The organism is Desulfovibrio sp. MES5 (genome assembly GCF_002237645.1).
Lineage (GTDB): Bacteria > Desulfobacterota > Desulfovibrionia > Desulfovibrionales > Desulfovibrionaceae > Desulfovibrio.
This window is the reverse complement of sequence record NZ_MJUZ01000049.1, coordinates 1-57,511: the sequence shown is the minus strand read 5'-3', so window position 1 is coordinate 57,511 and position 57,511 is coordinate 1. Positions and strand designations below refer to the sequence as shown.

At 58.2% G+C, this 57,511-nt stretch carries 48 protein-coding genes, 2 tRNA genes and 1 pseudogene (1 of these 51 cut by a window edge); 18 read left to right on the top strand and 33 right to left on the bottom strand.

The window, feature by feature from the left end; genetic code table 11:
- A protein-coding gene (locus BCS36_RS12330) for a methyl-accepting chemotaxis protein (protein ID WP_291303172.1) crosses the window boundary here: on the top strand, positions 1-118 show its 3' end. 2,297 nt of this gene lie to the left of the window's left edge; 118 of the gene's 2,415 nt are visible here — the last part of the coding sequence; its start codon lies off the left edge, out of view; the stop codon is at positions 116-118.
- Between the two features lie 355 nt (positions 119-473).
- Here BCS36_RS12330 and BCS36_RS12325 read toward each other — a convergent pair whose 3' ends face one another.
- The 13 genes and pseudogenes from BCS36_RS12325 to BCS36_RS12265 all read right to left on the bottom strand — a co-directional run bounded on the left by BCS36_RS12325 (position 474) and on the right by BCS36_RS12265 (position 12,155).
- A complete protein-coding gene (locus BCS36_RS12325; protein WP_291303171.1) occupies positions 474-1,898 on the bottom strand; it encodes an NADH-quinone oxidoreductase subunit N in 1,425 nt (474 codons plus the stop codon).
- A 27-nt stretch (positions 1,899-1,925) separates the two neighbouring features.
- Positions 1,926-3,449: an NADH-quinone oxidoreductase subunit M gene (locus tag BCS36_RS12320; RefSeq protein WP_291303170.1), complete on the bottom strand. Its 1,524-nt coding sequence runs from the start codon at positions 3,447-3,449 to the stop codon at positions 1,926-1,928.
- 23 nt (positions 3,450-3,472) lie between these two features.
- Positions 3,473-5,269 carry a Na(+)/H(+) antiporter subunit D gene (locus BCS36_RS12315; RefSeq protein WP_291303169.1) on the bottom strand — a complete coding sequence of 599 codons (1,797 nt, stop codon included), beginning with the start codon at positions 5,267-5,269 and terminating at the stop codon, positions 3,473-3,475.
- Positions 5,259-5,510: a hypothetical protein gene (locus tag BCS36_RS12310; protein WP_291303168.1), complete on the bottom strand. Its 252-nt coding sequence runs from the start codon at positions 5,508-5,510 to the stop codon at positions 5,259-5,261. The genes BCS36_RS12315 and BCS36_RS12310 overlap by 11 nt, the downstream gene beginning before the upstream one ends.
- Entirely contained in the window at positions 5,507-7,003 is a 1,497-nt protein-coding gene (locus BCS36_RS12305) for a monovalent cation/H+ antiporter subunit D family protein (protein ID WP_291303167.1), read from the bottom strand. Before BCS36_RS12305 ends, BCS36_RS12310 begins: the two co-directional genes overlap by 4 nt.
- A gap of 63 nt (positions 7,004-7,066) precedes the next feature.
- A complete protein-coding gene (gene nuoK / locus BCS36_RS12300) occupies positions 7,067-7,393 on the bottom strand; it encodes an NADH-quinone oxidoreductase subunit NuoK (RefSeq protein WP_291303166.1) in 327 nt (108 codons plus the stop codon).
- The gene (locus BCS36_RS12295) at positions 7,390-7,917 is read right to left on the bottom strand and encodes an NADH-quinone oxidoreductase subunit J (protein WP_291303165.1); all 528 of its coding nucleotides are present in this window, start codon (positions 7,915-7,917) and stop codon (positions 7,390-7,392) included. Before BCS36_RS12295 ends, nuoK begins: the two co-directional genes overlap by 4 nt.
- Entirely contained in the window at positions 7,917-8,357 is a 441-nt protein-coding gene (locus tag BCS36_RS12290; protein WP_291303164.1) for an NADH-quinone oxidoreductase subunit I, read from the bottom strand. The genes BCS36_RS12295 and BCS36_RS12290 overlap by 1 nt, the downstream gene beginning before the upstream one ends.
- A gap of 2 nt (positions 8,358-8,359) precedes the next feature.
- Positions 8,360-9,355, bottom strand: a complete 996-nt coding sequence (gene nuoH / locus BCS36_RS12285) for an NADH-quinone oxidoreductase subunit NuoH (protein ID WP_291303163.1) — start codon at positions 9,353-9,355, stop codon at positions 8,360-8,362.
- A gap of 7 nt (positions 9,356-9,362) precedes the next feature.
- Positions 9,363-10,481, bottom strand: coding sequence for an NADH-quinone oxidoreductase subunit D (locus BCS36_RS12280; RefSeq protein WP_291303162.1), 1,119 nt, complete (start codon positions 10,479-10,481; stop codon positions 9,363-9,365).
- Entirely contained in the window at positions 10,478-11,134 is a 657-nt protein-coding gene (locus BCS36_RS12275; protein WP_291303161.1) for an NADH-quinone oxidoreductase subunit C, read from the bottom strand. Before BCS36_RS12275 ends, BCS36_RS12280 begins: the two co-directional genes overlap by 4 nt.
- Positions 11,135-11,316: 182 nt before the next feature.
- A pseudogene (locus BCS36_RS12270) lies at positions 11,317-11,775 on the bottom strand (NADH-quinone oxidoreductase subunit B); the annotation flags it as partial.
- Positions 11,745-12,155 (bottom strand): NADH-quinone oxidoreductase subunit A, encoded by a 411-nt coding sequence (locus BCS36_RS12265; RefSeq protein ID WP_291303160.1) that lies wholly within the window; start codon positions 12,153-12,155, stop codon positions 11,745-11,747. The pseudogene BCS36_RS12270 and the gene BCS36_RS12265, both read right to left, overlap by 31 nt.
- 1,231 nt (positions 12,156-13,386) lie before the next feature.
- Here BCS36_RS12265 and BCS36_RS12260 point away from each other — a divergent pair.
- Complete coding sequence (locus BCS36_RS12260; RefSeq protein ID WP_291303159.1) at positions 13,387-13,527, top strand: hypothetical protein; 141 nt, start codon at positions 13,387-13,389, stop codon at positions 13,525-13,527.
- A gap of 1,100 nt (positions 13,528-14,627) precedes the next feature.
- Here the strand turns inward: BCS36_RS12260 and BCS36_RS12255 are convergent.
- The 17 genes from BCS36_RS12255 to BCS36_RS12175 all read right to left on the bottom strand — a co-directional run bounded on the left by BCS36_RS12255 (position 14,628) and on the right by BCS36_RS12175 (position 31,243).
- Positions 14,628-14,703 (bottom strand) — tRNA-Val (locus tag BCS36_RS12255).
- Positions 14,704-15,070: 367 nt separating this feature from the next.
- Positions 15,071-15,388: a c-type cytochrome gene (locus BCS36_RS12250; protein WP_291303158.1), complete on the bottom strand. Its 318-nt coding sequence runs from the start codon at positions 15,386-15,388 to the stop codon at positions 15,071-15,073.
- Between the two features lie 212 nt (positions 15,389-15,600).
- Positions 15,601-16,896: a transcription termination factor Rho gene (rho, locus tag BCS36_RS12245; protein WP_291303157.1), complete on the bottom strand. Its 1,296-nt coding sequence runs from the start codon at positions 16,894-16,896 to the stop codon at positions 15,601-15,603.
- Between the two features lie 334 nt (positions 16,897-17,230).
- Positions 17,231-17,746, bottom strand: a complete 516-nt coding sequence (locus BCS36_RS12240; RefSeq protein ID WP_291303156.1) for a CarD family transcriptional regulator — start codon at positions 17,744-17,746, stop codon at positions 17,231-17,233.
- Positions 17,747-18,047: 301 nt separating this feature from the next.
- Positions 18,048-18,698: an aminoacyl-tRNA hydrolase gene (pth, locus tag BCS36_RS12235; protein ID WP_291303155.1), complete on the bottom strand. Its 651-nt coding sequence runs from the start codon at positions 18,696-18,698 to the stop codon at positions 18,048-18,050.
- A complete protein-coding gene (locus BCS36_RS12230; RefSeq protein WP_291303154.1) occupies positions 18,688-19,587 on the bottom strand; it encodes an alpha/beta fold hydrolase in 900 nt (299 codons plus the stop codon). The genes pth and BCS36_RS12230 overlap by 11 nt, the downstream gene beginning before the upstream one ends.
- Before the next feature lie 718 nt (positions 19,588-20,305).
- Positions 20,306-20,902 (bottom strand): 50S ribosomal protein L25/general stress protein Ctc, encoded by a 597-nt coding sequence (locus tag BCS36_RS12225; protein WP_291303153.1) that lies wholly within the window; start codon positions 20,900-20,902, stop codon positions 20,306-20,308.
- A gap of 124 nt (positions 20,903-21,026) precedes the next feature.
- On the bottom strand, positions 21,027-21,974 hold the full coding sequence (locus tag BCS36_RS12220; RefSeq protein ID WP_291303152.1) for a ribose-phosphate pyrophosphokinase: 948 nt from the start codon (positions 21,972-21,974) through the stop codon (positions 21,027-21,029).
- A 198-nt stretch (positions 21,975-22,172) separates the two neighbouring features.
- A tRNA-Gln gene (locus BCS36_RS12215) sits at positions 22,173-22,247 on the bottom strand.
- A gap of 6 nt (positions 22,248-22,253) precedes the next feature.
- Positions 22,254-23,141, bottom strand: coding sequence for a 4-(cytidine 5'-diphospho)-2-C-methyl-D-erythritol kinase (gene ispE, locus BCS36_RS12210; protein WP_291303151.1), 888 nt, complete (start codon positions 23,139-23,141; stop codon positions 22,254-22,256).
- Positions 23,142-23,171: 30 nt separating this feature from the next.
- Complete coding sequence (gene hslV, locus BCS36_RS12205; RefSeq protein WP_179979451.1) at positions 23,172-23,705, bottom strand: ATP-dependent protease subunit HslV; 534 nt, start codon at positions 23,703-23,705, stop codon at positions 23,172-23,174.
- Positions 23,705-25,114, bottom strand: a complete 1,410-nt coding sequence (locus BCS36_RS12200; RefSeq protein ID WP_291303150.1) for a M48 family metallopeptidase — start codon at positions 25,112-25,114, stop codon at positions 23,705-23,707. Before BCS36_RS12200 ends, hslV begins: the two co-directional genes overlap by 1 nt.
- A 27-nt stretch (positions 25,115-25,141) precedes the next feature.
- Positions 25,142-26,593 carry a cysteine--tRNA ligase gene (gene cysS / locus BCS36_RS12195; RefSeq protein ID WP_291303149.1) on the bottom strand — a complete coding sequence of 484 codons (1,452 nt, stop codon included), beginning with the start codon at positions 26,591-26,593 and terminating at the stop codon, positions 25,142-25,144.
- A gap of 10 nt (positions 26,594-26,603) precedes the next feature.
- Positions 26,604-27,038, bottom strand: coding sequence for a ribose 5-phosphate isomerase B (gene rpiB, locus BCS36_RS12190; RefSeq protein ID WP_291303148.1), 435 nt, complete (start codon positions 27,036-27,038; stop codon positions 26,604-26,606).
- A gap of 309 nt (positions 27,039-27,347) precedes the next feature.
- Positions 27,348-28,142, bottom strand: coding sequence for a hypothetical protein (locus BCS36_RS12185; RefSeq protein WP_291303147.1), 795 nt, complete (start codon positions 28,140-28,142; stop codon positions 27,348-27,350).
- On the bottom strand, positions 28,139-29,890 hold the full coding sequence (locus BCS36_RS12180; protein ID WP_291303146.1) for a tetratricopeptide repeat protein: 1,752 nt from the start codon (positions 29,888-29,890) through the stop codon (positions 28,139-28,141). The genes BCS36_RS12185 and BCS36_RS12180 overlap by 4 nt, the downstream gene beginning before the upstream one ends.
- Positions 29,891-29,911: 21 nt before the next feature.
- Positions 29,912-31,243: an RNA polymerase factor sigma-32 gene (locus tag BCS36_RS12175; protein ID WP_291303233.1), complete on the bottom strand. Its 1,332-nt coding sequence runs from the start codon at positions 31,241-31,243 to the stop codon at positions 29,912-29,914.
- 353 nt (positions 31,244-31,596) lie between these two features.
- Here BCS36_RS12175 and BCS36_RS12170 point away from each other — a divergent pair, with 353 nt between their 5' ends.
- From BCS36_RS12170 to BCS36_RS12155, 4 genes are all read left to right on the top strand, one after another.
- A complete protein-coding gene (locus tag BCS36_RS12170; RefSeq protein WP_291303145.1) occupies positions 31,597-34,005 on the top strand; it encodes a homocysteine S-methyltransferase family protein in 2,409 nt (802 codons plus the stop codon).
- Positions 34,006-34,110: 105 nt separating this feature from the next.
- Positions 34,111-34,602 carry a TlpA disulfide reductase family protein gene (locus BCS36_RS12165; RefSeq protein ID WP_291303144.1) on the top strand — a complete coding sequence of 164 codons (492 nt, stop codon included), beginning with the start codon at positions 34,111-34,113 and terminating at the stop codon, positions 34,600-34,602.
- A 225-nt stretch (positions 34,603-34,827) separates the two neighbouring features.
- Positions 34,828-35,379 carry a hypoxanthine phosphoribosyltransferase gene (gene hpt, locus BCS36_RS12160; RefSeq protein WP_291303143.1) on the top strand — a complete coding sequence of 184 codons (552 nt, stop codon included), beginning with the start codon at positions 34,828-34,830 and terminating at the stop codon, positions 35,377-35,379.
- Positions 35,380-35,426: 47 nt separating this feature from the next.
- Entirely contained in the window at positions 35,427-36,140 is a 714-nt protein-coding gene (locus BCS36_RS12155; protein ID WP_291303142.1) for a DUF3426 domain-containing protein, read from the top strand.
- A gap of 547 nt (positions 36,141-36,687) precedes the next feature.
- On the opposite strand, the gene BCS36_RS12150 is transcribed toward BCS36_RS12155, so the two are convergent.
- Both BCS36_RS12150 and BCS36_RS12145 read right to left on the bottom strand, forming a co-directional pair.
- On the bottom strand, positions 36,688-38,055 hold the full coding sequence (locus BCS36_RS12150; RefSeq protein ID WP_291303141.1) for an MFS transporter: 1,368 nt from the start codon (positions 38,053-38,055) through the stop codon (positions 36,688-36,690).
- 10 nt (positions 38,056-38,065) lie between these two features.
- Positions 38,066-38,899, bottom strand: a complete 834-nt coding sequence (locus BCS36_RS12145; RefSeq protein WP_291303140.1) for an amidohydrolase family protein — start codon at positions 38,897-38,899, stop codon at positions 38,066-38,068.
- Between the two features lie 727 nt (positions 38,900-39,626).
- Here BCS36_RS12145 and BCS36_RS12140 point away from each other — a divergent pair.
- The 9 genes from BCS36_RS12140 (at position 39,627) to aat (ending at position 51,486) form a co-directional block, all read left to right on the top strand.
- The gene (locus BCS36_RS12140; protein ID WP_291303139.1) at positions 39,627-42,122 is read left to right on the top strand and encodes a glycyl radical protein; all 2,496 of its coding nucleotides are present in this window, start codon (positions 39,627-39,629) and stop codon (positions 42,120-42,122) included.
- Positions 42,123-42,259: 137 nt separating this feature from the next.
- The gene (locus tag BCS36_RS12135; protein WP_291303138.1) at positions 42,260-43,201 is read left to right on the top strand and encodes a glycyl-radical enzyme activating protein; all 942 of its coding nucleotides are present in this window, start codon (positions 42,260-42,262) and stop codon (positions 43,199-43,201) included.
- Positions 43,202-43,228: 27 nt separating this feature from the next.
- Positions 43,229-44,629, top strand: coding sequence for a sigma 54-interacting transcriptional regulator (locus BCS36_RS12130; RefSeq protein ID WP_291303137.1), 1,401 nt, complete (start codon positions 43,229-43,231; stop codon positions 44,627-44,629).
- Positions 44,626-45,549 carry a DMT family transporter gene (locus BCS36_RS12125; protein ID WP_291303136.1) on the top strand — a complete coding sequence of 308 codons (924 nt, stop codon included), beginning with the start codon at positions 44,626-44,628 and terminating at the stop codon, positions 45,547-45,549. Before BCS36_RS12130 ends, BCS36_RS12125 begins: the two co-directional genes overlap by 4 nt.
- A 142-nt stretch (positions 45,550-45,691) precedes the next feature.
- Complete coding sequence (radA, locus tag BCS36_RS12120) at positions 45,692-47,062, top strand: DNA repair protein RadA (protein WP_291303135.1); 1,371 nt, start codon at positions 45,692-45,694, stop codon at positions 47,060-47,062.
- 2 nt (positions 47,063-47,064) lie between these two features.
- A complete protein-coding gene (locus BCS36_RS12115) occupies positions 47,065-47,709 on the top strand; it encodes a class IV adenylate cyclase (protein WP_291303134.1) in 645 nt (214 codons plus the stop codon).
- A gap of 24 nt (positions 47,710-47,733) precedes the next feature.
- On the top strand, positions 47,734-48,054 hold the full coding sequence (gene clpS / locus BCS36_RS12110) for an ATP-dependent Clp protease adapter ClpS (RefSeq protein WP_291303133.1): 321 nt from the start codon (positions 47,734-47,736) through the stop codon (positions 48,052-48,054).
- Between the two features lie 7 nt (positions 48,055-48,061).
- The gene (clpA, locus tag BCS36_RS12105) at positions 48,062-50,665 is read left to right on the top strand and encodes an ATP-dependent Clp protease ATP-binding subunit ClpA (RefSeq protein WP_291303232.1); all 2,604 of its coding nucleotides are present in this window, start codon (positions 48,062-48,064) and stop codon (positions 50,663-50,665) included.
- A gap of 17 nt (positions 50,666-50,682) precedes the next feature.
- Positions 50,683-51,486 carry a leucyl/phenylalanyl-tRNA--protein transferase gene (aat, locus tag BCS36_RS12100; RefSeq protein ID WP_291303132.1) on the top strand — a complete coding sequence of 268 codons (804 nt, stop codon included), beginning with the start codon at positions 50,683-50,685 and terminating at the stop codon, positions 51,484-51,486.
- On the opposite strand, the gene BCS36_RS12095 is transcribed toward aat, so the two are convergent.
- Positions 51,447-51,941: a hypothetical protein gene (locus BCS36_RS12095; protein ID WP_291303131.1), complete on the bottom strand. Its 495-nt coding sequence runs from the start codon at positions 51,939-51,941 to the stop codon at positions 51,447-51,449. The genes aat and BCS36_RS12095 overlap by 40 nt on opposite strands.
- 57 nt (positions 51,942-51,998) lie before the next feature.
- Between BCS36_RS12095 and uvrB the strand changes: the two genes are divergently transcribed.
- From uvrB to dapB, 3 genes are all read left to right on the top strand, one after another.
- The gene (uvrB, locus tag BCS36_RS12090; RefSeq protein WP_291303231.1) at positions 51,999-54,035 is read left to right on the top strand and encodes an excinuclease ABC subunit UvrB; all 2,037 of its coding nucleotides are present in this window, start codon (positions 51,999-52,001) and stop codon (positions 54,033-54,035) included.
- Positions 54,036-54,330: 295 nt separating this feature from the next.
- Complete coding sequence (gene ligA / locus BCS36_RS12085) at positions 54,331-56,484, top strand: NAD-dependent DNA ligase LigA (RefSeq protein ID WP_291303130.1); 2,154 nt, start codon at positions 54,331-54,333, stop codon at positions 56,482-56,484.
- A gap of 23 nt (positions 56,485-56,507) precedes the next feature.
- On the top strand, positions 56,508-57,287 hold the full coding sequence (gene dapB / locus BCS36_RS12080; protein ID WP_291303129.1) for a 4-hydroxy-tetrahydrodipicolinate reductase: 780 nt from the start codon (positions 56,508-56,510) through the stop codon (positions 57,285-57,287).
- The last annotated feature ends 224 nt before the right edge of the window (positions 57,288-57,511 follow it).

The following is a 57,511-nucleotide window of genomic DNA, read 5'->3' as shown; positions in this document are numbered from 1 at the left end:
AGAAATCAACCGTATCGTCGGTGAAACCTCCGAAGGCATCGTGCAGTCTTCCGTGGCGTTGCAGGAGCTTTCGCAAATGGCCCAGGAACTGCGAACCACCATGGAAGAACTGCGGTAACAGCTGACCTGGCAGGGTAGTTACGGGGAAGGAATGCTTTGTGGGGGAGGAGATCCTTTTTGCAAAAGGGGCTCCTCCCCCACGCCCCACCCCCTAAAACTCTTGTTATAGGGCATAGTAAATGCTCGAAGGGTTGAGTCTGTTTGCAAAGGCAATCTGCCCCAATACGACAGACCGGGGGCCTTGCAGCGCTAGAACGCCTGCAAGGCCCCCGGTCTGTCGTATGAGCCATTCATGGAAATTTTGTCGCCATTGAAATCGGGAATGTCAGGTGATTTTGCTTGAAAACCCCTCGCGCAAACCCACTTGAAACGTCAGTACTCCCGTTTTGAAACGTCCGCGTTTGCCCGCGATCTTACCATGCGGCCTGCATGGCCTTGACAGCCATGTCCACCACGGTTTCAGGCATAATACCCAGCGCAAGCGTTATGGCCACAAGGCAGACGCCAGCAACGCGGGTTCCGGCCGTAGTCACAGGGGTTTCCGCCGTATCAGCTTCGTCTTCGGCATACACGGCACGAACCACCTGCAGGTAATAGTAGATGCCAATGGCCGTATTGATGGCTGCGATGACCACCAGCAGCACATAGCCGGACTTGTACGCGCTTGTGAGCAGCAAGAATTTGCCCATAAAGCCCGCAAAAGGAGGAATGCCCGCCAGAGCGAACATGCTCACGGTCATGATGAAGGCCAGCAGGGGCGAACGGCGGGACAGCCCATTGAGATTCTTGACGTTCACATTAGCGCCGTTGGGGGCTACGGTGTACAGCACCAGAAAGGCCGCCAGCATCATGAAGAGATAGCCGATGCCGTAGTACAGGGAGGTGGCGAATCCCCAGGTTTTGAGGGTGACCATACCCAGCAGGATGTAGCCAGCATGCGCTATGCCCGAAAAACCGAGCATACGTTTGACGTCTTTTTGCACAAGAGCTGTCAGGTTGCCGTAAAACATCGAGCACACGGAAAGCACGGTAAGCAGGGTTGGCAGGGCTATGGAATCCGGAGCCGCCAGCGCGCAGAACCGTGCCAGAACAGCCACAGCCGCCACCTTGGGCAAGGCGGAAATAAAGGCTGTGGTTTCGTTGGACGCGCCCTGGTAAACATCGGGCGTCCAGAAGTGGAAAGGAAATACCGCCAGCTTGAAGAACATGCCGCACAGCAGCATGACCAGGGCCATAATGCCCACAGGCTGGGATGAAACCATATGCAGCACTGGCAGTATGCCGGACATGTAGGTGGTTCCGGTCAGGCCGAATATCCAGCTTATGCCAAACAGCATGATGCCCGAACTGGCAACGCCGAAGAACAGGTATTTGACGGCCGCCTCCACATGCCATGTCTGCCCGTCAGGCGCGGAGCGCATGGGCACGAGAAGGTAGAGGGAGTAGGACGACAGTTCCAGCGCGATAAACAGGGTCACAAGTTCGACGCTGCTGACAAGCAGGGTCAGCCCCAGCAGGGACGTCAGCAAAAAGAAGTAGTATTCGGCCTTCACGTCGCCATCAATACCCTTGGCTTCGCCTCCGAAGAACAGCATGAGGCAGAAGCCAATACCCATGGCGCATTTGACCATCTGGGAAAAAAGATCCACACGGTATGCGTCGTAAAAAAGGGTGCCCTTGAGCGGCAACGCCCATATGGCGGCCAGGGTATAGGCCAGGGCGGCGCAGAGTATTGAAACGCGCATGGCGTTTTTTCCAGCCTTGCCGATGGTCATGCAGAAAGCCACAAGGCAGCCTGCCAGAAGGGCCAACTCAGGAAGAAAAAGGTGTATGTTCATGCGTGCGCCTTGTCTCGAAGTTTCGTGTCAGCGGGCGAAAAATTCCGCCAGAGCCTGCGTTTGTGGGGCGTGGTAGCCCGTCTGTACCAGAAGGTGGGTAAGGCTCGGGCGCATGACGCGCAGAAAAGGCTCGGGAGCCAGGCCAATCCAGAAAACAAAGACCATCAGAGGGGCCAGGGTTACGGTTTCACGCCAGCCCAGATCCCAGAGTTTTGACTGGTCGGGATTATGGGTGCCACCCCATATGACCCTTTGCAGCATGCGCAGCATGTAGGCTGCGGCAAGCACCGCGCCGGGTATGGCGCAGGCGGCCACAATCTTGTTGTTGAAGAAGGCCCCGGCCAGAATCATGAACTCGCCCACAAAGCTGTTGGTGCCGGGGAAGGCCAGTGACGAAAGAGAAAATACCGTCAAATAAGTCACATATATGGGCATAAACCGGCCAAGCCCGGCCGCCGCTGAAAGCTCGCGGCTGTGGTTGCGCTCATAGATCATGCCCACGCACAGAAACAGCGCTCCAGTGGTGATGCCGTGATTGATCATCTGCAATAACGCGCCTTCCAGTCCACGCTGGTCAAGAGCGAATATTCCCAGCGTCACAAAGCCCATATGGCCCACACTGGAATAGGCGATGAGCTTTTTCATGTCCTGCTGGGCCAGGGCGGTAAAGCCGCCGTAAAGAATACCCGCAATGGAAAGCCATTGCAGAGCGGGCATCAGGCTTACCGTGGCGGCGGGGGTTATGGGCAGGCAAAAGCGCATAAAGCCGTAGGTGCCCATTTTAAGCAGGACAGAGGCCAGAATGACGGAACCCGCCGTGGGCGCTTCCACGTGGGCTGCCGGCAGCCATGTGTGAAAGGGGAACATGGGCACCTTGATGGCAAAGGCCACAAAGAATGCCAGAAAAATCAGCAGCTGGAAGTTGGCTGCGTACTGCTGCCCCATAAGGGTGGGAATGCTGAAGGTTCCCTCGTGTATGTACAGGGCCACAATGGCCACCAGCAGAAAAACCGAACCCGCAAGGGTGTAGAGAAAGAACTTGATGGAGGCGTAGGTCTTGCGCGGCCCTCCCCATACGGCGATGAGCAGAAACATGGGGATGAGCATGGCTTCCCAGAAAATGTAGAAGAGCACAAGGTCAAGGGCCATGAACACGCCCAGCATGGACGTCTCCATAATCAGAAGGCAGATCATGAACTCCTTGACCCGACTCTGAATGTATTTCCACGATCCCAGAACACACAGGGGCATGATGAGCGTGGTCATGAGCACCAGCAGCAGGGATATGCCGTCCACGCCCAGTGTGTAGTTGATGTTGAAAGACGCGATCCACGAATGGTGTTCGGCGAACTGGTACTGTGGCGATGCCAGGGAAAAGTCGCAAAACAGCGGGAGCGACAGCGCGCCGTTGACCAAGGTTATCAACAAGGTCCATATTTTCGCCTGCTTTTCGCTGCCGAGCAAAGGCACAATGGCGGCCCCAGCCAACGGCAGGAATATCAGCACGGAAAGAATGGGAAAACCTGAAGTGTTCATGCTCAAAAATTGCATGGCTGCCATCTCCTCTGGTGGGCTCAGGCCAAGGCCAGGAACGCGAGTGCAAAGGCCATCAGGACGGCCATATAGGTGATGCTGATCTGCAACCTGCCGCGCTGCACGAGCCGCAGTTTGCCGCCCAGCGCCCGCACGCCGCGGGCAGTGCCGTCAACCACGGTATCAATGACGTGCCAGTCAAACCATGACCAGAAACGGGCCGTACGCATGAGCGGCACAATGCCTTCCTTGTTCCAGGCTTCGCCCACCGCCGTGTCGGCAGTTTGTACGGGCTTGCGAGCAAGCCAGTAAAAGAGCCTTCCGCCCTTGCGGTAAAACCAGTCCAGGTCCAGGCTGATGGTGGGTTCGGGCGAAAGCTTTTTGAGCAGCAAAAAGAAGCCCAGAGCCGTAAACAGCAGGATCTGAAGCGTTTCCGCCACATGGTAGGCAGTGTAGGGGTGATATGCGGCCGCAGCCTGCGGGAAGGGCAGCATGTCATAAAGATACGGGGTGTAGCAGCCCACAAAGATACACAGGGCAGCGGCCATGAACATGGCCAGCTGCATGTTCTTGGGCGGATCGCCCGCGCGCTGCCACGTCTTTTTGGAACAGTTGTTTTTGCCGAACCAGATAAAGTAGGGAACTTTGAGTCCGGTGTGCAAAAAAGTACCTGCAGAGGCGAGCGTGAGCAGGAAGGCGGCCCAGTAATTATGCACCTCGTACCCGGCCGCCACGATCATGGCCTTGCTCACAAAACCGCTGAACAGAGGGAAGGCGGAGATGGAAAGGCCGCCAATAAGGGTATAGAGGAAGGTTTTGGGCATTTTTTTATACAGGCCGCCAAGCTCCGTGAACTTGCTGGTGCCGGTCATCTGCAGCACCGCGCCGCAGCCCATGAAGAGCAGGCCCTTGTAGAGAATATGGGCAAAGGCGTGGGCGCACGCGCCGTTGATGGCCAGTTGCGTGCCTATGCCCACCCCGGCCACCATGTAGCCGACCTGGCTGATGATGTGGTAAGCCAGCAGCCGCCGCGCGTCGTTTTCAAGCACGGCGTAGACCACGCCGTACAAAGCCATGATGACGCCGAGCGGCACCAGAATTTCCATGCCCGCAAAGCCTCTTGCCAGGGCGTATACGGCTGTCTTGGTGGTAAAGGCGCACATGAACACCGCCCCGGCCACAGTGGCTTCGCCATAGGCGTCAGGCAGCCATGCGTGCAGCGGCGGCACAGCCGCGTTGAGCAGAAATCCGGCCAGGATGAGCCATGTGTAAAGCTGCGGCGAATCCACGCCAATGGGGCCAAAGGACATGTCGCCGCCGGTGGCCTTGTAGCGCAGCACAATGCCCGCCAGCAGCATAAGGCCGCCAGCCGTATGCACCAGCAGGTATCTGTAGCCTGTGGCCAGCGATTCCTTGCGGCGGCGGAACCAGACCAGAAATACCGACGAAAAGGCCATCAGCTCCCAGAAAAGGAAGAGCGTCAGGTAGTCTCCGCAGAAGATGACCCCCAGTGACCCCGCCACGTAAACCCAGGCTGCGGACTGCTCCACCGGGTTTTCCACATGCAGCCCGTAGACCGTGCCGATAATGCACATGAGCGACATGATGTAGGCAAAGACCATGCTCAGGGCGTCCACCCTGCCAAAAATCATGGTGGCGTCCATAAAGCGCAGGCTGCCGAACACGCCATTGTGGCCCTGCATGCTCACCACGTCCGCAAAGGCCAGCAGAGGCACTATGACCAGAAAGATCTTGCGCCACGCCTTGGGCAGACAGGGCAGAATGACGGCTCCAACCAGCAGGATGGCCGAGGGGTGAATCCAGGTATCAGTCATCATAGTAATCCTCGCGGGTCATGATGCCCAGATGGCCGAACCATTTGGAGACAATGATGATGAGCACGCAGGCCAGAAAGCCGAACCCGGCCCAGAATCCGGGGATACGCTCCACAAGCGTGTGGGCGTCACCCTTGTCAACCAGCAGGGCGTCCCACAGCACCAGCAGCACCAGCATGGCAAGGCATACCCTGATAGTGGCAGCAAGCCTGTCACGAAAGAAATCAATGAGTTTTACGATCATCCTGTCACCGCCTTCACAAAAACCATGATGATGTCGGGGAAGATGCCCAGAATAACGGAAATGGCCGCCGCGATGACGATGGGAACCACCATGGCCAGCGGGGCTTCACGCATCCCGGTTTCAGGTTCTCCCTCTGGGCGCTTGCCGAAAAAGGCCTTGAAGGTCACGGGCGCAAAGTAGGCCACGTTCAGCAGGGTACTGGCCAGCAGCACAAGCAGAATGCCCATGGCGTGCGTGGGCATTTCCATTGCCCCGGTAAGCAGCTTCCACTTGGTGACAAAGCCCGCCACCGGCGGCGCGCCGATCATTGAAAGCGAGGCTACGGCAAACGCGGCGAAAGTGATGGGCATGGAGCGGCCAAGGCCGCTCATCTCGGAAATGCACTTCTTGTGGGTGGCCACGTAAACGGCGCCGGCACAGAAGAAGAGCGTGATCTTGGCGAAAGCATGGTTGGCCATGTGCACTACGCCGCCCTGTATGCCGTCCACGGTGAGCAGGGCCACGCCCAGTACGATGTAGGAAAGTTGGCTCACTGTGGAATAGGCCAGGCGGGCCTTGAGGTTGTCCTTGCTCAGGGCAATGATTGAAGCCATCAGAATGGTAAAGGAAACAAAGTAGGCTGTGGGCACGCCCAGGTTGAGCCTGGTCATGAGGTCGGTGCCAAAGACATAGAGCATGACCCGCGTTGTGCAGAACACGCCCACGGTAACAACTGCCACGGCGTGCAGCAGGGCGGAAACCGGGGTGGGCGCCACCATTGCGCCCGGCAGCCAGTTGTGGAAGGGCATGATGCCGTTTTTGGCAAAGCCGAGCAGGCAGCAGGCGTAAAGAATGGTGACAAGCGTTGCGTTTATTTCAGGGGTAAGCACGCTCAGGTGGCTGTTGTGCGTGAAGTCCAGCGTGCCGGTGAGCACGTAGATGAGTATCATGGCCGGAAGCACCAGGCCCTTGGCCGTGGTGGTCAGGTACACGATGTACTTGCGTCCGCCGCTGTAGCTTTCTTCATCCTGATGGTGAGCCACCAGGGGGTAAGTGCAGATGCTCACCACTTCGTAGAACAGATAGAGGGTAAAAAGGTTGTCGGCAAAGGCCACGCCCATGGCCCCGAAAAGGGTCAGGGCGAAACAGGCGTTAAAGCGCGTCTGGGCGTGTTCCTCCAGGCTGCGCATGTAGCCTGCCGAATAGAAGATGGTGATGACCCACAGGAATGAACCCACCAGGGCAAAGACCATTGAAAAGGCATCGGCGCGAAAACTCACCGACAGGCCGGGGAGTATGGGAAAGAGCGTCTGGTGCAGCGTAAGGCCGCGCCCCACGGGCTGCGGGGCCACATCCGGCACCATTGAAAGGATAATGCCAAACATGACCAGCGCCGCTACCAGCGACCAGGACTCACGCACATTGGGGGACCGTCTGGAAAGCATGACCATGCAGGCCCCGATAAGGGCCGAAAGCACGGCTGCCAGCGGTTTTACGGATGCAACAATCTCCATCTGTTCCTCTCCTGTTCGTCGGAGCGCGGGATTGCGGTACGGAACCGAAAATTCCGTTCTGCCTTACCCTTTGAGTTCCTTCGGGGCGTCAGCGTCCACCGTGCGGTAATTGCGGTAAACAACCATGATGATGGAAAGCGCCACCACAGCCTCTGCCGCGGCAATGGCCATGACAAAAAGGGTGGCTATCTGCCCGGTGGTCTGGTCGTGGGCCACAAACCGGCCAAAAGCCATGAAGTTTACGGAGGCCCCGCTCAGGATTAGCTCGGAGGCAATGAGCATGCCGATGAAAGTGCGTCTGAAAGCCATGCCCATAAGGCCCATGCAGAACAGCACAGCGCCGATGAACAGGTATGTTTCAAGGTACTGGCTCAGATTGAAAATATTCATTGTCTGTCCCTCCCTTCGCGGGCCAGCACCAGAGCGCCGACCATGGCCACCAGCAGCACCACGGAAATGAGCTCAAAACTCATAGAATAGGTGGAAAGCAGGGATTGTCCTACGCGCTCAAGCGAGCCGTCAGCCTGTGTCTGTGGAATGTCGCCCCAGCTGGCGGTCATCGTCGTGGCCAGCAGGGTGGCTGTAAACACGCTGCCGCCCAGAGTACCCAATGCCACGACCAGCCCACCTTTTTTCACCTCTGGCGCCCGGTATGACCTTTCAGCCAGCATGATGGCGAAAACAAGGGTTACACAGACGGCCCCGACGTAGATGAGTATCTGCATGAATGCCAGAAAAGGGCTGGACAGGAAGTAGTAGAGGCCCGCCACACCCATAAGGCACAGGGCCAGCCCCGCCACGCTGCGTATGAGCCGGCGCGTGGTCACGGCTACTGCAGCCCCGAAAAAGGTCGCCGCCACAAAGACCAGAAAGATGATCTCGGCGATGGTCTGCAACAAATCGGATGTGGGCATTACGGGCGCTCCTTGAGTCTTTTGACAAGATCGAAGCGGTATTCGTCAGCGTCAAAGCCAGCCATGTTGTAGTCCTTCGAAAAAGTCAGGGCATCAGTGGGGCAGGATTCAACGCACAGTCCGCAAAGGCTGCACTTGGTGAAATCAAGTTGATAGGTGGTGAGCTTTTTCTGCTTGGCGCCCTCGGGTTTTTCGCCAGCAAGGGAGATGCAGCCCGAGGGGCATGCCTTTTGGCATGAGCCGCAGACAATGCATTTGTCCGAGCCGGTTTTTTCGTCATACACAAGGTCGATGTGCCCGCGATAGCGTGGTGGAATGGGCAGCACCTCATAGGGGTACTGTTTGGTCACCACGGGCTTGAAGAAATAGCGCAGGGTGATGGCCATCCCCATCGCCAGGCTCCATGCGCCGCCCAGAATGTCTTTGAAGTAGGCAGTCATGATTACAGCACCTTGAGCAGCGCGCTCGTAAGGATGAGGTTTGCAAGGGCTATAGGAATAAGCACCTTCCATGAAAGGTTGAGCAGACCGTAAAATGTGGTGCGCGGAAAGGTCCAGCGTATCCAGATGATAGTGAAGATGACGGCGTAAAGCTTGATGAGAAACCAGTGAACGCCGGGCCACAGGCCCAGAGGGCAGCCCCATCCGCCAAGGAAAAGAATGGTGAGAACGCTGCTGCCCACCACCATGTTGGCGTATTCGCCCATAAAGAACACGCCAAATCCCATGCCGCCGTATTCGGTAAAGGCTCCGGCTATAAGCTCGCTTTCGGCTTCAGCCATGTCGAAGGGGGCGCGGTTGGTTTCGGCCAACATACAGATAAAGAAGATAATAAAGGCAACGGGCATAAGCGGACTGGCCGAAAGTCGCAGGATGTTCCAGTTCCAGAAGCCGCCCGCCTGGGTGGTGACGATTTCGTGCAGGTTCAGGGAGCCGGTCACCATCACAAGGCTTACCACCACCAGCAGCATGGGTATTTCATAGGCCACGTTTTGCGAAACAACGCGGGCGGCCGATATGATGGCGTATTTATTGCGCGAACCCCACGCGCCCAGCAGCAGGCCCAGCACGTTGATGGAGGCAAAGGAGAATATGGCAAGAAGGCCCACGTTCAGGTTTCGTGCGCCCAGGTTCTCCGCATAAGGAATGGTGACAAAGCTCATGAACGCCGGGGTCATGACCAGCACCGGCCCCACAAGGTACAGCACCCGGTCAGCCCCCTGGGGGATGAAAACCTGTTTGCTCATGAGCTTGAGCGCGTCGGCCAGGGGCTGTAACAGGCCGAACGGGCCTACCTCTTTGGGGCCTATGCGCCGCTGTATATGCCCGGCTTCTTTTCGTTCAAGCCAGACAAGATAGGCGGCGTTAAGGCCAACAAAGGCGAAAAAAACCACCAGATAGGCAATAAGGCGCAATACTTCGGGATCAGGCAGCAGCATGATGACCTCACCTGTCGATGTCGGGAATAACCAGATCCAAACTGCCAAGCATGGCAAGGGCGTCAGGCAGCAGCATACCCCGGCTGGCCTCGCCGAAAACCAGCAGATTGGCAAAGCAGGGGGTGCGCAGCTTGAGCCGCCAGGGGGTCGTGCTTCCATCGCTTACAGCGCGCATGCCAAGAAGGCCCCGCGCCGTTTCAACAGCATGATAGTAGTCGCCCTTGGGCGGCTTGATATTTTTGGGAACCTTGGGCGCCATGACGGGGCCGCCGGGCAGCTGATCCAAAGCCTGCTCGATGATGCGCAGGCTCTGCTCGATTTCGTCCATGCGCACCATGTAGCGGGCCATGGAGTCCGCCTCGGGGTAGACCGGCACGTCAAAGGTAAAGCGGTCATAAACGGAGTAGGGCTCGTGGCGGCGCACGTCGTAATCAATACCTGCGCCTCTGGCCACAGGGCCGGTAGCGCCGTACTTGCGGCACATCTCTGCCGGGACAAAGCCAATGTTCTTCAGGCGCTTCATGATAATGATATTCTTGGTGACAAGATCATGATATTTGACGAGCCGCCTGCGCATGCGCTTGATGAAGGCGCGCGTGCCTGTGATGAAATCGTCGTCGATGTCGTTGGCGACCCCGCCGAAGCGGAAGTAGCAGTAGGTCAGGCGTGAGCCGGTGACGGATTCAAGAAGGTCAAGGATGTGTTCGCGGTCATCAAAAGCGTACAGCAGGGGCGAAAATCCCCCGAGGTCCAGCACAAAGGCTCCGAACCAGAGCAAATGGCTGGATATGCGGTTCAGCTCCGCCGTGATGACGCGGATATATTCGGCGCGTTCCGGCACTTCAATGGAGGCTGCGCGTTCCACAACACAGGCGTAGCCGTGGTTGTAGGCCAGGGCGTGCAGGTAGTCCATGCGGCCTGTATTGGGGAAAAACTGCGGCCATGTGCGGTTTTCGGCCATTTTTTCGTGCATGCGGTGGATGTAACCCAGCACCGGCTCTGCTTCGAAAACATACTCGCCGTCCATGACCAGCTTGATGCGCAGCACGCCATGAGTGGCGGGGTGCTGCGGCCCAAGGTTCAGGACGAAATATTCGTCAATGGGGCATTGTGGCAGAACGTTCATGCGCCGTAATCCTTGAGCAGAGGGTGAAAGTCCGCATCTTCGGGCAACAGCAGGGGGACAAGATAGCAGTGTCCGGCAAAGTCGATGCCGAAGAAGTCGTGGGCCTCGCGCTCATGCCAATGGGCAATGGGATAGATGGTCTGGATTGTGGGAACCTGCGGCTGGCTGCGCGGCGTGCGCACACGTAAAACGACCCTGTGGCGCGACTCAAAGCGGTTGAAGTCATACACCACTTCAATTTCGTCTTCGGGCAGGGGGGCGTTGTCTGCGGGCGGCGTATGCGCTGCTGGCTGTGCGGCTGGCTGAGCAGCGTTGGCGTCGGCAGGCGCAGTTTCTGCGCCAGTAGCTTCTGCTGCTGCCGCTTCGGCCTGTTTTGCCAGCGCTTCTTCACGCTTTTTGGCCTCGGCCGCTTCAGCCGCTTCGGCCGCCTTGCGCAGCTCTGCCTGCTCGCCAAACCAGTCAACACCGGTGATGGTTTCAAGAAAATATCCGGCCGCGTCCAGAATATTGACGGCTGGCACAAGGGCTTCCGGGGGCAGGCTTACATCCAGATCATAGCCTTTTGCCGCGTGCTCTGCAGGGCGCACAACGGCTCCCGGCAAGGCGGCAAGGCTTGTGGCAAGGGCTTCAGACTGCGTGTTTTGCTGGCTCATGGCTTGACCTCCGCAGCAGGGGCTGACTCAGGGGAGGGCTCTGCGGGAGCCTCGCCAGAAGGCGCGTCCGGCGTGTGCAAAGCCTGCGGCTCGCTGGATGCTGAAGCCTCCGCCCTGGCTCTGGCTGCGGCGGGGCCGGGCAGAGGAATAGGGTCTACGCGAGGCCAGCGGCGCTTTCCGGTGAGCTTTTCCTCAAGCTTGAGAATGCCCTCAATGAGGGCTTCAGGGCGCGGCGGACAGCCAGGAACAAAAACATCCACAGGAAAGAGTTTGTCCACACCCTCAACAATGCCGTACTGACCTTTGTACACAAAAGGCCCGCCTGAAATGGCGCAGTTGCCCATGGCGATAACCCATTTGGGTTCAGGCATCTGGTCGTACAGCGTCTGCACGGCTGGAGCTATTTTTTTATTGATGGTGCCCGAAACGATCATCACGTCGCTTTGACGCGGGGACGGGCGAAAAACCTCAGCCCCAAAGCGCGCCATGTCAAAGCGCGAAGCGCCGGTGGCCATCATTTCAATGGCACAGCAGGCCAGGCCAAAGGTCATGGGCCAGAGCGAATTGGCCCGGCACAGGTTCAGAAGCTGATCCAGCTTTGAGAACTGGACTATTGATCCGAGTACGTCTTGCGTTGCCACTGGAACACTCCCTTTTTCCATGCGTAGACAATGACCAGGGACAGAATGCCCACAAATATGAGTATCTCCAGAAATGCCTGCAAATCGCCCACAGGTCCGGGGCGGTTGTATACGAGCGCAACAGGCATAAGAAAGAGAATGTCGACGGCAAAGGCCACAAACATCAGTGCATAGAGATAGTAGACGGCGCTGAATTTGATCCAGGCGTCGCCAATGGGCGGCATGCCGCATTCCACCACCTGAAGCGTTTTGCCAACGGTGTTTCTGGTGGATCGTGGCTGGAGGAAATATACTAGGATGAAGGGACCGACGGCAAAAGCAATGCCGCCCATGCAGAACACAATAATATAAATGAGGTCAATCAACTCTTGAGAGGTCACGTTTGACGCCTCCTGGCATAAAAAGACCAGTACATGTACCCGGACGGACGTAAATACCTTTGTCGGACAATCCGGATTCAATCCAATGTATATTGTGCAGTAGAAGTAAAAGCTAGTCAGAATGATTTTCTTTATGGCTATGCCATTGGAACTATTATGTCAATACCCTATTGAAAAAAGTATCAGCGGGATGTGCATATACTCACAACATAAGAAAAGGTGTGAATTTTTATTCTTATAAAAATTACATATTGATATGTGTAATATGACGTAATGAAGAGAAAAATACGGGTCAGAGGCTGCAAAAAAACGCGCTGATAAAGATTTATTTCACATTTTTTTCAATGATTCCTAGTGGATCGGTATTGTTGCATTTAAAATGGTCACGGTGCTGTCCGCCACATATCACATCTGGCCTAACTGGGGTTAAGGGCTGGGCGTTCGTGTGTTTGCCGCTTGCCAGCGCTCATTTCTCCTTGGGCCAGAGGGGCGGCTTGCGATGCCCCATAGCAGGCTAGCCGATGTGCGCCGCGCGGTGATCGGTTGGGCGTCGCTTGTTGTGAGTCATGTGGAATACATATATAGTACACTGAAATAATTTTATAAATTTTACAAAGTGAAACTATTCACATGTGTTTTAATTGTGATTTTGCCGTCAACAGCGAGAGCAGACATGCACTATGCTTACAGGTATTCCCGCCGCGAGTGTCTCATTTTTTATGAAGCGTGTTGACAGCGTTTAAATGATATATAGTTTGAAGTTGCTTCGTTGTCCCCCTGACCCCGCCTCAGGGCAGATCAGTAGAAGCAGCCCATCCTTGCCCCAAACGTAGGATGGGCTTTTCTCAGTCCGTGCCCGTGTGGCCCGCTCCTCATCTCCTCGATTTTGACCCTGAATATCAATCCGGCATGCGTGCAGAGCCGTGCGCGGTGCTGCGGCTGGTGGCAGGGCGTTGTTTACGCGTTCCCGGCTTGGCAAAACCACCTTCGCCGTCACATGGCCCAAGCCCATCATCCTGCGCATAGAAGATGGCGCGGGAGCGTTGAACATGCACCGCGAATAGTTGAAGCCGCGCGGCTGGAGATCCGTTGCCCACACTGCTTGCTCTTACTGCCTGCGCCGCTTAACCATCTCGAATGGCTCATTGATTGTTGGAACGCCCTTCTCCACGCCCTTAGTAAAACCACAAATCCTCCCACAGAAGACGGACAGTATTATTGGGCACTCGGAATGAACTTAATATGGTTTGTTGTACGTGTCGTGGAAATCAACGGGGATATGTACGCGATGATTCCGGTGAGCAAGGTGGAATGCCCAATGTCGGACTTCGTTGAACGGGCTGGCTCCATCGCGCCGCCAACTGAAAAATAAAAAGCCCACCCCCAACAATAGGGGCGGGCCACGGTAGCCCCACAGGGAAACAGGGGCTGAACGAGAGAAACCGCATTGTCGGAAAAACGGCAATGGTTTTTTATTTATGAAGGATAAGTTATGATACCTGAATTTTTGAATGATTGGGGGCTGCTCCGTCCAGATGTGTATACGCGACGAAGCAAGCAAGGCTGACCGAAGCCCAGGTTCCGGCGTTGAAGGCTGTGCAAGACGGCATGCTTGTTACATCCAATGGCACAGGGCGTACCGTCTATTTCGCAAGCACAACCCCACGCATGCCAACCATTGATTTTTTTGCTAAAACGGGAACTTATCACATCAATAAGATCGCGGTAAAATGGTCATGGCTATGATCTGTATGACATCACAGTGGCCGCCAAGGGGCGCAAGGAACTTGAGGAGTAGGGAGCAAGTGATGGATACCCCTTTATATCTCACGAGGAAAGAGATAGGGGCCGCGCTCAATATGAGTGAATCAAAAACCCACTTAATGCTGGATAAGTATGGCGTAAAACCTGTGGACATTGGGCGCGGTCGCAGAAACGGCTTGCGATGGAGAACCACGGCTGTTACACGGCCAGCCAAATAGAGGATCTGGTGAGGAAGGCAGGCCCGCTAGCCCAGGCCCGCGCCTTGATTTTGGCCGATATGTCCGAGGAAATCCAAGACATGCACATGGACGACCACCGTTGCCAAATAGCCTTAAATGCCACTCCAAAGAAAAAGGAGGCGTTGCCTCCTTTTCCTCGTCGCTTCGTTTGCCCTGTCCAAAGGGAAAAATTGCCGCCAAAAACGCAGAGTCAAGTAGATCCACCGGCCCGGCAAATTCCGCGCCGCAGGGAAGACCGCGCTCAGCAAGAATAACTGTCAGTTAGGGCAAAAGTGAATGTCGGCTACAGTACGGTGGCAACATTGATGGGACACAGTAGCCCCAGTATGGTCTGGAAGCACTATCAGCACGTACGCGACTCTCAAAAAAGGGCTGCCGTTGAAGCCCTCCCATCTCCGCAAAAACCTGTACAAAAAGACCTGTACAAAAACTGAGGGGTCACGGCATTAACCGTAACCCCTTGTATCATTGGTGGGCAGTACAGGACTTGAACCTGTGGCCCCCGCCTTGTAAGGGCGGTGCTCAACCAACTGAGCTAACTGCCCGAAATTCTCAACCAAGAAAAGCCTTATAGGCTATTTTTATACTGTTGTCACCACCAAATTGCGCGTCACTTTTGCTGGAAAACTGGCCGGTTGTCGTGCTTTGGCGAAAACGTGGCTCCGCATGCGCTGGCTGTGCAGTAACTTCAAGATGAACCCGTTCCAATACCCCATACTGGGTGTGGGTCTGCCACTGCACTGCTCGAATCTGGCGGAGGTACACGGCCACGAAAGCCACAAATATGGGAGGTTGATTGCGCCCGGCAGAATCTCCAAAGCTCTGGACGGCCACTGGCGGCGCTTATCACGAGGCCTTGTACAGTAGAATCCCGGGCCCCCGGGGCCATCCCCAGGGGCACTGTGTGGTCATTTATGGCTTGAGCTGATTGATGTAAACGGCGATGTCGTTTATCTGCTCCGCGTTCAACGTCTTCAGGTTCTCTTGCATTTTCAGCAGCGGGCCTGAGGCCGAGCCCATATTCTTGACTTTATTCATACCAGCGGTCAGCGCTTCCACAGGTTTGCCCATCAGCTTGGCAGGGGTGGGGGTGTGACATGACTCGCACAGGCTGGCGTACAGTTCCGCGCCTTTTTTCTGCGCGGCGTCCTGGGCCACAACCGTTTGCACGCCAGCCACAAGCAGGATAGCGGCCAGCATGAGAATTCCGTGTCGCAAATATCTGGTCATGGTTTTCTCCTTGTTTATATGTGCTCGCCCAGGTGGGCGAAACAGGGGCAGAAGCCGTCTGTGGCTCCATGCTAGCACAGAGAAGAAAGACATACAGCAGATTTATGCGGGAACCAAAACTCGATCAGCCAGCGCAATAAAGAAAAAGGCCCCGGCATTTGCCAGGGCCTGCAATCGGCGCGTGTGCGGTATTGTCTGATGAGCGCGGTGGCTTATTTGCCCATGGCGTTCATGAAATCCTTGTTGGATTTGGTGCCGCGCATCTTGTCCAGCAAGAACTCCATGCTGTCGATGGACGACATGGGAGCCAGAATCTTGCGCAATATCCAGACGCGGTTGAGTACATCTTCGGGCAGGAGGAGGTCTTCCTTGCGTGTGCCGGTGCGGTTGATGTCGATGGCGGGGAACACGCGCTTTTCCGAAAGGTGACGGTCCAGATAAATTTCCATATTGCCGGTGCCCTTGAACTCTTCAAAGATCACTTCGTCCATGCGGGAACCGGTGTCGATGAGGGCCGTCGCAATGATGGTCAGGCTGCCGCCTTCTTCAATATTGCGGGCTGCGCCAAAGAAGCGCTTGGGGCGCTGCAGGGCGTTGGCGTCCAGACCGCCGGAAAGCACGCGACCGGAAGAAGGGGTCACGGCGTTGTACGCGCGGCCCAGGCGGGTGATGGAGTCCAGCAGAATGACCACATCCCGCTTGCGCTCGACAAGACGCTTTGCTTTTTCAAGCACCATTTCACAGACCTGCACATGGCGCTGCGGCGGCTCGTCAAAGGTGGAGCTGATGACCTCGGCCATTTTGACCGTGCGCTCCATATCGGTAACTTCTTCGGGCCGTTCGTCAATGAGCAGCACGATAAGGTATACTTCGGGATTATTGGCGTTGATGGCGTTGGCCAGCGATTGCAGCAGAATGGTCTTGCCTGTGCGCGGCGGAGCCACGATGAGGCCGCGTTGCCCGCGCCCGATGGGGGCCATGATGTCGATAACGCGGTTGGAGAGATTTTTTTCGCCATTTTCCATGACGAGTTGATGGTCAGGATAAATGGGAGTGAGGTTGTCGAAGAGGACGAGATTTTTAGCGTGTTCCGGGGGTTCAAAACCTATTTCTGTCACCTTGAGCAGCGCGAAATACCGTTCACCCTCCTTGGGGGGGCGTATCTGCCCAGAAACGATATCGCCCTTGCGCAGAGAAAACCGACGAATCTGCGAGGGGGACACATAAATATCGTCAGGTCCCGGCATGTAACTGCACAGAGGGGAGCGCAGAAAGCCAAATCCGTCGGGCAGAATTTCCAGCACGCCATCGCCGTAAATGGCTCCGTTCTGGGAGGCACAGGTGGAAAGCAGAGCGAAAATAAGCTCTTGTTTTCGCATGGAACTGGCATTTTCAATTTCATACTGCTCGGCCAGATCCATGAGTTCCTGCATGCTGCGGGTCTTCAGATCCGTGAGACTCAAGGCGCTGTCTGTCAACAGTGTGGGAGTAGCTTTCTTTTTACGCATAACTGTCCGATCTTTTGAAGAAGACAAACCAAAACTATACAGTATCAATGAACACTGTATTGCAGATGAGCGGATGTAAGGAGACAAAATAGGTGTGCGAAATTGCGATTAGCTTATCTTTTGCAATATGGCAAGAGAAAAATGACGTTCACACCATAAAAAAACACGTCATCTGGCAGTTTGAGCCATGGTCGGGGCTGTCTGACCAATGCCCCAAGGCAAAGCCCATACTATGTATGCGGGAGTTGCAAAAGACATCCAGTAGTTATTTAAGGCTGTTGCAGGTATTTTGCTTCTGTCGGGCTATAAAGGGCAATCACGCGCCAGTAAAAAACTATTCTTTGGCGTCTTCCGGCTGCGGCGGTGGTGCGTATAGTTTGAGCAATTCGTCCCGCAGGCTGTCTTCCTCAACTTGCAGCACTTCAGCCAGTTCGCCGGTCACAAGGCCCATGGCCTGTTCCTGCAGGCGGCGTTCGCCAAAAGAAAGATCCTTGGTGCGGCTGATCAGCAGCAGTTCGCGCAGAACTTCTGTAACCACTGCAAGATCGGGGCTCTTGAGGCGCTCGGAATATTCACGAAAGCGCCGGTTCCAGTTCTGGCCGGTATGTACGATTTTTCCGGTGCTGTTGCGCAGGCCTTCAAGAATGCGCCCGGCTTCTTCATGTGGGGTGAGGGTACGCAGCCCGACGTGGGCCGCATTGTTGACGGGAACCATCAGCGTGACATTGTTGGCCTGAATGCGGACAATATAGAAATCGCATGCGATACCGCCAATGGTCTGGCTGTCAATGCGTTCTATCTTACCCACCCCCTGGGCCGGATATACCACAAGATCGTTCGGCGTGAACATGATGTCACCACACGCCCCAAAGGAGCGCCACTGTACGAGACCTGGAGCGAAATTAGCTGGAAGTCACGAAATTTTTTTGAATAATAGATGAGTGGGAAACTTACTCTTCAAACATAGTAGTCTAAATGTGTTGAAGAGTCCAGCCGAAAAAGCAAAAATGCATGGTTCCCCGAAAGTGACAATGCGCTTTTTCGCCTACTCTCTCACTCGTTTCAGCCGCTCCGGCATGCGCCATATCCTGAACCGCCCCCGGTTCATCTCTGGTCATGCCCGCCTGTTTTGCAAGCGCAAAACAAAATTGTCATTCGATCCGGTCTGAAACCTGCGCGGTTTCAGGGTCAGGTTTTTTGCGCGGTTGGGCCGTTTTTCGGGCAACGCGCAGCGCGCCGTCCAGGCCTTTGTCGGCAAAGGCAAACAGGGTATCCAGGGCAGCGGGCATGGTTTGCAGCATGCGTTCGGCATCGTCGCCCTGGGCGCGGCCCAGCACCCAGTTGGTCACGTCACCCTTGTGCGGAGGACGGCCAATGCCCAGGCGCAAGCGGTAAAAGTCCGGCGTGCCCAGAAGTTCGGTAATGGATTTCAGCCCGTTGTGTCCGGCGTTGCCCCCGCCAAGCTTGAAGCGCATCTCTCCAGCCGGAATATCCAGTTCATCGTGCGCCACCACAAGATCAGAGGGACGCAGTTTGTGCCAGGCCAGAAGGGGCTGCACGCTTTGTCCACTGAGATTCATGAAGGTTTGCGGCTTGGCGGCCAGCCAGACGCCGTCCAGTTCTTTGAGGCGTATACGCCACAGCTCGCAGGAGAACTTGCCGCCATTGAGCGATTCTGCAGCGCCATGGCGCTGTGCAAAATCCACAAGCGCGTCAACAACAGCAAAGCCATAATTGTGCCTGGTGCCCTCATACTTCGAGCCGGGATTGCCAAGGCCCACCAGAACGCCATTATAGTCCATAGTGTGCGCCTCCTCGCGCCTGTGTGGCTTCCATCTGCAAGGGCAAGCCCTGCCCCGCGCAAACGGCTGCCGCATGACGCGCGATAAACCGGCAGAGCGGGGGGTTCATGGCAGCCAGATGCCCGCCGCCGGGCAGCCAGAGAAGTTTTTTGACTGGCGCGCGCAGCGTTTCAAAAGTGGCCTTGGTGTTGGCCGGTGTAAACAGGGCGTCATTGACAGCGCTGAAAAAATAGAGCGGGCAGTGCATTTCTTCTGACACGTTGGCTGAAAACAGGCTGGCCAGAAAAGCCAGAGGGTAGGTCAGCCGGGAGTGTTTTCTGTCATAGACTATGCGCCGCGCACCGGAAGTAATGCGCCGTATGGACAGATAGGCCGGCAGGGGCAGGGCAAGACGCGGCAGCCTGCGCGCGAGCGCGTTGATGTTTGCTGTGATCTCGCGTCGTCTGTTTTTCCAGCGCCTGAAACGTGTGAGGTCCACCGCATCGTCGCTTTGGGGCAGCGTGCCCGTAATGGGAAAGGCCGCCGTAAGGCCCTGCGACGCGGCAGCGTGAGCCAGGGTCAAAATGCCCCCCTGGCTGTGCCCGCTTACGGCGATGGCGTTGAACCCCTCTTGCCGCAGCCATTGCTCCGCAGCAAGGCCGTCCCGCAACAGATCCGCAAAGGTAAAGCCCGTCCAGTGGCTATTGCGGCCATGCCCAGTGAGGTGCAGAGCAGCCACGGCAAAGCCCGCTTCGTACAGTGCAGCAAGAAGGGGCCGGTACTGCCGAGGGCAGAGCATGGTTCCCGGATAAAACAGCATGACCCCGGCATTCCGCTTGGGCCAGAATTCCAGGCTTGCCTTGCTGCCCAGGGAGCGCAAGGAATGGTAGGTCACGGTTGGCTGCGACATGTCCGGTCGGGTTGCGTTGAGAGGTTTTCGGGTTGGCGTTTCAGCCATGCCCGGTCCGGCGTTTGCCATTTCAGTGACAGCGCGTGCGCCGCAAGGCAGTTGCATGCGGACAGGAAAATCTGCAATGGGCCACAGTTCTGGAGCAGATCCACGTTGGGAATATATGTTCTCAACGGCTGAAGACGTCGTTTCTGAGCCTGAACCAGATTACCACTGAAGTGCTTCACATTTCAATTTGTCATTCTACCGAAAAAATCGATTTGCGGCAGCCGTTAGCGGGGCTTTGCCGTTTGCGGATAGCGACAGCCATCAGCAGGCTGCCCGTTCAATTAGCCAGTTGTTGTCTTTGCGGCAGCCGTTGCCCGCAGGGCTTGCCTGAATCGTAGACGGAACCGCCTTACGGGGCAGGACAGCATCGCTACGGGTGGCGACAGCGATTGCATGGGACAAACCGTGTCGTTACGCATGCTGTCTTTATCCGTAGCTTCCTGCGTCGCAACGCTTAAAGCATCCGCAGCTTCCTTCGTCACAATGGCTAAAGCCCGGCAGAATCCACGCCACGTAGCGGCGCGCTGCACTCTTGCGCGGCACTTGAGCATTTGCCCTTTTTCAAAGGCGCAAAGCTCGAAAAAGGAGGCCGGTTCCCTGCGGAACCGGCCATATATAAGGCGGAATGGCCGTAACCGGGCTCGCCCGGTCATGCAGGCCGCGAACAGTCTTAGGCGTCTTCGCCTTCGGCCGCGTCATCCTTGCTCTTGGAGATAACGCTGACCAGAGCGTAGTTCTGGTCAAACACGGCGCGCACGTTTTCGGGCAGCTTGAGATCAGACACGGTGATGGTGTCGTTGATGCCCATGTCGGTCACGTCAACGGTGATCTTCTGGGGCATGGTCAGCGGCTTGCTGCACAGGCGCACCATTTCGCGGTAGGTTTCAAGGCGGCCGCCAAGCTTCACGCCGCGCGAGGTGCCCACGAATTCCACAGGCACGTCAACGGTGACTTCCTTGTCCAGATCAACGCCGTAGAAGTCGATGTGGGTGAAGGCGCGCTTGTAGGGGTGGAACTGCACCTGCCAGATAAGCACGGGATGCAGGGTCTTTTTGCCGTTGTCTTCAATTTCAAGATTGAACACAGTGGTGTGGCCCATTTCACCGTAGATCTTTTCAAGGGGCAGCACGGGGGCCTGCACGGAAATGTTTTCACCGCTGGCGGTGTAGAACACGCCGGGAATCAGTTTCTCGGCACGCAGGCGACCGCTGGGGCCCTTGCCGCAACCTTCGCGCTTCTGCACGCTCAAAGTCTTTTCAATATTCATGGTCCACTCCTTGGCTTACCGCCGCCTGATACGTGCGGAAAAGTTCTTTACTGTAAACTTGCCATTCCCTTGCGGGAGTTATGCCGTGCGGTCATGCGCGAAGGCTTTGAGCCGACGGTTTTTGCTAAACAAACAACACGCTGACCGACGAGCCGGTATGGATGTTGTGAATGGTTTTGCCCAAGATGGCGGCCACGGAAATGACCTCAAGCTTGGGGCAGCGTTCCAGCTTGTCGCCCAGCGGGATAGTGTCGGTAACAAAGACCTGCGAAAGCGCCTCGGTGGCATTGATGCGGTCAATGGCCGGGCCGGACAGCACGGGGTGCGTGGCGCAGGCCACAATTTTTCTAGCCCCGTTTTTCAGCAGAACTTCAGCTCCGGCGCACAGGGTGCCCGCAGTGTCTATCATGTCGTCAACCACAATGGCCAAGCGGTCTTCCACGTCGCCGATGACGTGCATGGCCTGGGCCTGATTGGGCTTGTCGCGTCTTTTGTCCACGATGGCCAGCGGGGCGTTGAGGCGTTTGGCATAGGCCCTGGCTCTTTCAACGCCGCCAGCATCAGGTGACACAATGACCATTTTTTCGTCGCCGAGCTTGCGCAGGGCGTCCAGCATGACGGGCACAGCAAAAAGATTGTCCACAGGGCAGTCAAAATAGCCCTGAATCTGGCCCGCATGCAAATCTATGGTAACCACGCGCTCCGCCCCGGACACGCTGATGAAGTCGGCCACCATCTTGGCGCTTATGGGCGCACGGGGGCTGACCTTGCGGTCCTGCCGGGCATAGCCGTAGTAGGGAATAACGGCTGTGATGCGCCCGGCGCTGGCCCTCTTGAGGGCGTCCAGCATAAGGCAGAGCTGCACCAGGTTACGATTGACGTTTGGCGGACACGTGGGCTGCACCACAAAAACATCGTCGCCACGGACATTGTCACCGATTTCAATACGCAATTCCCCGTCGCTGAACGTCGTCGACAGCGTCGGGGTGAGCTGACAGCCCAAATGGTCGCAGATTGCCTTGGCCAATTCCGGATTGGAAGAACCGGTGACGATCTTCAGATCGCTGAACATGAACCGCCCTGCCTTGTGCGCGTCAAAGAGCAATTTGGGTTATAAACCTTTGCCCGCCGCCCGCCCAGCTGTGCTGACAATCAGACAGCCGCCGTCGCGGCGCCGGATGCGGACATTGGCCCGCACGGCAATGGAAGCGCCCGGATACTTTCCGGCAACCTCCGCCCGGCAATCAGGGCGCGGCCCGGCAGTATGCTGTGGCTGGGATGGAAGGGTTCGAACCTTCGAATGACGGAGCCAAAACCCGTTGCCTTACCACTTGGCTACATCCCAGTGCTGTTACAGCACATGCGCGTAGACGCGCCTGTTCTCTCCCTGAAGCGTGGCCGTGGCCGCCTGTGTTTCCACAATCGCCTCACGCCCAAAAAGCCCCAGTATGCTGGAACCGCTGCCGCTCATTGATGCCGCTGTGGCGCCGCAGCGCAGCAGGGTTGCCTTGATGTCGGCAAGTTCGGGGTGACGTGCAAAGACAACAGTTTCGAGATCGTTGTCCAGGTCAGCATCAAACCGCCCTTGGGAGAGAAAAGTTCCATTAGCCTTGCTTTGGTCTCTTGTCAAGTTGTTTTGGCTTTCGCTGCCGCCCGTGGAAGCCATATGGGCATCGTAATCAGCAAAGGCGCGCTGCGTACTTACGTGGATGTCGGGGCATACCAGCACAAGGCGCATGCCGGATAAATCGGGCCGGACCGGCTCGACGATTTCGCCTATGCCGCGAACACGACAGGGGCCTTCATGCAGAAAAAAGGGCACGTCGGCTCCCACGGTCAGCGCCACCGCCGCAAGCGCCTGCGCGTCCAGCGGAGCGGTAGCCCTGCTGTTGAGCCAGCGCAAAAGGGCTGCCGCGTCACTGCTGCCGCCGCCAAGTCCTGCCCCGGAAGGAATGCCTTTGCGCAGCTGTACTTCAATGCCGGGGGTGGGGCAGGCCGCAGCCGAGGCAAAAGCCGCGTAGGCTCTGGTAAGGGTATTGTCGTTTTCATCCAGCGTGGCGTGGGCGGGCCCCTCGCAACGCACCACAATGCCGGGAGTTTCCGTAATGCGCAGTTTCAGCTGATCGCAGGGGCGCGCCAGAGGATAGAAGAGCGAATCTATTTCGTGATAGCCGTCCGGGCGCACGCCGGTGATGCGCAGCCCAAGATTTACCTTGCAGCCAGCAATGACAACACTCATGGTTTATCCTTGGTTTGCAGCCGGTCGGGCCTACAGGGTTTCAAGCGTCACGTGGTCGTTGGTGTACACGCAGATCTCGGCGGCAATGCGCATGGATTCGCGCGCTATGGTTTCAGCGTCAAGGTCGCTGTGGCGCGACAGCGCCCGCGCCGCAGCAAGGGCGTAGGGGCCGCCGCTGCCGATGGCGGCCACGTTGTCGTCCGGCTCAATAACGTCGCCCGTGCCTGTAAGCACGAGTATGTGCTCGGTGTCGGCCAGAAGCAGCATGGCCTCAAGCTTGCGCAGGTATTTGTCCTTGCGCCAGTCTTTCGTCATTTCCACGGCGGCGCGCACCATATTGCCGCGCACTTCCTTGAGCTTGGCCTCAAAAAGTTCAAACAGGGTAAAGGCGTCAGCCGTGGCCCCGGCGAAGCCCGCCAGAATTTTGCCGTCATGCAGGCGGCGCACTTTTTGCGCGGCGTGCTTCATGATCATGTTCTGTCCCATGGTCACCTGGCCGTCGCCGGCCAGGGCCACAAGACCGTTCTTGCGAACGGCGAGAATAGTAGTGGCATGCGTTTCCATCAATTTTTATCCCAGATTTCCTTGCGTTCTTTATAGGCTGTTTCAAGGCGCTTGAAGGCGGTTTTGTCCGTGGTGCGGGCCGACATGCTCTTGGCCTCGTTGAAATAACGCTCGGCAAGTTTTTTGTTGTTGGAATAGATGGCGCTGTAAGCCATGTGAATATAGGCTTCGGGCGTATTGCCCGTCTTGCCCAGCGAGCGGGCGTAGGCTTCGTGCACCTCGGCATCCTCGGGCACATAGCGCAGCACCTGTTTGTAGTAGTTGGCCGCTTGCGCCTGCCTGCCTGTTTCGTCCAGCATGCGCGCATAGAAGAAGGCGGCCATGTAGTCCTTGGGATCAATACGCATGGCCTTGGTCAACAGGCCGTCAGCCCGGCCCATGTCACCCTTGCGGTAGTGGAAGGCCCCTGCCTCGCGCAGCACCAGAGGATCGTCCGGGGCGGCCTTGAGGGCCTGGTCAAAGGCCGTGCTGGCTTCGTTTATGCGGTTTTGTCTGGCCAGCACAATGCCCCGGCCCATGCTTGAAAGGCCGTCGCTGCCTGAAAAGCGTTGCAGGGCCGCCTGATCGTCGCCGTACCTGGCCCAAAGCAGGGTCTTCACGCGGGTGAAGCGCTTGTTGTCCTGACTGCGGTTCTGGACGGATTTGCCCATGGTCTGGATGCGGGCCTGGAGCCCGTTGATGCGGTCGCCGAGGGCGGGGTGGGTGGAGAGGTAGGTGGGCACGCTGATGCCGCTCATCCAGCTTTTCTGGCGCAGCACCTTGAAGCCCGCCACCATGCCTTCGGGCGGATAGCCAGCGGCAATGAGATATTGCAGGCCGATCTGGTCGGCCTCATTTTCATCCAGGCGGCTGTAGTTGAGCATGGCCGATTGCCCGGCGCCCAGGGCGCCCATTGCCAGGGCCCCGCCGCCTGCGCCGCCCGCCGCCACGCCCGCCACGGCCAGCAGCAGTGAACCGAGAGTGACGAACTGGGCCTTTTGCAGGCGCGAGGCCACATGGCGCTGGGTGACGTGGGCCAGTTCGTGGGCCAGCACGCCAGCCAGTTCCTCTTCCTTGTCCAGATTCATGATAAGCCCGGTGAACACGTATACGTAGCCACCGGGAACGGCAAAGGCGTTGAGAGAATTGTGCAGTATGGTGGTGGCCTTGAAGGTGAACGGCTGGGGCGGGATGGCCTTGACCAGCCGGGCCAGCATATAGTCCACATACTGTTTGACTTCAGGGTCTTCGATGACAGGCAGATTGGAGCGCACCATAACATCGAATTTTTCTCCCATCTCCTTTTCGTCTTTAATGGTCACACCGCCGAAAAAGAAGGCATGAGCGGGCGCGGGGCATATCTGCGGCAGCAGAAAGGCCAGCAGCACAATCAGGGCCGTCCATCGGCGGGGAGCACAATAATGCAGCATAGGTTCTCCTGAGTGCCCGCGCTGGGACTACTCGAGGTCCCAGTCCTGCCCTTCAGGGGTGTCGCGCACGCTTACGCCGAGCTCAAGCAAAGACTGGCGCAGAGCGTCGGAGGTGGCAAAATCCTTGTTGGCGCGGGCAGCCTGCCGTTCTTGCAGCAGGGCTTCCACACGGGGCATGTCAATGGTTTTGCGGCTGGCGCGCATGCCCCGCAAGGCGGTCAAAAACGCATCCGGTTGCTGGCCAAAAAGACCCAACCGCGCGTTCCACTGTCCCGCACGGGCGAGAAACTCCCGCAGGATGTCCCGGCCAGCTTCGCTGGCGCGCATGTTTTTGTCTTCAAGCAGGCGGTTCACAATACGCACCTGGGTGAAGATGTGGCCCAGAGCCTGCGCGGTATTAAGGTCATCATCCATGGCCTCGTCCAGCGCTTTGGGCTGCGCGGTCCATTCGTCGGCCGTCTCCTGGGGTAGGGGGATTTTTTTCCACTTTTCGCGCTGGAGGGCTTTTTCCGCTTCGCGCAGGGCGGTGTACACCCGGTGCTGGGCTTTTTCGGCCTCATCCATGCTGTCGGCTGTAAAGTCGATGGGGCTGCGGTAGTGTTTACCCAGCAAGAAGAAGCGCAGGGTTTCCGGCAAATAGCTTTCAAGAATGTCGCGGATGGTCTTGAAGTTGCCAAGCGACTTGGACATCTTTTCCGCGTTGACCTGCACAAAGCCGTTATGCACCCAGTAGCGGGCCAGATGGCAATGGCAGACGGCTTCGGTCTGGGCGATTTCGTTTTCGTGGTGCGGGAACACAAGGTCCTGCCCGCCGCCGTGAATATCCAGGGGCAGATAGGATTCGCTCATGGCCGAGCATTCGATGTGCCAGCCGGGTCTGCCCTGGCCCCAGGGGCTTTCCCACGAGGGTTCGCCGGGCTTGGCGGCCTTCCACAGGGCAAAATCCAGTGGATCTTCCTTTTCTTCGCCGGGGGCCACGCGCGCGCCGGAAAGCAGTTCGTCCAGGCTGCGGCCAGAGAGTTTGCCGTAAGGCGCATACGAGCGCACCTTGAAGTACACGTCGCCCGAAGGGGTGGCGTAGGCTTTGCCGGCGGCGATCAGCTTTGCGCAGAGATCCTGAATTTCCTTAATATATTCTGTGGCGCGCGGCTCAACATCCGCACGAAGCACGCCCAGCCTGTCCATGTCTTCATGAAAGGCGTCGATATAGGTCTGGGCCACCTCACGCCAGTCGCGGTTTTCCTTGTTGGCGCGGTTGATGATTTTGTCGTCCACGTCCGTAAAGTTGCGCACAAAGGTTACGTCCAGCCCCAGATGGCGCAGCTGGCGCACGAGCACGTCGAACACGAGGGCCGAACGGGCGTGGCCTATGTGGCAGTAGTCATATGCAGTGATACCGCAGACATACATGTTCACCTTGCCGGGATGCACCGGCACGAATGTTTCCTTCTGGCGGCCAAGGGTATTGTAGAGCTGCATGATCTTCCTTTTATGCTGGGAGGTTGAGCATATCCAGGCGGCGCTGGTGGCGGCCGCCTTCAAAGGTGTTTTCCATAAAAGCGTCCACAATGGCCTTGGCCAGTTCAACGCCGGTTATGCGCGCTCCGAGACAGAGCACGTTGGCGTTGTTGTGCTGACGAGCCATGCGCGCGTGCAGTTCTGTGGTGCAGAGGGCGGCGCGGATGTCGGAATGCCGGTTGGCGGCAATGGAAACGCCCAGGCCCGTGCCGCAGATGAGAATGCCCGGCTCGCCGGAAGCTTCCACGGCGGCGCAAAGCTTGTGCGCCAACACGGGGTAGTCGCAGCTGTCAGAGGAGTCCGTACCGTGATTGATAACAGTGAAACCCTTTTTACCCAAATGCTCGGCCAGGGTGGTTTTAAGGTCAACGCCGGTGTGGTCCGAAGCGATATGGATGGATTGCATAACAACTCCTTCAAGGGTGAGGGCAGGCTGACCGGTTGTACCGGTCAGCCTGCCAGAACTTCTTCGCATCAGGAATGCGCGTTTTTCGTAAGCAGTGGAACCTGTGGGCCTGTCCGCGCTGGCGGGTTTGGCCTCGCGCTGGACCCGTCCGGCCTTGCCCTCGCGCTGCCGCTCGCCGTCCGCTTGCGGGCCGGGGCAGACAGGGGGCAGTTGGTCAGAGAAGCGACCGTAGCCAGCAAAGAGGGTTGGCCGCCAACCCGAAAAAGCGTTGGGACGGCCTGAACCCGTGAGACCGAACCTCGACGCGGCCTAGCGCTGCTGGTATTTGGACAGCGGCAGCAAAGGAACGCCCTCTGGTATGGATAAGGTCATCTGCTCGTCTGTAAAGGGCGCAGCGGGCTTTTCCCTTTCCTTGACAAGCACGATGGCGCGCTTGCCGTTGTCATGCGAGAGGTTAAGGCGCTGGGGCAGGGGGGATGCCGCATCGTCAAAGGCCACTTCCATCTTCCAGCCCTTGCCGCTGTCGCTTTTTTCAACCCAGGCCACTGGCAGGCCTGCGGCATCGAGCGTCAGCACGCCGCCGAGGTTGCCCTCAAGCGTGTACTGGGCAAGGTCGCCGGACACAAATGTGCCGGAGGCGAATTTTTTGCCGAAAACCTGGCTGTAGCGTCCGTTGAGCAGGTCAGCCAGATGCTCCAGATTGAAGGGCACGGGCACGCCCACCTGGAGCAGGGGTTTGGAAGCGCCCTGGTAGAAATACGCCTTGTTGTCTGTGGGGCTGTAGACGAGGAAGTGCTGCCCGTCTTCAAGAATTTTGGCCACAGTCGCGCCGACGCCTGCCATAACGTCCAGGCGCAGCCTGCGCTGGCTGTTGCCCCAGAAAAGGGCGGTAACGCGGCGGGTATCGCCTTCAGTACCAAAGCGCAGGCTCATTTGCAGCCGATAGGGGGCCATGGCGACGTTCTGCCCTCTTGCCTCGAATTTCTGCCAGCGTTCTTCAAGCCTGGCCTGGGCCTCAGGCGTCATCTCCAGGGAGGGCTGCTTGGCGCAGGCGGTCAGCAGCGCAAGGCTGCATAGGCAGCAAAGAGCAAGAAATTTTTTCATAACTGTGAAAGCCTCTGCCGCAATGCATCCGCATTGGCGGGTTTGAGATCCAGCGCCTTCTGGTAGGCGGTGCGAGCCTCGTCTTTGAGCCCCATTTTAAGGGCGATGTCGCCATAGTGTTCCCAGATGGACGCGTCCACATGCTCGTCAAGTTTGACGGCACGGCGTATGGCCGTGAGGGCCTCTTCATTTCTGCCGAGCTTGTAAAGGGCCCAGGCCAGAGAATCCACAATGTAGGACTGGTTGGGTGAAAGCTCGTCGGCCTTGGTGAGCAGGCTCAGGGCTTTTTCAAGATCGCGGTTTTCTTCGGCCAGGGTATAGCCCACGTAGTTGAGGGCCTGATAATTTTCCGGATGCAGGGTGATTATGTGTTCCATCACCTTGAAGGCTTCCTTCTTGTCGCCGGACTCGTCCAGCAACGATCCCAGAAGAAAGGCCATCTCCGCATTGTCGGGCCATTTTTTGGCGGCCTTGCGCGCCACCTCAAGGGCCTGCGGCATCTGCTTCTGGCGTGCCAGCAGGCGGACTTCCAGTTCCCAGAACTGGGGCGCGTCCGCAAACTGTTTTTGGGCCTGCCGCGTCACGGTCAGGGCTTCCTGCTCCTTGCCCGCTTCGCCAAGCAGCTGTATCCGCAGCAGCGCCGCTCTGGGCGCGGCCTTGCTGGTCGGGGGGACTTTGTCCAGCCATGAAAGGGCCATGGGCAGGTCGCGGCGCTGTTCATAGTTCAGATCAGCCAGCAGCAGGTACACGTCAACAGGGGCGTCGTCCCTGGCGGCAATCTGCTTGAGCAGCGTTTCTCCCTGAAGGTAGTGGCGCGAGTCGATAAAAAGGCCCGCCACGGTAAGCTTGAAGGGGATGGTGTCCGGCCCCTGGCGCATGTACTTCAGGGCTTTTTCGGGCTGGTTCATGCGCAGTGAAAGACTGATGAGGCGCAGGAGCACGTCCTGGGGCGAAAAGTTGAGCTTGAGCAGTTTTTCGTACAGGGCGCGCGCAGGCTTGAATTCCGAGCGTTGTTCGTGGATGAAGGCCAGTTCGGCCATGGCTTCCACAAAGTCCGGCATTTCTTTGATGGCCTTCTGGAGAAATGGTATGGCGTCGGCCTGACGGCCCATGCCGATAAGGGCGCGGGCGTGGTAGTAGTCCACCAGCGGCGTGCGCTCCTTGGCGCTCACGCTGTTGAGCAGTGTTTCGGCTTCGGGATATTCCTTGCTTTTAACCAGCAGCAGGGCCAGCTCCAGGCGCGCGTCCAGAGACTCCGGATGCTTTTTCAGGTAGGCGCGCATGAGTTCCACGCCGCGCTCCGGCGTGCCCTGCTCCATAAGCGCTTCGGCATGAAGCAGGTTGAGCGACATGTCATCGGGCGCAACGGAAAGCCCTTGCTCCAGATAGGGGATGGCCCCTTCGGACTTGCGGCTTACCAGCCAGACGCCGCCTTCAAGCCAGATGTTGGGAGGCAGCTTTGCGGCGGCCATGAGGGGCGCGGCCTGCAAAAGGGCGGCCTCGTCCTCGGCGTTGAGCGCCTGGGAATAGAGCAGAAAAGCATAGGTGCTTCTGGCTTCATTCGAAAGGTGCTCTTCTGGCTGGCGCACTTCAACATTGCGCAGTGCGGTTGGGCAGGCGTCGCCTACGGTTGCGTTTTTTTCGCCGGCAGCCTTGGTGCCGGCACAGCCCCCACAGCCAAGAAGGGAAAAGGAGGTGACGGCGGCCAGTGTCAGGGCGCAAAAGAGCGCTATGTGCTTACGTTTCATTGCGGACTGTATCCGTGCTGCTTAGGATTGAATCCAGTGGTCGGAGAAGTCTTCGATATCATTCTTCATGTGCTGGCCGATTTTTTCTACCAGTCGCGCCTCAAGCTGGCGCACTCGCTCTCTTGTTATATTATACCGTTCGCCTATCTCGCGCAAGGTGATGGGCTCGTCAGTCAGCAGCCTGTTGTGCAGGATGTACAGTTCTTTTTCATTGAGCTTGGGTATGATGGTTTTGAGTTTTGACCGCACAAGCCCCGCGATTTCGTCAGAAGCCAGGCTGTCTTCAATGCCGGGGCCGAGAGCGGGCAGAAAGTCCATACGGGTGGCCCCGCCCGATTCTTCACCCACCTGGGCGTTCAGCGACATGTCGGTTGAGGCCAGCCGCTGATCCATCTCGTTGATCTGGTCTTCGGTCACGCCGAGGCGCTCCGACAGCATGGCCGCGTCAGGGTCAAAGCCCTGCATGATGAGCTTCTGGCGCTCGCGGTTCAGATTGTAGAACAGCTTGCGCTGCACCTGGGTGGTGCCGATTTTGACCATGCGCCAGTTGTCCATGATGAACTTGAGAATGTAGGCCTTGATCCAGAATGAGGCATAGTAGGAGAACTTGATGCCCTTGTCGGGGTCAAATTTGTTGACCGCGCGCATGAGGCCCACGTTGCCTTCCTGCACAAGATCCAGCACGTTCTGCATCCAGCGGCGCTGAAAATCCATGGCGATGCGCACCACCAGCCGCAAATGCGACGACACAAGGCGAAAGGCCGCGTCCGCGTCGTTATGGTCGCGTACGCGTAAGGCCAGTTCGTGTTCTTCCTCGGGCTTGAGCATGGGGAACTTGCTCATTTCCCGCAGGTACAGGTGCAGACTGTCGCGGGTGCCTACCGCAGGCAGTCGGGTAGACGCGGGCGCAGGCACGTCGCCCTCCCGGCCTTCTTCAAGGGGCAGGGGGTGCTCGTCCATGTCCACGTCCAGAGCGGTATCAAGGATATCGTCCTGATCGTCGTGGGACTCAAGCTCAAGCTCATCATCGTCGCGTTCGGCGGCGGGTTCCAGTTCGTCCACATCAAGAACCGGGCCGTCATGAAGGCTTTCGTCATCAGGCGCAATGGGAGCGAGCTTTTTTTTCTTGTTGTCTTGACGGGGCGAGGCGTCCGGGCTGGAAGCCGCTTTGGCCGAAGCCCTGGCGGCAGACCGGGCGCTGGAGCCGCTCCGGGCTGATCCATTGGCAGCCTTGGATTTTCTGGGCCCATCAAGAATTTCCACAACCCCAATCGGGGGCGTATTTTTTTCGCCTTTCACCGTCTTGGGGCCAGCCTTGGCCGTGCTGAAGGCTATCTTGCTATTTTTTTTCATTTTATCCATACTCAGTCATTGGCGCTGTAAAAAGGCGCTGCAATGTCTGTATGCTATAGTTTTGGTTTGTTCTTTTCAATATTATTCAGTACTGAAAGGCCAACCACGTCCCCGCTGCCGTGTGCAATCATGACAAAGAATCTGTCCGGCACGCCGTCTCAGGTCCTTCTGGGTGCTGTGCGGTTTCCGGAGGGTACGACAAGGCGCTTGCCTGTCCGGAGCGGCCTGGAGCCTTGGGGACGTTTTTACAGCATACAGGCATTATGTCCGGAAAGCAAAGACGGGCTTTGCACGGAAGAAGGGGCTGACGCCCCTCAAGTTTTTTACATATGACGGCCAAGGTGGCGGCATTCATGACATTCAGACAAGCGCTTTGCGCAAAACGTCCTCTTTTTCTGGACGGGGCCATGGGCACCATGCTCCAGGCTTCGGGTCTTCCCGCTGGCACAAGCCCCGAAGAGTTCTGTATGGAAAACCCCGATATCCTGCGGGGGATCCATGCTTCCTACCTCAAGGCCGGGGTCGACATTCTGACCTCCTGCACCTTTGGCGGGAACTCCTACAAACTTCCGAAAGGAATGGATGTTTTTGCTTTCAACAAGCGCATGGCCTCCGTTGCGCGGGCTGCCGCCGCAGACGTGCCCCGGCCCGGGGATCGCCCTGTTTTTGTTGCGGGCAATGTGGGCCCCACCGGCCACTTTATCAAGCCCCTCGGCCCTGTGGAGCCCCGTGAGCTTATTGAGGCCTTTGCCCAGCAGATCCGGGGGCTTGTGGCGGGCGGGGTGGACCTGATCTTTATTGAAACCCAGTTCGATCTGGCCGAGGCCAGGGCGGCGGTGGTCGCCGCACGGCAGGAATGCGACCTGCCGGTCATGGTTTCAATGACCTTTGAGCAGGGCGTCAGCCTTACAGGCTCCACGCCCACCATCTTTGCTGAGACCATGCAGAATATGGGCGTGGATGTGGTGGGGACCAACTGCAGCCTCGGGCCGGAACAGATGGAACCCGTGGTGGCGGAACTCTTGAGCGTCTGCGCCTGCCCCGTCATGGCTGAACCCAACGCCGGGCTGCCTGAACTGCACGGCACGCAAACGGTATTTCCCCTGGGGCCGGAAGGCTTTGCCCAAAAAACCTCCCCCTTTGCCCATATGGGCGCACAGGTGCTTGGCGGCTGCTGCGGCACCACGCCAGACCACCTGGCGGCGTTGACGCAGGCATTGCACAGCCTGGGCGAAATATGCGCGCCCAAGGTCGAGCGCAGGGGCATCAGCCTTACGAGCCGCTCGCAACTGGTGCGTATCGGCGCGGGGCAGCCGCTGGCGATCATTGGCGAGCGCATCAATCCCACCGGCAAAAAGCAGCTTACCCTGGAATTGCAGGAAGGCCGCTTTGACACGGCCATGCAGTTTGCCGACGCCCAGCTCGAGGCCGGGGCAACGGTGCTGGACGTCAACGTGGGCGCGCCCCTGGTGGATGAAACAACGTTGCTGCCGGAACTGGTGCAAAGGCTCGTGGGGCGGCTTACCGTGCCGCTTTCTGTGGACTCGTCCAATGCGCAGGCCATTGCCAATGCCCTTCCGTACTGCCCCGGTTCCTTCCTGGTGAACTCCATCAGCGGCGAGGCCGGACGTATGGAACTGCTGGGGCCGCTGTGTCGCGACTATGGCGCGCCCTTCATCCTGCTGCCCCTTGAAGGGGCGACCCTGCCCGAAAAAGCCGCCGACCGCATTCGCACGGTGGAAAGCCTGATCCGCCGCGCCGAACAGCTGGGCATACCGCGCCGCCTCATGATGGTGGACATTCTGGCCCTGGCGGTTTCATCCAGCCCGGACGGCGCGCGCCAGTGCCTTGAGATGACGCGCTGGTGCTCCAGCGAGGGACTGCCCACCACTTTGGGCCTTTCCAACCTTTCTTTCGGCCTGCCCGCGCGCGACCTGCTCAACGCCACATTTCTGGCCTACGCGGCCGGGGCGGGGCTTTCCTCCTGCATCGCTAACCCTTCGGCGCAGCGCCTGCGTGAGGCGGCTGACGCGCTCAAGGTTCTGGGCGAGCATGACCCGCACGCGGCATCCTTTATTTCAGGATATGCCGGTTGGAAACCGGGCGAGGGCAGCGTGCTGCAACGCCAGGGCGGCGGGGGGGCGGCCAAAAGCCTGGGGGAGGCCGTACTTAACGGCGACAGGGAAAATGTGCTGCCCCTGCTTGAAGCCGAACTGAAGAGCGGGGCGGAACCTTTCAGCCTTGTGCAGAACGTGCTTATCCCGGCCATCACCGAAGTCGGGGCGCGCTATGAGAGGCGCGAATATTTTTTGCCCCAGCTTATCCGCGCAGCGGAAACCATGCAGACGGCGTTCGCCCACCTGAAACCCATGCTCGAAGCCGGACGCGGGCCGGAAGAAAGGCCCGTCGTCGTCATGGCCACGGTTGAGGGCGACATTCATGATATTGGCAAAAATATTGTGTCCCTGTTGCTGGGCAACCACGGTTTTGATGTTGTCGACGCGGGCAAGGACGTGCCTGCTGAGGCCATCGTTGCTTGCGCCCTGGAGCATAAAGCGAGTATTATCGGGTTGTCGGCCTTGATGACCACCACGATGGTACGTATGGAAGACACCATACAGCTCGTGAAGGATAAAGGGCTGCCGATCAAGGTCATGGTGGGCGGCGCGGCCGTCACCCAGGCTTTTGCCGATTCCATCGGGGCGGACGCGTACTGCGCCGACGCGGTAGGGGCTGTGCGGGCTGCCAAAAATTTTATGTAGACTGACTTGATACGTGGGCGTAGTCATGCCGGGCGTCCACGGGCAGTCATGGCGGCATGTAACTGTTCACGTTATGTATGGGTTCAGAACTCATCAAGGTACCATATGAAAAAAATCATCCTTCCCCTTTTGCTTTGCCTGTTGTTGCCCTGCGCCGCCCTTGCGGCCTCATCAGCCGCGCCCGCCTCGACCTCCTCATCGGTGCCTTCCCTCAATCTTGCCGGATTGATGGACCTTCTGGCAAAGAACAAGGGCAAAGTCATCATGCTCAACTTTTTTGCCACATGGTGCCCGCCCTGCCAGGTGGAAGTGCCCGATCTTGTGGCCGTGAGCAAAAAATACGCGGGCAAGGATGTGCTCATCGTCAGTCTTTCAGTGGACGATGACTCCAAGGTCGTTGTTCCCTTCATGAAAAAAATGAATATGGATTATCCCGTGTACATGGCCGGGCGTGACATCACCAAGGCCTTTCAGGTCAGCAGCATTCCGCACAATGTTTTTTACGCCAAGGACGGCCAGAGGGTCATATCAGAACCCGGCATAGCCGATACCGAGATGATTGAAATGGTGTTCAAAAAGCTGCTTGAACAAAAATAGGCAGATACGGGAACGGTTTTCATGTCCAAAATTGTGAAGGGTCGCGCCTTCAGCGCTGCCCATTTGGGGGCCAGGGCGTAATGGCACTGTTAAAAGGAATGACAGAAGCGGATTGCGTCTGCTGTTCCGGCCGCGCGAAACAACGCGGATATTTTGCACTGGAGCCGGCAAACGCCACGGCCCCTGAAAACGGGGCCGCCCGCGCGGCCCGTGCCGGAGGATCAGATGTCGAAGGTTGGGCATGAGCTCAAAATCAAAGAATTGAAAACCGTGTACAGTGCGGAGCTGATTGCCCAAAGGGTAAAAGAGCTGGCAGCTGAAATTGACGCCCATTATGGCCAGGAACCACTGGTGGCCGTATGCGTTCTCAAGGGCGGCTTTGTTTTCTTCAGCGATCTGGTACGCGCTTTGCACAATAAGAATCTGGAGCTGGATTTTGTGCGCCTGTCCAGCTACGGCAAATCATCGGCCTCCTCCAAGCACGTCATTTTCAACAAGGATGTTGAGATTGACATTTGCGACAAGCATGTGCTGATAGTGGAAGACATAGTGGACAGCGGGTACAGCATGCGTTTTCTGCTCGGGCAGTTTGCCGCCCGCAAGGCCCGCAGCCTGCGCTTGGCTGCCCTGGTGGACAAGAATGAAAGGCGCGAAATTGACGTACACGTTGACTTTGCCGGCTTCAAGCTGACAGAGGGTTTCATTGTTGGTTATGGTCTTGATTATGCAGAACACTATCGTAATCTGCCCGGCATTTTTGAGATCATACCTGAATAAAATCCTGCTGGTTATGGCTGCCGGATACGGTTTTTGGGAGTAACGGCATGGAAGTAAGATGTCCCAATTGCTCAAGCCGCTTTAACCTGCCGGAGCAGTTTGCCAAGGCAGGTACGAAGCTGCGCTGCACGGTGTGCAAAACTGTTTTTGCTTTTGACCCGGCAGAACAGCTTGCAACTCAAGGCCCGTTGCCGGACATGCCGGTCAAGGGCCGGGGTCGGCTTGGAAAAATACTTGGAGCGCTGCTGCTGGTTCTTGTCTGCGCTGGCGGCGGCTATGGGTATTTCAAGTATTTTGCAGCCACCCCCGCGAGCCCGCCCACAGAGCAGGAGCTGGCCAAAAAGGTGGAATTGCTCACCATGCGCAATGTGCGCCAGTACTATGTGGACAATGAAAAAGTCGGCAAGGTCTTTGTCATTGAAGGCAAGGTCGTTAACGAATTTCCTGATCCCAAGGAACTGGTGACTGTTGAGGCAGCCATTTACGACAAAGATAAAAAAGCGCTGGCCACCAAGAAGCAGCTTGGCGGCGTGCAGCTTTCACTTTTTCAGTTGCAGGTATTGAGCGAAAAGGAAATGGAATCCTTCCTCAATAACAAGGTGGAGATTCTGACCAACAATACCAATGTGCCGCGTGGCGGCGAGGTTCCCTTTATGGTGCTGTTTTATGCGCCGCCCGAGGGCATCGCCGAGTTTGGCGTGCGGATTGTTGACGTCAAGGATGTGCCTGCCCAGGATAAGGACGCGGCGAAAGCCAAGTAGGCGTCTGACGAACCCGGCAGCCTGAAAGCTGCTGGCGGCTTGTGGACCGCATTCTTTGCGCGGCCCGGATGCATGCATCCGGGCCGCACTTTTTTATGGCAGCACAGCAGCCTGCGGGGCAAACGCGAACGGGGCGCTGTGGCAGGTACCGCCGCCACGCTTCAAGGTGCAGATACCCTTTGCCATGGTGCGATGTCTGCAAGACGCTGCCTCTGGAACTCCCGCCCTCGGATCGAAACGCACTTTGAACTGTACTCAAAAAGAATAAGAGTTTTAGGGGGTGGGGGCGTGGGGGAGGGATCCTTTTGCAAAAGGGTCCCTCCCCCGCAACGTATTTCAAAGTAACATTTTCTTGAGAAGATCGCCCGTTCAAAGCCTTTCACGCATGAACCCCGCATCCGGCCCTGTAGTAGTGGACAGGCCGGATGCGGGGATCGCATGGGATGGAAGCGGCAGTTACACCGGTTGGCTTGGTCTGACCGGTATCTGCAGGGCGGGGATGCGGCAACATCTCCCGCCCTTTTGGAGGAGAATCAGCAGGTACGCATTATTCCGGCACAACATTGGCAGCGACGACAACAGCGTCGTCAGTGGGCAGCGCGCGGGGCTCGGCCTTGGCTGACTTCAGGTTGCTGATCCAGACGGTCGCCAGAGAGCTGATGATGCCAGCCACAAGCAGGTAGCCGCAGAGATACCAGGGCTGCGAGTCGTTGGCCTGCACCAGCATGGTGGCGATCATCGGCGTCAGGCCCGAAGCGAAGATGCCCGAGAACTGGTACACGAATGAGATGCTTGAGTAGCGCACCGTGGGATCGAAGCTTTCGGAGAACAGGCTGGCCATGCTGGCGTACGCGGCGGCGTAGATGATGCCGAAGGGCACGATAATGGCCATGTAGACAAAGAAGAGGTTGGTGGTCGCATAGTTGTGCAATACCCAGAAGACGGGGTAGGCGGTCACGCCGAGCAGTATGGCGGCGGTTCCGAAAATACGGGCCTTGCCGATGCGGTCAGCCATGGACCCCCACATGGGAATAAAGCAGGCCATGACGCCAGATGCCACCACCACGGCCATCAGGGCCACGGTGCGGCTGACGCCGCAGGTCTGCGTAAGATAGGTTAGTGAAAACACGCCAAAGACGTTGAAGGCGATGCCTTCCACAAAGCGTGCGCCCACGCAGGCCGTAAGGGTTTTGGGATAGCGCTTGAAGGCTTCAAGCATGGGGTAGCGGATTTTTGCCACTTCCTTTTTGGCGGAGGAGAAGTCCTGGGTTTCCTGAACTGAGGTGCGGATATACGCGCCCACCAGCACCAGGACGGCGCTCAGAACAAAGGCTATGCGCCAGCCCCAGGAAATGAAGGCTTCTTCGGGCAGCAGGAAGGAGAGCAGGCCAATGACGCCTGAAGCCAGCATGAGGCCCAGTGAAAGGCCGATCTGGGGCAGGCTGCCGTAAAAGGCGCGCTTGTGCGCCGGTGCGGACTCATACGCCATAAGCACAGCGCCGCCCCATTCGCCGCCAAGGCCGATGCCCTGGGCAAGGCGGCAGATGACCAGCAGAATGGGCGCCCAGATGCCTATGCTGTCATAGGAGGGGATGCAGCCGATGAGCACAGTGGCCACGCCCATAATCTCAAGCGTGAGGATGAGCATTTTCTTGCGGCCTATCTTGTCGCCAAAATGGCCGAAAATGAAGCCGCCCAGCGGTCTGGCCACAAAGCCCACGGCAAAGGTGGCAAAAGCCAGAATGGTGCCCACGCCCGGCGAAAATGAGGGAAAATAGAGCTTGTTGAACACAAGTCCGGCCACGACGCCGTAGAGGAAGAAGTCGTACCATTCGATAACAGCGCCCATAAGGGAGGATATAACCACGCGGCGCAGGTTTTTTTGTGCTTGTACGTCGGTAGCGGCAACGCTCATTTCATTCTCCTTATGCCAGGCCCAGCACGCGGCGGGCGTTTTCATACATGACCTTGCGGCGGGCCTCATCAGTCAGTTCAAAAGCTTCATATGCGTCCAGAGCGTCTGCCAGCTCCACAAAGGGGTGGGCGCTGGCAAAAAGCACCTTGTCGGTAATGAGCTCGTTCATGGCCTGTACGTATACGTCCACCATGGGGGCGCGTTCGTATTCAGAAATGTCCATATACACGTTGGCATTGCGCAGGCAGGTGTAAACGGCTTCATTCACAAAGGGGTAACCGCCGTGGCTCATGATGAGCGTGAGTTCGGGGAAGTCGCGGGCCACCTTATCAACGTCGCGCGGATCCGCATACTCCAGAATTGCTCCGGGAACCTGCGGGGGTGGGGCCATGGTGATGAACACCGGCAGCCCGAGTTCGCAACACTTGGCGTAAATGGGGTAAAAACGGGCCTCGGAAGCGGGAATGTGGGCAAGATAAGGGTCAATGGCTATGCCCTTCATGCCGTATTCAGAAGTGACGTGTGCGATCTCGCGCAGAGCGGCCATTTTTTTGTGAGGGTCAATGCCCCAGAATCCCACAAATTTTTCGGGGTAGGCCCGGCAGAATTCCAAAACGCTCTGGTTGTTGGCCGGAAAACCGTAAGTTGTTTCACAGTCGCGGCCAGTGATGACGCCCAGCTCGACATTGAGCCGGTCAAGGTCGGCCACAATGTCTTCCAGGGGTTGTGGCTTGCGCCTGTCAAAGCCTATGGCCTTGCAGGCGGCCTTGAACATGGCGCTGTTTTTGATGCCGTTGATGATTTCCGGAGTGTTGGGACGGAAGCGAAAGTCGATGACCTTCATGCTCAGATCTCCTGAACTGTCTGAAGTGTTGAAGGGCGTGCTTTCCGGCTGACGCGTCCACGAGCTCCGGCCTGCCTCGCGGGCATGCCTGAGGCACCTGCCGCAGGTGTGGAATGTGATGTTTTTCTCATCTTCTCCTCTCTGCCTGAACGGTTACGAAAAGTGGGACAGCATACACGAACCTGTCATGCTTTGTGATTTTTTTCGTTTTGCATGATGCGTGCCAGAGCAGATTGAGGAGTTGTGCAGATTTTAAAAATAAAAATCAAATGTTATCTATATATTACATTAAAAACTTGTCTGAAATGTGGTTTTGAGAAAAAGCTGGTCGCAAATTTGCAACTAGCAGTAATCATTGTCTGGGGCCGATAATAATAGCTTGTGAAAAGAGAATCATGCTTGTCGGACAGTAGCTTGAGCCCCGTCAGAAAGAGCGGAATTTTGTGGATGATGCAAATTTGCGTCGCATAATCAGCCCCTTTTATCAGAAAATCTTACTGAGTGGTGCAAATTTGCGGCTATTGTGAAAGCTGGCGCAGGAGCTGAGGAGGCAAAAGAGAGAAAATTTAAAAAAAGCATTTTATATCAGTATGTTATAAATTATGGCATGTCCCATGCAAACAGGGGGCAACCAACGAGGATTGCCAAAAACACAAGGCATTCTCCGCGCGGCGGCATATGCGCAAGCCCGCGCGCTTTATATTCATACTATTTCAGGAGTAGCGTGATGAGCATGACCACTTGCGAATGCCGGTCCCCTCAGGAGCAGCGTCTGTTTGACAAGATTGAGGGCAAGGAAGACAGATTCCGCAAAACCCACCCCCGCGTTTTCAATCTGCTTGAGCGGTTTGAAGGGCAGAAGCCCCGTATTGATATCGAGCGCGCCCTGTATTTCACCCAGTCTATGGAGCAGACCGAAGGGCAGCCTCTGGTATTGCGCTGGGCCAAGGCTCTCATGCACATTGCCCAGAACATCACCGTCTATGTGCAGGAAGGGCAGCTGCTGCTGGGACGCGCCGGGTGCGACGGCCGCTACGGCATCCTCTATCCTGAACTGGATGGCGACTTCTTGGATATAGCCGTGCGCGATCTGCCCACGCGTCAAACCTCGCCGGCTACCATTACGCCCGAAGACGCCAAGCGCGTTGTGGAAGAAATCGCTCCCTACTGGAAAGGCAAGACCTACCATGAAGCCCTGAACGCGGCCCTGCCCGCCGAAGTGCACAAGCTTACCTATGACGATCCTGAAGGGCTCATCTCGCGCTTCATCGTCAATGAGACCTCTTCGTTCCGTTCGTCCATCCAGTGGGTGCACGACTTTGAAAAGATCCTCAAGCGCGGCTTCAACAGCATCAAGAAAGAAGCCGAAGAAAAGCTGGCCGCCCTTGATCCTATGAGCGCCAAGGACGACCGCGAAAAGCGCCCCTTCCTTGAAGCCGTGGTCATCGTGAGCGACGCCATTGTGCTGTGGGCCAAGCGTCACGCTGTGTTGGCGCGTGAAATGGCTGAAAAAGAATCCGATCCCACGCGCAAGGCCGAACTGCTGCGCATGGCTGAAAATGCCGAGCGCGTGCCCGGCGAACCCGCCCGTGATTTCTGGGAAGCCTGCCAGAGCCAGTGGTTCACCCAGATGTTTTCGCGCATCGAGCAAAAGACCGGCACCACCATTTCCAATGGCCGTATGGACCAGTATTTCTACCCCTACTACAAGCAGGACCGCGCTGCGGGCAAGATCACCGAAGCCCAGGCTATGGAACTGCTGGAGTGCATGTGGGTGGGCATGGCCGAGTTCATCGACATGTACATCTCGCCCACCGGCGGCGCTTTCAACGAAGGTTACGCCCACTGGGAAGCCGTGACCGTCGGCGGACAGACCCCGGACGGCCGCGACGCCAGCAATGACCTCACCTACCTGATACTCAAGTCCAAGCGTGAATTCCCGCTGCATTACCCGGACCTTGCGGCCCGTATCCATTCCCGCGCGCCGGAGCGTTATCTTTGGGACGTGGCTGAAACCATCAAGTACGGTTCCGGCTTCCCCAAGCTTATCAATGACGAAGAAATCGTGCCCCTGTACGTTTCCAAGGGCGCGACCTTTGAAGAGGCACTGGACTACGCCGTTTCCGGCTGCACAGAGGCCCGCATGCCCAACCGCGATACCTACACCTCCGGCGGCGCGTACATCAACTTTGCCGCCGCTGTGGAAATGGTGCTGCGCAATGGCCGCATGAAGAAGTACGGCGACCAGAAGCTGGGCGTTGAAACGGGCGATCCGCGCAACTTCAAAACCTGGGACGAATTCTGGAACGCCTATGTGGAACAGCACATGCTCTTCCTCAAGACGGCTTTCACCCAGCAGTACATCATCAACAAGCTGCGCGCGCAGCACTTTGCCCAGCCCATGGGCTCGGCCATGCACGACCTGTGCATGAAGCACTGCATCGACCTGCATCAGGAGCAGATCCCCGAAGGCATCAACCTGGGCTACTTTGAGTACATGGGCCTGGGCACCGTGGTGGACTCCCTGGCTGCCGTGAAAAAGCTGGTCTTTGAAGAAAAGAAGCTGACCATGGGCAAGCTCATTGAAGCCATTGACGCTAACTTCGAAGGCTATGACGACGTGCGCGCCCTGCTGCGCTCTGCCCCCTGCTATGGCAACAATGACGAATACGCCGATGCCATTGGCCGCGAAATCGACAAGATTTCCGTGGAATACGGCAACAAGTACTCCATGAAGGATCTGGGCATCCACAACGACGTGCGCTACGTGCCCTTCACCTCGCATGTGCCCTTTGGCAAGGTGGTTTCCGCCACGCCCAACGGCCGCACCGACAGCTTCCCCCTGTCCGACGGTTCCTCGGCCTCGCACGGCGCAGACGTCAACGGCCCCACGGCGGTGCTGCTTTCCAACTACACCACCAAAAATATGGGCCTGCGCGACCGCGCCGCCCGTATGCTGAACATCAAGTTCACGCCCAAGTGCGTGGAAGGCGAGCAGGGCACGGAAAAGCTGGTGTCCTTCATCCGCACCTTCTGCGATCTCAAGCTCTGGCACGTGCAGTTCAACGTGGTCAACAAGGGAACCCTTGTGGCCGCCCAGAAAGACCCGCAGAAATACCGCAACCTTATCGTGCGTATCGCCGGTTACAGCGCCTACTTTGTGGACCTGTCGCCCGATCTGCAAAATGACCTTATCGCCCGTACCGAACACGACGTGATGTAGGTACAGACACCCTCATGGCGGGGAAGGGCGTGGCCCTTCCCCGCATTACTGTATTGAGGGCTGCGCGCGCAGAGGTTTTTTTGCGCGGGCAGACCTTGAACCGCTACTGAGCAAAAGATTTTGTAAAGGAAGGGAATATGTGCCTGGATGACAGCCAGCAGCAAGGCATGGTGTTCAACGTTCAAAAGTATTCCGTACACGACGGCCCGGGCATACGGACCATTGTATTCCTGAAGGGATGTTCCCTTTCATGCCAGTGGTGCAGCAATCCGGAGTCGCAAAAGCCCTATCCGGAACTGGCCTGCAATCATGGCCGCTGCATTGACATTTCCAAATGCGGGCACTGCATTCCCGCCTGTCCCCACGGCTCCATAACCTGCGGCGACGATGACAAGCCGGTCATTGATCGCAGCCATTGCGCGGGCTGCGACATGCCCTGCGCCGCAGTTTGTCCTGCCCAGGGTTTGCTGGTATATGGAAAAAAACGTACTGTTGACGATGTGCTGCGCGTTGTGGAGCAGGACATGGCCTTTTACGCCCGCTCCGGCGGCGGCCTGACCCTTTCGGGCGGCGAACCCCTGTTGCAGGGAGCCTTTGCCGTGGCTTTGCTGCGTGAAGCCCGCACCCGCCGCATCAAAACGGCGGTTGAGACCTGTGGTATGGTGCCCGCCGAAACCGTGCGCGAGGCTGCGCCCTATCTGAACTACGTTCTTTATGACATCAAGCATATGGACAGCGCTGTGCACAAGGCGCATACAGGCCTGCCCAATGCCCGCATCCTTGAAAATTTCCGCATTCTGGCCGAGGAATTTTCCGATGTGCCCATACTGGCCCGCACGCCCGTCATTCCCGGCTTCAATGACACCGAGGACGCCATCAGCGCCATTGCGGAATTCATCAAGCCCTTCGGGCGCGTCAGCTACGAAATGCTGGCCTATCACCGTCTGGGCACCCAGAAGTACCACTTTCTTGGCAGAGAGGTTCCCATGGGTGAAGTGAGTCTTGATAAAGCCCGTATGGACAGGCTGCAAAAGACCGCTCTGGACATTTTGGGCGAGCGGGTGCAGATTTCACACTGATTTCATAGCATGTCACCGGGTTGAAACATGGCCGACCGTTCGCAGGAACTGCTTTCAAAACATATGGGGCGCATACTTGACGCCCTTCCTGAGGGCGTTTTTATCAGCGACGCCTCGGGCACGAGCCTGCGCGTCAACCGTATGTATGAGCAGCTGACGGGCCTTACCCAGGCGCAGTTGCAGGGCAAGAACGTACGATGTCTGGTGGAGGAGGGGGTTTTTGACCACATCCTGAACCCGGAAATCGTGCGTACCGGCAAACCCTCCACCCATGTGCAGCAGCTTAAGGACGGCAAAAAGCTGGTGCTGATGGGCTTTCCCGTTTTTGATTCTCGGGGCGAGCTCTGTCTTGTGGTCACCTTTGCGCGCGACATTACCCTGCTGGCGCAGCTGCAGGATCAGGTGACGGGCCAGTGCAAGCTCATTGACCAGATCAGCGACCAGTTGGCCTATATCACCAATGAGGGCAACAAGGTGCGTGAACCGGTCTGCGCCAGCCCGGCCATGCGTGAGGTGGTCTCGCTGTTGCGCCGTTTTGCCGTTACGGACGCCACCGTGCTTATCCTGGGTGAAACGGGCGCTGGCAAGGATGTTTTTGCCCGTTTTACCCATGGCCTTTCGGAACGGCGCGACAAGATACTGCTCAAGGTGGACTGCGGCGGCATCTCTGAAACCCTTACGGAATCGGAGCTGTTCGGCTATATGCCCGGCGCGTTCACCGGGGCCTCCAACAAGGGCAAGGCCGGGTATTTTGAAATTGCCGACGGCAGCACCATTTTTCTGGATGAAGTGGGCGAGTTGCCCCTCCCCATGCAGACACGGCTTCTGCGGGTGCTTCAGGATGGGGAGATCATGCGCGTGGGCGCGTCAAGCCCGCGCAAGGTGGACGTGCGCATCATCGCGGCCACCAACCGCAACCTCGCGGAAAGCGTGGAGGCGGGCACCTTCAGGCGCGATCTCTATTACCGCCTCAATGTGGCTACGGTGCGCATTCCGCCCCTGCGCGAACGCAGTGAAGACGTGCGTCTGCTGGCCGAGCACTTTTTGGAATACTATACGGCCAAATACCACAAGGTCATGGCCTTTATGGACGTGACCCTGGACATGATGGCCGCCTACGCCTGGCCCGGAAACGTGCGCGAACTCCAGAACCTCGTGCACAGTCTTGTCATCACCCTCACGGGGCCGCTTATTTCTCCACGTGACCTGCCCGCGCAGATTTCCGGGGTAAGCAACGACGCTTCGCGCTACTCGGAAGAAGTCCTCAGCGCGCGCCGCCCCCTGCGCGAAATTATGGCGGAGATGGAACGCGATTTTCTGCTCAAGGCCATTGAAGTGCATGGTTCGGTGCAGCGCGTGGCCGAGCTTTTTCAGGTCAATCGCAGTACCATTTTCCGCAAGCTGCAATTCCCACGGGATCACCAATGACTTCGGCCGGCAGCCGTTCCAATGGCGCGCGCCAAAACGGCATGGCCCTGACGGCGGGCATCACGCTGGTCTGCATGATTTTTTTCGCGGCCAATTCGCTGCTGTGCCGTATGGCCCTTTTTGGGACGGGCATGGACGCCGTGAGCTACACCGTTTTGCGATCCGTTTCCGCTGCCGCTGTGCTGTGGCTGCTCACCAGGCTGCGCGGCGAGCGGGCCTTGCAGTTCGGCAGCTGGAGCGCGGCCCTGGCCCTTTTTTCCTATATGGCCTGTTTTTCCTGGGCGTATGTCAATCTGTCCGCCGCCGCCGGAGCCCTCATTATTGCCGTGGCCGTTCAGACAAGCATGGTGGGCGCGGGAGTGGCCCTCGGACAGCGCCCCAGCCGCGCTCAGGCTCTGGGCATAACCCTGGCCATGGCGGGCCTAGTGTATCTACTGTTGCCGGGTCTGGACGCGCCCCCCCTATGGCCGTCTGCCATCATCTTTCTTTCCGGCGCGTCATGGGCCGTCTATACGCTGCTGGGCCGCCGCAACAGCGCGCCCGTGGCCGCCACTGCGGGCAATTTTGTGCGTTGCCTGCCGCTGGCGCTGCTTTTTCTGCCCCTGGCCTGGCTGGAACATGCCGGGGCCGGTGGCGTGGCTTGGGGAGGCGGCCCGACGCTGCCCTTCGCAGGCGTGCTCTGCGCCCTCGTCGCCGGAGGCATTGCCTCGGCCCTTGGTTATGTGCTGTGGTATTCCGTTTTGCCCAGGCTCAGCGTGCCTACTGCCGCCGTGGTGCAGTTGAGCGTGCCGCTTATTACAGCTCTTGGAGGCGCGCTGTTTATGGGGGAGGCCCTGACTCTGCGCCTTGGCATAAGCACTGCGGCCATTCTTGGCGGCATTTTTTGCGCTACGGTTTTGGCCGCGGTGCATAAATCATAAGCGCAGCCCCGCCCCCCCCGTCGTCTTGCCGCTGTCCGCCGCGCGGGCCAGATGGCGCCGCTTATCCCTGAATTTTTTACCATTTGTGTGGAAGCATGCCCGCCAGCTTGCGCCACCTGGACTTTTTCCGTAATCTTGAATCATGGCAAAACTACGTGAAATATATGTATGCTCCTCCTGCGGGGCACAGACCATGCAATGGCGGGGGCAATGCCCCGGCTGCCATGAGTGGAACACTCTGGAAGCGTCCGTGCAGGCGCGCTCGGCAGGCAAGGCGCGCGCGTCAGTGGGTGGCGAGACTCCTGCCGGGCGTCCCGTATCCCTGCGCGACGTGGAGGATTCCGGCTACGAACCCTACGGCAGCGGCCTGCAGGCGCTGGACAGGGTGCTGGGCAACGGGCTTGTGCCCGGAGCGGCCATTCTTGTGGGCGGCGAACCCGGCATAGGGAAATCCACGCTTTTATTGCAGGTGGCAGGGCTTGTGGCCGCAGAGATGACCGCCAGAGGCCGCCCCGTGCTCTACGCCAGCGGCGAAGAGTCGTTGCCGCAGATCAAGGGCCGGGCGGAGCGCCTTGGCATGCTTGACGCAAACCTGCTGGCGCTCGCCACGTCCCGCGTTGAAGACGTGGTGGAGGCCGCCAATGCGCAGAATCCGGCCCTGCTTGTGGTGGACTCTGTGCAGACCCTCACCAGCCTTGAGGCCGAAGGCCTGCCGGGCAACGTCAGCCAGGTGCGCGCTGTGGCCACCTCCCTGCTGGAAGCCTGCCGCCGCCTCGGCTGCACGCTCATTCTGGTGGGGCATGTGACCAAGGACGGCGTGCTCGCCGGGCCGCGTCTGCTGGAACATATGGTGGACACGGTCATTTCGCTTGAAGGCGACCGCCGCCAGATGTTCCGCCTGCTGCGCGTGTTCAAGAACCGCTTTGGCCCCAACGAAGAACTGCTGGTTTTCCGCATGGGGCAGCAGGGCATGCAGATCGTTGACGACCCTTCCACCTTTTTTCTGGGCCAGCGCGACGCTTCGCTATCCGGCACAGCCGTGGTCATGGCCGTGGATGGGCAGCGTCCGCTTGCCGTCGAAGTGCAGGCGCTTGTGTCCCGCACCTTTTTGAGCATTCCGCGCCGGGCGGCCCTTGGGTTTGACGTGGGGCGGCTGCACCTGCTGCTGGCCGTTCTGGAAAAACGCCTTAAACTCAATTTCGGGCAGGTGGATATTTATGCCAAGGTGGGCGGCGGCATGAAGCTCAACGAACCGGGGCTGGATCTTGCTCTGGTGGCCGCCGTGCTTTCATCGTATTATGATGTGCCCTTGCCGGAAAAATGCGTGCTCTGGGGCGAGGTGGACCTCAACGGTCAGATACGGCCAGTGGCCGCGCAGGAATTGCGCCTCACCCAGGCCCGGCGGCTGGGTTTTGACCCCATTGTGCATCCTGGCGACGACAAGGGCGGCATTGCCACCATTGCGGCCCTGCAACAGCGCCTTTTTCACCGTCGCCAGAGGCCGGAGGAATAGCCATGGCGCTGGAAGTGGAACGTAAATTCCCGGATGTTGATCTGGACGACCTGCGCAACCGGCTGCGGGAGCAGGGCGCGCGCTGCCTTGGCGCGCACTTTGAGGCCAATACGGTTTTTGACACGCCGCAAGGCGACCTTTTTTCCAGTGGGCGGCTGCTGCGTTTGCGCAGCCAGGAGTGGCCGGACAAGACCCGCTGCGTACTGACCCTGAAGCTGCCCGCTGCGGCTCCGGCCGGGGCGGAGCACTGCAAGGTGCGGGATGAGCGCGAGGTAGGGGTGACAGATGCCGCTGCCATGCAGCTTATCCTTGAAGGTCTTGGCTACAGCCCGACGGCGCGTTATGAGAAGGTCCGCGAGCCCTGGCGACTGAACGGCGTGGAAGTGGAACTGGATATTCTGTCCTTCATGCAGGGGGCGGAACTGGAAGGCCCGGCAGAGGCCATCAATGCCGTGCAGAAAAGCCTGGGCCTTGACAAGGTGGCAATCAGTACCAAGAATTATCATCAGCTGCATCAGGATTGGTTGCACCGCAACAACCTGCCCCCCAGAATATCCTTTGTGTTTGACGAAACGCAGAGACGGGCATGGCGGCAGCAGCTGGGGCTGCCGGACGAGAACTGCCCCGTTTTCCCTGAACAGCGCTGAATACTTGTGCCGTGGAGCAATTGCATGCCCGTTTCTAACGAGAACCAGAATGGCGGCGAAAGCCAGGTCATTGTGGAAAAAAAATTGAAGGAGCCCGACCGCTATCGGGTGCTCCTGCACAACGACGATTACACCAGTATGGACTTTGTGGTGGCTGTGTTATGCAGCATCTTTCACAAATCCACGGAAGAGGCCACCGTCATCATGCTGAAGATACACCAGCAAGGCGTGGGACAGTGTGGTGTATACACCCATGAAGTAGCTGAGACCAAGGTGAAAAGGGTTCATCAGGCGGCCAAGGCTGCGGGATTCCCCCTCAAATGCACCATGGAAAAAATTTATTGAGATGCCTATGTTGAGCAAGAGTGTTCAAAGCGTCATCCGTGACGCCCTTATGGAAGCGCACCGGCGTCGCCACGACCTGCTGACTGTGGAGCATGTTCTTTTTGCTCTTACCAACAGCATGCGCGGGCGTATCCTGCTTGAGGGCAGCGGGGCCAGTGTGGCCGTGCTGCGCGAGCAGCTTGAAGAATTTTTTAACCGCGAAATGGAAGTCGTGCCTCTGGCGGGCAGCCATGAAGTGGCCCAGACAGAAGGCGTACAGCGCGTGCTTGAACGCGCCTTGAGTCATATCCGTTCCGCCGGGCGCGACACCGTGGAACTGGGCGATCTGCTCATTTCCATCATGGATGAAGAAGAAAGCTATGCCCATTACTATCTGCGCAAGCAGGGCGTGGAGCGTCTGGATGTCCTGACATTCGTATCGCACGGTATGGACGAGGGCGGCGGCTCCAAGGGCGCTGGCCAGGGCGGCGACGCAGACGACAAGGAAGGCAAGGCCGATCCTTTGGCCCAGTACGCCGTTGATCTTACCGCCCGCGCCCGCGAGGGCAAGATAGACCCCCTGGTGGGGCGCGTGACAGAGCTTGACCGCGCGGTGGAAGTGCTGTGCCGTCGCCGCAAAAACAATCCGCTTTTTGTGGGCGATCCCGGCGTAGGCAAAACAGCCCTGGCCGAAGGGCTGGCTTTGCGTATTGTTGAAGGCAACGTGCCGGAAATGTTCGCCAAGGCCCAGTTGTTCGCCCTGGATATGGGGCTTTTGCTGGCGGGCACCCGCTACAGGGGCGACTTTGAAAGCCGCCTCAAGGCTGTGGTGCAGCGTTTGATGGAAATTCCGGACGCCATTTTGTTTATTGACGAAATTCATACAATCGTGGGGGCGGGCTCCACTTCCGGCGGCTCAATGGACGCCTCCAATCTGCTCAAGCCCATGCTGGCCAACGGCGATTTGCGCTGCATCGGCTCCACGACCTATGAAGAGTTTCGCAACCACTTTGAAAAGGACCGAGCCCTGGCCCGGCGGTTCCAGCGCATTGACCTTGCTGAACCGAATACCGATGAGTGTCTCGCCATCCTTCAGGGGCTTGAAAAGCGCTATGCCGATTTCCATAAAGTCAAATACAGCCCGACTGCCGTCAAGGCCATGGTTGATCTGACGGCCCGGCATGTGCGTGACCGCCTGCTGCCTGACAAGGCCATCGACGTGCTGGACGAATCCGGCGCTGCCGTCCGCCTTGGGCGTGGCGTTCAGACTGGCTCTCGCAAACAGCCTGCGGGCGGCAAATCCGCTGCGGGCGGCAAGGCGACGCGCCCCACGGTGGGCGTTGCCGATGTGGAGCGCATTGTGGCGCGCATGGCGGGCATTCCCGTGCGTACCGTGTCCGGTACGGAACGCAACCGTCTTGCTTCGCTTGAAAAAGACCTCAAGGAACTTGTGTTCGGCCAGGATCCGGCCATCGAGCTTACGGTGCGGGCCATTCTGCGAGCTCGTGCGGGTCTTGGTCAGGAGCAGCGCCCGGCAGGAGCCTTTCTGTTCTATGGCCCCACTGGCGTGGGCAAGACAGAAGTGGCCCGCAGCCTTGCCAAGCTCATGGGCGTGGAATTTCTGCGCTATGACATGAGCGAGTATATGGAAAAGCACTCGGTGTCGCGTCTTATCGGCGCGCCTCCAGGCTATGTGGGATTTGATCAGGGCGGCCTGCTCACCGAGGCCGTGCGCAAGGCCCCGTATTCCGTAGTTTTGCTGGACGAAGTGGAAAAGGCCCATCCCGACATCTTCAACGTGCTGCTTCAGGTGATGGACTATGCCACGCTGACCGACAATACGGGCAGGAAAACGGACTTCTCGCACGTGATCCTGATCATGACCTCCAATGCCGGGGCCTTCGACATGTCGCGCCCGGCCATGGGGTTCGGTGGCGCGTCGCGGCAGGATGCGGCCCACAAGGGCCTCAAGGCTGTGGAAAATACCTTCAGCCCCGAGTTCCGCAACAGGCTCGACGCTCTCGTGCCTTTTGGCAGCCTGACCGAGGACATGATGCTGCGCATTGTGGACAAGTTTGTGGGCGAAATCACCCACAGCCTTGAACAGCGCCATGTGCAGCTTGATCTGAGCCAAAACGCCCGGCAATGGTTGGCCCGCAAGGGCTTTGACCCCGCCATGGGCGCAAGGCCGCTGCGGCGTCTGCTGCGCACGGAGCTGGAAGACAAGCTGGCCCACGAACTGCTGTTCGGTTCGCTCTCCAAGGGGGGCAGCGCGCGGCTTGATGTTGTTGACGATGCGCTTGTGCTCGACGCGACCGGCGCCGAAGCAAAGACGCCCGCCAGAGCGGCTACGGCCAAAAAGGCGAAAAGCGCCAAATCCGCCGCTGCCAGCACGACTGAAAAGTCCGGCAGCGCCAAGGCCAAGGCTGACGAATCTGGCAAATCGGGAAAATCGGGCCAGTCCGGTAAATCCGGCAGCGCCAAAGCCAAATCCGGCACGTCGGAAAAATCCGGCGGCAAGCCCCGCGCCAGGAACAAAGCGGGCTCTTCAGCCAAGGCGGAAACTCAAGGCAAGGATGGCGCTGTAAAACGCGAAACAGCAGCCAAAAAGCCGCCCAAGAGCAAGGTTTGATAACGGGGCGGCAGGCTGTGGAGACGATCTTCGCGGCACTGGCCGCCCAGTTTCCTCCGCTTGAAGCGGCCCGTGAAGACGGGCTGCTCTGCTTCGGGGGCGACCTGCGGCCGGAGCGCTTGCTGGCGGCCTACAGCCGGGGGATTTTTCCCTGGTACGAGGCCGGGCAGCCCATACTGTGGTGGTCGCCGGATCCGCGATGCGTGCTGCCTCTGGAAGGTTTTCGCCTTCCTGCCCGCAGTGCCCGCGCCTTACGACAAAAGCCCTTTGAACTTACCCTTGACGCGGCCTTCGGCAGGGTCATACGGGCCTGCGCCCAGGCGCGAACGCCCCATGGCGGCACCTGGCTCACGCCTGCGATGATCGAGGCGTATGACCGCCTGCATGCCATGGGTTTTGCCCACAGCATTGAGGCATGGCGTGATGGGGAACTGACCGGGGGGCTGTATGGCGTGGGATTTGGCAGGGTGTTTTTCGGCGAGTCAATGTTTCATGTTGTTTCCGAGGCGTCGCGCGCGGCCCTGGCAGGGCTTGTGGGCCTGCTGCGTCTGCGCGGCGTGACCTTGCTGGATTGCCAACAGGAAACCCCGCACATCATGAAGATGGGCGGGGTTCTTCTGCCTCGAGAGGCCTTCATGCAAAGGCTGCGGGAAGCTCTGGCTCCCCCTGCGGATGCGGAACCCGGCGTCGGATTGCCCTCAACGGAGCATGTCATCTGCGGGGATGCAATCCACAAGGTGACTGACGAGCAGGTCTGGCAGCCCTGGCGTGAACGCTATGACTATTCGCTGTCCAGCGGGGCGTGGGCTTCCAGGTCGTAATACCCGTGAGCCACGAAGGGCAGGGGATAGTCGCGCACGGTCTCAAAACGGATGAAGCCTGTGCTCTTGCCTTCGGTAATGCCCGCCAGGGGCGCTACGCCCATAGGGACGGGTATGTCCATCGGACAGACGGTGATTTTTTCGATATGATCGGCATAGCGCTGTTCAAGATAGTCCGCCAGAGCGCGGCTTTCTTCGGCAGTGAAGGCTTCGAGAATACAGCGCAGGGCGGCTTCTTCCGTAGCGCCCTGAAGCACTTCGGCCGGAATGGACGGGTCGGGGGGAGCCACCAGGCCAAGGCCGCGCAGGGCTTCCAGTTCTTCATCACCGCCGTTGGGCCTGAAAACCTGCACGTCCACATGGCGGCGGCCCTTGAAGGTCTTGAGCGTTGCGGCCACAATGTAAATTCTGTCCAGCGGCAGGTCGAACTGCGAGGGCACGATGATCTTTTCCATAGCACATCCCGTGGTTAGTGTATTATTTCACACCTTCTTACCCCAAAACAGAACATGATGGAAGACAAGTCCGCTACCCCTTTCAGCCTGGAAACATCCTATGTTCCCACAGGCGACCAGCCCACGGCCATCGACGAACTGGTGAGCAACATTCAGGCAGGGGTGCCCGCCCAGGTGCTTCTGGGCGTCACGGGGTCCGGCAAGACCTTTACCATGGCCAACGTGATTGCCCGCTGCAACCGCCCGGCCCTGGTGCTCGCGCCCAACAAGACCCTGGCCGCCCAGCTGTACGGCGAATTCCGCGCGCTTTTTCCGCGCAATGCCGTGGAGTATTTTGTCAGCTATTACGACTATTACCAGCCAGAGGCCTATGTGCCGGCCTCTGACACCTATATTGAAAAAGATTCTTCCATCAACGACAACATCGACAAGCTGCGCCACGCCGCCACCCACGCCCTGCTCACGCGGCGCGACGTCATAATCGTGGCCTCTGTCTCGTGCATCTACGGCCTTGGCTCGCCGGAATACTACGCAAAGATGGTCATTCCCGTTGAGGTGGGCCAGCATTTCCCTATGGACAAACTCATCACGCGCCTTGTGGAAGTGCATTACGAGCGCAATGACTATGACTTCCACCGCGGCACGTTCCGCGTGCGCGGCGACGCCCTTGAAATCATCCCGGCCTACCATCACGAGCGCGCCCTGCGGCTGGAATTTTTTGGCGACGACATCGACGCCATGCGCGAAATTGACCCGCTCACAGGCGAAGTGCTGGCGGATGTGTCCAAGACTGTGCTGTACCCGGCCAGCCACTTCGTGTCCGCGCAGGATAACCTCAAGCGCGCCGCCAGCGACATTCGTGACGAACTGGCGGAACGGCTTATTCTGTTCAAAGAACAGGGCAAGCTTGTGGAGGCCCAGCGCCTTGAACAGCGCACACAGCTTGATCTTGAAATGATTGAAGAACTTGGCTATTGCAACGGCATCGAAAACTATACCCGCCACCTTGATGGCCGCGTGGCGGGCGAGCCGCCCTCGTGCCTGCTCAACTATTTTCCCAAGGATTTTCTCCTTTTTGTGGACGAGTCGCACATTACCGTCCCGCAGGTGGGGGCCATGTACAAGGGCGACCGCTCGCGCAAGACCACCCTGGTGGACTACGGCTTTCGCCTGCCGTCGGCCCTGGACAACAGGCCTTTACAGTTCAACGAATTTACGGCCCTGCTCAATCAGGTGGTCTATGTGTCGGCCACGCCGGGCAAGTACGAGCGTGATCAGGCGCAGGGCATTGTGGCCGAGCAGATCATCCGGCCCACGGGGCTTGTGGATCCCCAGGTGGAGGTACGCCCCACCAAGGGGCAGATGGAAGACCTGCTGGGCGAGTGCCGTGGCCGCGTCAGCCGGGGCGAGAGAGTGCTTGTGACCACCCTGACCAAACGCATGGCCGAAGACCTGACGGAATACTGCTGCAACATGGGGGTGCGCGCGCGCTATCTCCATTCTGACATCGACACCCTTGAACGCATGCAGATCATCCGCGCGCTACGCATGGGCGAGTTTGACGTGCTGGTGGGCATCAACCTGCTGCGCGAGGGCCTGGACATCCCCGAAGTGTCCCTTGTCTGCATTCTGGACGCGGACAAGGAAGGCTTTTTGCGATCCGTCGGTTCACTCATTCAGACATTTGGCCGCGCCGCGCGCAATGCGCAGGGCCGGGTCATCCTGTACGCCGACAAGATGACGGATTCGATGAAGGCCGCCATGGACGAAACCGCGCGCCGCCGCGCCAGGCAGACGGCGCATAACGAAGAACACGGCATCACGCCGACCAGCACACGGAAAAGTCTTGAGTCTCCGCTGGATAGTTTGTATGTGGAAGATGGCGCTTCACGCGGGCGTGGCAAGGGCCGAGGCAAGGGCAAGGGGCAGGAGCCGGACGCAGTTCCGCTTACCGCAGAGGATACGGCCCTGCTGGTGGCCAAGCTTGAAAAGGAAATGCGCCAGGCCGCCCGTGATCTGGAATTCGAGCAGGCCGCCCAGTTGCGCGACCGCATCCGGGTGTTGCGGGCGCGCTTGATTGCCTTGCCCGACTAGGGCAATTTTACTGGGGCGTTTTTATTGGGGAAATTTTAATTTAAATGCTTTGTGGGGGAGGGACCCTTTTGAAAAAGGGTCTCCTCCCCCACCCCCTAAAACTTTTACTCTTTTGGGCTGTTGGCAGTTGGACAGGTTATAAGCAGTCAGCAGGCCGCAAACAGTCTGTAATAACGGCGACGCACGATGCCCGTCGCATTTCCCCGTTTTTTATGGAACCGCGCGGGCGCTTACGGCGCGGACAAAAAGGCTCTCGCGCAGCGTCAGGCTTGCCAGCAGCCGCACAAGGTTTTTCATGTCACAGCATACCAATGATCAGGGCGGGCAGCTCCAGCACAGCCTCTTTTCCACCGGCCCCACAGCCGAAGAGCGCCGCCGCGCCCAATGGCTCACGGCTGAGCTTGAACGGCACAACTATCTTTATCATACACTGGACAAGCCCGAAATCAGCGACGATCAGTTCGACGCCCTGTTCCGCGAACTGCAGGCCCTTGAAGATCGCTGGCCCGAACTGCGCTCGCCCCATTCGCCCACATTGCGCGTGGGCGGCAAGCTCATCGACGGGCTTGCCAAAAAGGCGCACAGCCTCCAGATGTACGGTCTGGACAACGTTTTTTCTCTGGAGCAGTGGCAGGATTTTGCGGAGCGCATGCGCCGCGCCTGGGATGCAGATATTAACGGCCCCCTGCCGGAACGTTTTTGGTGCGACCCCAAGCTTGACGGGCTGGCGCTGGAAATCATCTACGTTGACGGCGCCATGCAGGAGGCCCTCACCCGGGGCGACGGCGAAATAGGCGAAGTTGTCACCGAAGCCGTCCGCACCATCCGCACCGTGCCCCTGCGCCTTGCGGGGTCTGGGCCTTTTCCTGCCCGGCTGGAGGTGCGCGGCGAAGTTGTCATGTACAAAAAGGATTTCGCCGCTCTCAATGAAAAGCAGGAGGCTCTGGGGCTGAAGACCTTTGCCAACCCCCGCAATGCCGCCGCCGGAACCCTGCGGCAGCTTGATATCTCCATCACCGCTTCGCGGCCCCTGCGTTTTCTGGCCTACAGCCTTGGCGAGGCCCAATGGCAGCCAGCCCCGGCCTGTACGCTGCAATCTGAAGCCATGGCCCGCCTCAGGGAATACGGTTTTCTCACTCCGCCAGACGGCAAATTGTGCGAGAGCGTGCAGGCTGTTGAAGACTATGCCCAGTGGGTCAGGGAGCACAGGCCGCAGTTCAGGATGGAGATTGACGGCGCCGTGGCAAAGCTGGACAATCTTGAGGCCCAGCAGGCCCTTGGTTTCACGGCGCGTGCGCCGCGCTTCGCCGTTGCCTTCAAGTTTCCCGCCGAGCAGGCGCAGACCCTTTTGAAGGATATTGAAATCCAGGTGGGCCGCACAGGCGTTCTGACGCCAGTGGCTGTACTCGAGCCCATAGCCGTGGGCGGCGTTATGGTTTCCCGTGCGACCCTGCACAATGAGGACGAAATACGCAGCCGCGACGTGCGCGTGGGCGATACGGTCATGGTTCGCCGCGCTGGCGACGTGATCCCCGAAGTGGTGGGCCCTGTGCTGAATAAGCGCCCGGCTGACGCGAAAGAATATATTTTCCCTCACAGTTGCCCTGCCTGCGGGCAGCCCGCGTACCGTGAAGAAGGCGAAGCCGCCTGGCGTTGCGAAAACATGGCCTGTCCCGCCATCCGTTTGCGGGCCATCAGCCATTTTGTCTCCAAGGCGGGGCTCGATATATCGGGCGTTGGCCAGAAGTGGATAGAACAGCTGGTCAACAGTGGCCGCGTAGAGTCCCCGGCGGATCTTTTTACCCTGACGGTTGAAGAGTTGCTGGGTTTTGAGCGCATGGGCGAGGTGCTGGCGCAAAAATTTGTGGGCGCGCTTGAGGGGGCGAGGCATACCGCGACCTTGCCGCGCCTTATCAGCGCTCTGGGCATCCGCCACGTGGGGGAACAGACCGCCCGCACGCTGGCTGTGCATTTTCAAAGTCTGGATGAACTGGAAAAGGCCGATGCCGAGACATTGCAGAGCCTGCCTGATGTGGGGCCGGAGGTAGCGTCCTCCATCCGCAATTTCTTCGACAGTCCCGCCAACAGAGAGCAGCTTGCCCGTTTCAAGGCCCTTGGCCTGTGGCCGCAGAACGCCCGTACCGGGAAAAACGGCGGGCACGGAACAGATGGCGGACCTGCCGGGGAGGGCACATCTGCATCTGGCCCCCTGGCGGGAAAAACCATACTTTTTACCGGAAGTTTGAGCATGCCGCGCGGTCAGGCCGAAAAGCTCGCCGAGGCTGCCGGGGCCACGCCCCTTGGCGGGGTGAGCAAAAAGCTCAACTATCTTGTGGCTGGCGAAAAAGCTGGCAGCAAACTTGAAAAAGCGCAAACATTGGGCGTAACCGTACTCGATGAAACGGAGTTTATGGGCATGTTGCGTGAAGCCGGTGTGGTTTCTGAATAATTTGAATGCAAAGTGAGTAAAGCATGAGCACATCCATCATCGTGGTAGGGGCTAACGGACGCATGGGCAGAACCATCAGCCAACTCGTAGCCGCAGAACCGGCGTTCAGCCTCGCCGGTTTGGTGGACAGCAAAGAACATGTGGGAAAGCTGGCCGGATCGCCGTGCCCCGTGGGGGACAACCTGGCGGCCGTGCTGCCCCAGGCTCCGGGGGCGGTAACCATCGACTTTACCGCGCCAGCCGTGAGCCTGCGGTCGGCCCGCACCGTGGCCGAAAGCGGCCGCGCCCTCGTTATCGGCACCACGGGCTTTACGGATGAAGAAAAGGACGAACTGAGGGAACTGGCAAAGCGCGCACCCATTTTCTGGTCATCCAACATGAGCATTGGCATTAATGTGCTGTACAAGATTCTGCCGGAACTGACGCGCGCTCTGGGCGATACGTACGACATCGAAATGGTGGAACTGCACCACAACCGCAAAAAGGACAGCCCCAGCGGCACGGCTCTGACCCTGGGCGAATGCCTGGCCGAAGCGCGTGACTGGGAGCTTAATGATGTGCGCTGTTCCTCGCGCGACGGCATCATCGGCGAAAGGCCCAAGGCGCAGATAGGCATTCAGGCCATTCGCGGCGGCGATGTAGTGGGCGTGCATACCGTGTACTTTATGGGACCTGGCGAACGCATTGAAGTTACCCATCAGGCCCATTCGCGTGAAAATTTCGCGCAGGGCGCGTTGCGGGCCGCCGCATGGCTGGCCGGGCAGAAGCCGGGAAAACTGTATAGCATGCAGGACACGTTTTAGGGCAGTCTTGCTTTAGAGCAATTTCATTTTGAAATTGCTCTGGCGGATGCGGGAGCAGACGCCTGCCGCAGAGGTGCAAGCGCAATTTATTGCGCTGTTACGCGCCGAAGCGGTCGTCTTGGAAGCCTTGCTTCAGGCGTTGGGTCGCATGAAAATACGCCTGAAGACAGTACTTGGTTACACGGCATCTAAGTGGAAGAACCGCTGTCGCTATCCGTAAGCCC

Excerpts from the sequence above, each read along its gene's own strand:
- radA (WP_291303135.1), top strand. The coding sequence starts at position 45,692 with ATGGCAAAACTACGTGAAATATATGTATGCTCCTCCTGCGGGGCACAG.
- rho (WP_291303157.1), bottom strand. The coding sequence starts at position 16,896 with ATGCGTAAAAAGAAAGCTACTCCCACACTGTTGACAGACAGCGCCTTG.
- BCS36_RS12145 (WP_291303140.1), bottom strand. The coding sequence starts at position 38,899 with ATGAAGGTCATCGACTTTCGCTTCCGTCCCAACACTCCGGAAATCATC.
- BCS36_RS12180 (WP_291303146.1), bottom strand. The coding sequence starts at position 29,890 with ATGAAACGTAAGCACATAGCGCTCTTTTGCGCCCTGACACTGGCCGCC.
- BCS36_RS12310 (WP_291303168.1), bottom strand. The coding sequence starts at position 5,510 with ATGATCGTAAAACTCATTGATTTCTTTCGTGACAGGCTTGCTGCCACT.
- BCS36_RS12320 (WP_291303170.1), bottom strand. The coding sequence starts at position 3,449 with ATGCAATTTTTGAGCATGAACACTTCAGGTTTTCCCATTCTTTCCGTG.
- BCS36_RS12130 (WP_291303137.1), top strand. The coding sequence starts at position 43,229 with ATGGCCGACCGTTCGCAGGAACTGCTTTCAAAACATATGGGGCGCATA.
- nuoK (WP_291303166.1), bottom strand. The coding sequence starts at position 7,393 with ATGAATATTTTCAATCTGAGCCAGTACCTTGAAACATACCTGTTCATC.
- BCS36_RS12230 (WP_291303154.1), bottom strand. The coding sequence starts at position 19,587 with ATGTCGCAGCCAACCGTGACCTACCATTCCTTGCGCTCCCTGGGCAGC.
- uvrB (WP_291303231.1), top strand. The coding sequence starts at position 51,999 with ATGGAAGACAAGTCCGCTACCCCTTTCAGCCTGGAAACATCCTATGTT.
- BCS36_RS12175 (WP_291303233.1), bottom strand. The coding sequence starts at position 31,243 with ATGAAAAAAAATAGCAAGATAGCCTTCAGCACGGCCAAGGCTGGCCCC.
- cysS (WP_291303149.1), bottom strand. The coding sequence starts at position 26,593 with ATGCAGCTCTACAATACCCTTGGCCGCCAGAAGGAAACATTCGTGCCG.
- BCS36_RS12125 (WP_291303136.1), top strand. The coding sequence starts at position 44,626 with ATGACTTCGGCCGGCAGCCGTTCCAATGGCGCGCGCCAAAACGGCATG.
- BCS36_RS12225 (WP_291303153.1), bottom strand. The coding sequence starts at position 20,902 with ATGAATATTGAAAAGACTTTGAGCGTGCAGAAGCGCGAAGGTTGCGGC.
- BCS36_RS12135 (WP_291303138.1), top strand. The coding sequence starts at position 42,260 with ATGTGCCTGGATGACAGCCAGCAGCAAGGCATGGTGTTCAACGTTCAA.
- BCS36_RS12220 (WP_291303152.1), bottom strand. The coding sequence starts at position 21,974 with ATGTTCAGCGATCTGAAGATCGTCACCGGTTCTTCCAATCCGGAATTG.
- hpt (WP_291303143.1), top strand. The coding sequence starts at position 34,828 with ATGTCGAAGGTTGGGCATGAGCTCAAAATCAAAGAATTGAAAACCGTG.
- nuoH (WP_291303163.1), bottom strand. The coding sequence starts at position 9,355 with ATGCTGCTGCCTGATCCCGAAGTATTGCGCCTTATTGCCTATCTGGTG.
- BCS36_RS12295 (WP_291303165.1), bottom strand. The coding sequence starts at position 7,917 with ATGCCCACATCCGATTTGTTGCAGACCATCGCCGAGATCATCTTTCTG.
- BCS36_RS12250 (WP_291303158.1), bottom strand. The coding sequence starts at position 15,388 with ATGACCAGATATTTGCGACACGGAATTCTCATGCTGGCCGCTATCCTG.
- BCS36_RS12115 (WP_291303134.1), top strand. The coding sequence starts at position 47,065 with ATGGCGCTGGAAGTGGAACGTAAATTCCCGGATGTTGATCTGGACGAC.
- BCS36_RS12280 (WP_291303162.1), bottom strand. The coding sequence starts at position 10,481 with ATGAACGTTCTGCCACAATGCCCCATTGACGAATATTTCGTCCTGAAC.
- BCS36_RS12260 (WP_291303159.1), top strand. The coding sequence starts at position 13,387 with ATGAACTTAATATGGTTTGTTGTACGTGTCGTGGAAATCAACGGGGAT.
- clpS (WP_291303133.1), top strand. The coding sequence starts at position 47,734 with ATGCCCGTTTCTAACGAGAACCAGAATGGCGGCGAAAGCCAGGTCATT.
- BCS36_RS12165 (WP_291303144.1), top strand. The coding sequence starts at position 34,111 with ATGAAAAAAATCATCCTTCCCCTTTTGCTTTGCCTGTTGTTGCCCTGC.
- BCS36_RS12240 (WP_291303156.1), bottom strand. The coding sequence starts at position 17,746 with ATGTTCACGCCGAACGATCTTGTGGTATATCCGGCCCAGGGGGTGGGT.
- BCS36_RS12150 (WP_291303141.1), bottom strand. The coding sequence starts at position 38,055 with ATGAGCGTTGCCGCTACCGACGTACAAGCACAAAAAAACCTGCGCCGC.
- BCS36_RS12140 (WP_291303139.1), top strand. The coding sequence starts at position 39,627 with ATGAGCATGACCACTTGCGAATGCCGGTCCCCTCAGGAGCAGCGTCTG.
- BCS36_RS12315 (WP_291303169.1), bottom strand. The coding sequence starts at position 5,269 with ATGATGACTGATACCTGGATTCACCCCTCGGCCATCCTGCTGGTTGGA.
- clpA (WP_291303232.1), top strand. The coding sequence starts at position 48,062 with ATGTTGAGCAAGAGTGTTCAAAGCGTCATCCGTGACGCCCTTATGGAA.
- BCS36_RS12200 (WP_291303150.1), bottom strand. The coding sequence starts at position 25,114 with ATGCTGCATTATTGTGCTCCCCGCCGATGGACGGCCCTGATTGTGCTG.
- hslV (WP_179979451.1), bottom strand. The coding sequence starts at position 23,705 with ATGGAAACGCATGCCACTACTATTCTCGCCGTTCGCAAGAACGGTCTT.
- BCS36_RS12170 (WP_291303145.1), top strand. The coding sequence starts at position 31,597 with ATGACATTCAGACAAGCGCTTTGCGCAAAACGTCCTCTTTTTCTGGAC.
- BCS36_RS12155 (WP_291303142.1), top strand. The coding sequence starts at position 35,427 with ATGGAAGTAAGATGTCCCAATTGCTCAAGCCGCTTTAACCTGCCGGAG.
- BCS36_RS12185 (WP_291303147.1), bottom strand. The coding sequence starts at position 28,142 with ATGAAAAAATTTCTTGCTCTTTGCTGCCTATGCAGCCTTGCGCTGCTG.
- pth (WP_291303155.1), bottom strand. The coding sequence starts at position 18,698 with ATGGACTATAATGGCGTTCTGGTGGGCCTTGGCAATCCCGGCTCGAAG.
- BCS36_RS12305 (WP_291303167.1), bottom strand. The coding sequence starts at position 7,003 with ATGGAGATTGTTGCATCCGTAAAACCGCTGGCAGCCGTGCTTTCGGCC.
- rpiB (WP_291303148.1), bottom strand. The coding sequence starts at position 27,038 with ATGCAATCCATCCATATCGCTTCGGACCACACCGGCGTTGACCTTAAA.
- ispE (WP_291303151.1), bottom strand. The coding sequence starts at position 23,141 with ATGAGTGTTGTCATTGCTGGCTGCAAGGTAAATCTTGGGCTGCGCATC.
- ligA (WP_291303130.1), top strand. The coding sequence starts at position 54,331 with ATGTCACAGCATACCAATGATCAGGGCGGGCAGCTCCAGCACAGCCTC.
- BCS36_RS12095 (WP_291303131.1), bottom strand. The coding sequence starts at position 51,941 with ATGGAAAAGATCATCGTGCCCTCGCAGTTCGACCTGCCGCTGGACAGA.
- BCS36_RS12325 (WP_291303171.1), bottom strand. The coding sequence starts at position 1,898 with ATGAACATACACCTTTTTCTTCCTGAGTTGGCCCTTCTGGCAGGCTGC.
- dapB (WP_291303129.1), top strand. The coding sequence starts at position 56,508 with ATGAGCACATCCATCATCGTGGTAGGGGCTAACGGACGCATGGGCAGA.
- BCS36_RS12275 (WP_291303161.1), bottom strand. The coding sequence starts at position 11,134 with ATGAGCCAGCAAAACACGCAGTCTGAAGCCCTTGCCACAAGCCTTGCC.
- BCS36_RS12290 (WP_291303164.1), bottom strand. The coding sequence starts at position 8,357 with ATGACTGCCTACTTCAAAGACATTCTGGGCGGCGCATGGAGCCTGGCG.